The organism is Ureibacillus chungkukjangi (assembly GCF_044795995.1).
Taxonomy (GTDB): Bacteria; Bacillota; Bacilli; order Bacillales_A; family Planococcaceae; genus Ureibacillus; species Ureibacillus chungkukjangi.
Genome location: NZ_CP085010.1, coordinates 288,358 through 346,028 on the forward strand (window position 1 = coordinate 288,358; position 57,671 = coordinate 346,028).

Annotated in this window: 59 protein-coding genes and 3 pseudogenes (1 of these 62 running past the window's edge); 12 read left to right on the forward strand and 50 right to left on the reverse strand. The window is 33.2% G+C overall.

All coding sequences use genetic code 11. From position 1 onward, the window contains the following. The first annotated feature begins 25 nt into the window (after positions 1–25). Positions 26–535 (forward strand): hypothetical protein, encoded by a 510-nt coding sequence (locus LG296_RS21000; protein WP_251401892.1) that lies wholly within the window; start codon positions 26–28, stop codon positions 533–535. Positions 536–826: 291 nt separating this feature from the next. Here the strand turns inward: LG296_RS21000 and LG296_RS21005 are convergent, their stop codons facing one another. The 4 genes from LG296_RS21005 to LG296_RS21020 form a co-directional block, all read right to left on the reverse strand. Beyond that, positions 827–1,072 (reverse strand): hypothetical protein, encoded by a 246-nt coding sequence (locus LG296_RS21005; protein ID WP_107937896.1) that lies wholly within the window; start codon positions 1,070–1,072, stop codon positions 827–829. A 122-nt stretch (positions 1,073–1,194) separates the two neighbouring features. Continuing rightward, positions 1,195–1,476: an IS3 family transposase gene (locus LG296_RS21010; protein WP_107937897.1), complete on the reverse strand. Its 282-nt coding sequence runs from the start codon at positions 1,474–1,476 to the stop codon at positions 1,195–1,197. 17 nt (positions 1,477–1,493) lie between these two features. Continuing rightward, the gene (locus tag LG296_RS21015) at positions 1,494–2,054 is read right to left on the reverse strand and encodes a helix-turn-helix domain-containing protein (RefSeq protein WP_107937898.1); all 561 of its coding nucleotides are present in this window, start codon (positions 2,052–2,054) and stop codon (positions 1,494–1,496) included. Positions 2,055–2,286: 232 nt separating this feature from the next. Then, the gene (locus LG296_RS21020) at positions 2,287–3,177 is read right to left on the reverse strand and encodes an FxLYD domain-containing protein (protein ID WP_107937899.1); all 891 of its coding nucleotides are present in this window, start codon (positions 3,175–3,177) and stop codon (positions 2,287–2,289) included. Between the two features lie 855 nt (positions 3,178–4,032). Between LG296_RS21020 and LG296_RS21025 the strand changes: the two genes are divergently transcribed. Beyond that, positions 4,033–5,454 carry an IS110 family transposase gene (locus LG296_RS21025; RefSeq protein ID WP_036180360.1) on the forward strand — a complete coding sequence of 474 codons (1,422 nt, stop codon included), beginning with the start codon at positions 4,033–4,035 and terminating at the stop codon, positions 5,452–5,454. Between the two features lie 49 nt (positions 5,455–5,503). Beyond that, entirely contained in the window at positions 5,504–5,989 is a 486-nt protein-coding gene (locus LG296_RS21030) for a hypothetical protein (RefSeq protein WP_084078063.1), read from the forward strand. A gap of 160 nt (positions 5,990–6,149) precedes the next feature. On the opposite strand, the gene LG296_RS21035 is transcribed toward LG296_RS21030, so the two are convergent. Together LG296_RS21035 and LG296_RS21040 are read right to left on the reverse strand one after the other, a co-directional pair. Then, a complete protein-coding gene (locus LG296_RS21035) occupies positions 6,150–6,656 on the reverse strand; it encodes a hypothetical protein (RefSeq protein WP_248283796.1) in 507 nt (168 codons plus the stop codon). A 332-nt stretch (positions 6,657–6,988) separates the two neighbouring features. Continuing rightward, complete coding sequence (locus LG296_RS21040) at positions 6,989–7,399, reverse strand: Lrp/AsnC family transcriptional regulator (RefSeq protein WP_107937287.1); 411 nt, start codon at positions 7,397–7,399, stop codon at positions 6,989–6,991. 129 nt (positions 7,400–7,528) lie between these two features. Between LG296_RS21040 and LG296_RS21045 the strand changes: the two genes are divergently transcribed. Next, the gene (locus LG296_RS21045; protein WP_107937285.1) at positions 7,529–8,290 is read left to right on the forward strand and encodes an MBL fold metallo-hydrolase; all 762 of its coding nucleotides are present in this window, start codon (positions 7,529–7,531) and stop codon (positions 8,288–8,290) included. 295 nt (positions 8,291–8,585) lie between these two features. On the opposite strand, the gene LG296_RS21050 is transcribed toward LG296_RS21045, so the two are convergent. From LG296_RS21050 to LG296_RS21090, 9 genes are all read right to left on the reverse strand, one after another. Next, a complete protein-coding gene (locus LG296_RS21050) occupies positions 8,586–9,998 on the reverse strand; it encodes an MFS transporter (protein ID WP_107937283.1) in 1,413 nt (470 codons plus the stop codon). A gap of 597 nt (positions 9,999–10,595) precedes the next feature. Then, complete coding sequence (locus LG296_RS21055) at positions 10,596–10,871, reverse strand: adhesin (RefSeq protein ID WP_107937281.1); 276 nt, start codon at positions 10,869–10,871, stop codon at positions 10,596–10,598. 23 nt (positions 10,872–10,894) lie between these two features. Further along, positions 10,895–11,323 (reverse strand): dual specificity protein phosphatase family protein, encoded by a 429-nt coding sequence (locus LG296_RS21060; RefSeq protein ID WP_107937279.1) that lies wholly within the window; start codon positions 11,321–11,323, stop codon positions 10,895–10,897. 1 nt (position 11,324) lies between these two features. Further along, the gene (gene trxB / locus LG296_RS21065) at positions 11,325–12,278 is read right to left on the reverse strand and encodes a thioredoxin-disulfide reductase (protein ID WP_107937277.1); all 954 of its coding nucleotides are present in this window, start codon (positions 12,276–12,278) and stop codon (positions 11,325–11,327) included. Between the two features lie 11 nt (positions 12,279–12,289). Beyond that, complete coding sequence (gene arsA / locus LG296_RS21070; protein WP_107937275.1) at positions 12,290–14,062, reverse strand: arsenical pump-driving ATPase; 1,773 nt, start codon at positions 14,060–14,062, stop codon at positions 12,290–12,292. A 34-nt stretch (positions 14,063–14,096) separates the two neighbouring features. Continuing rightward, positions 14,097–14,453 (reverse strand): arsenite efflux transporter metallochaperone ArsD, encoded by a 357-nt coding sequence (gene arsD / locus LG296_RS21075; protein ID WP_107937273.1) that lies wholly within the window; start codon positions 14,451–14,453, stop codon positions 14,097–14,099. A gap of 277 nt (positions 14,454–14,730) precedes the next feature. Continuing rightward, complete coding sequence (gene arsC / locus LG296_RS21080; RefSeq protein ID WP_107937271.1) at positions 14,731–15,153, reverse strand: arsenate reductase (thioredoxin); 423 nt, start codon at positions 15,151–15,153, stop codon at positions 14,731–14,733. Positions 15,154–15,264: 111 nt separating this feature from the next. Beyond that, positions 15,265–16,560 (reverse strand): arsenic transporter, encoded by a 1,296-nt coding sequence (locus tag LG296_RS21085; protein WP_107937269.1) that lies wholly within the window; start codon positions 16,558–16,560, stop codon positions 15,265–15,267. A gap of 14 nt (positions 16,561–16,574) precedes the next feature. Then, complete coding sequence (locus LG296_RS21090) at positions 16,575–16,916, reverse strand: helix-turn-helix transcriptional regulator (RefSeq protein ID WP_107937267.1); 342 nt, start codon at positions 16,914–16,916, stop codon at positions 16,575–16,577. A gap of 245 nt (positions 16,917–17,161) precedes the next feature. Here LG296_RS21090 and LG296_RS21095 point away from each other — a divergent pair, with 245 nt between their 5' ends. Next, complete coding sequence (locus tag LG296_RS21095) at positions 17,162–17,620, forward strand: hypothetical protein (RefSeq protein WP_404428010.1); 459 nt, start codon at positions 17,162–17,164, stop codon at positions 17,618–17,620. 132 nt (positions 17,621–17,752) lie between these two features. Here the strand turns inward: LG296_RS21095 and LG296_RS21100 are convergent, their stop codons facing one another. The 6 genes from LG296_RS21100 to LG296_RS21125 all read right to left on the reverse strand — a co-directional run bounded on the left by LG296_RS21100 (position 17,753) and on the right by LG296_RS21125 (position 25,630). Beyond that, complete coding sequence (locus tag LG296_RS21100) at positions 17,753–18,157, reverse strand: type II CAAX prenyl endopeptidase Rce1 family protein (RefSeq protein WP_404428011.1); 405 nt, start codon at positions 18,155–18,157, stop codon at positions 17,753–17,755. Positions 18,158–18,679: 522 nt separating this feature from the next. Continuing rightward, positions 18,680–19,672 carry a TnsD family Tn7-like transposition protein gene (locus tag LG296_RS21105; protein ID WP_107937261.1) on the reverse strand — a complete coding sequence of 331 codons (993 nt, stop codon included), beginning with the start codon at positions 19,670–19,672 and terminating at the stop codon, positions 18,680–18,682. A 1,958-nt stretch (positions 19,673–21,630) separates the two neighbouring features. Next, the gene (locus tag LG296_RS21110) at positions 21,631–22,194 is read right to left on the reverse strand and encodes a nucleotidyl transferase AbiEii/AbiGii toxin family protein (protein ID WP_248283795.1); all 564 of its coding nucleotides are present in this window, start codon (positions 22,192–22,194) and stop codon (positions 21,631–21,633) included. Positions 22,195–22,506: 312 nt separating this feature from the next. Then, a complete protein-coding gene (locus LG296_RS21115; protein WP_107937258.1) occupies positions 22,507–23,949 on the reverse strand; it encodes a PLP-dependent transferase in 1,443 nt (480 codons plus the stop codon). Then, positions 23,936–25,099 (reverse strand): hypothetical protein, encoded by a 1,164-nt coding sequence (locus LG296_RS21120; protein ID WP_107937256.1) that lies wholly within the window; start codon positions 25,097–25,099, stop codon positions 23,936–23,938. Before LG296_RS21120 ends, LG296_RS21115 begins: the two co-directional genes overlap by 14 nt. Positions 25,100–25,105: 6 nt before the next feature. Next, complete coding sequence (locus LG296_RS21125; protein ID WP_404428012.1) at positions 25,106–25,630, reverse strand: hypothetical protein; 525 nt, start codon at positions 25,628–25,630, stop codon at positions 25,106–25,108. 24 nt (positions 25,631–25,654) lie between these two features. Between LG296_RS21125 and LG296_RS21130 the strand changes: the two genes are divergently transcribed. Next, positions 25,655–26,778, forward strand: a protein-coding gene (locus LG296_RS21130) for an IS3 family transposase (RefSeq protein WP_404426987.1) whose coding sequence is annotated in 2 segments (ribosomal slippage) — positions 25,655–25,901 and positions 25,901–26,778 — 1,125 coding nt in all. Because the reading frame shifts where the segments join, the coding sequence is not laid out codon by codon here. Here the strand turns inward: LG296_RS21130 and LG296_RS21135 are convergent. After that, positions 26,739–27,665 carry an ABC transporter substrate-binding protein gene (locus tag LG296_RS21135; protein ID WP_404428013.1) on the reverse strand — a complete coding sequence of 309 codons (927 nt, stop codon included), beginning with the start codon at positions 27,663–27,665 and terminating at the stop codon, positions 26,739–26,741. The genes LG296_RS21130 and LG296_RS21135 overlap by 40 nt on opposite strands. A 124-nt stretch (positions 27,666–27,789) precedes the next feature. Here LG296_RS21135 and LG296_RS21140 point away from each other — a divergent pair, with 124 nt between their 5' ends. Together LG296_RS21140 and LG296_RS21145 are read left to right on the forward strand one after the other, a co-directional pair. Then, complete coding sequence (locus LG296_RS21140) at positions 27,790–27,918, forward strand: hypothetical protein (protein WP_282433289.1); 129 nt, start codon at positions 27,790–27,792, stop codon at positions 27,916–27,918. 80 nt (positions 27,919–27,998) lie between these two features. Next, positions 27,999–28,991: a ThiF family adenylyltransferase gene (locus tag LG296_RS21145; RefSeq protein WP_107937251.1), complete on the forward strand. Its 993-nt coding sequence runs from the start codon at positions 27,999–28,001 to the stop codon at positions 28,989–28,991. Positions 28,992–29,288: 297 nt separating this feature from the next. Here the strand turns inward: LG296_RS21145 and LG296_RS21150 are convergent, their stop codons facing one another. The 6 genes from LG296_RS21150 to LG296_RS21175 all read right to left on the reverse strand — a co-directional run bounded on the left by LG296_RS21150 (position 29,289) and on the right by LG296_RS21175 (position 35,420). After that, on the reverse strand, positions 29,289–29,441 hold the full coding sequence (locus LG296_RS21150; RefSeq protein ID WP_181418125.1) for a hypothetical protein: 153 nt from the start codon (positions 29,439–29,441) through the stop codon (positions 29,289–29,291). Positions 29,442–29,647: 206 nt separating this feature from the next. Next, on the reverse strand, positions 29,648–30,394 hold the full coding sequence (gene istB, locus LG296_RS21155; RefSeq protein WP_107937907.1) for an IS21-like element helper ATPase IstB: 747 nt from the start codon (positions 30,392–30,394) through the stop codon (positions 29,648–29,650). Next, on the reverse strand, positions 30,391–31,941 hold the full coding sequence (istA, locus tag LG296_RS21160) for an IS21 family transposase (protein ID WP_181418126.1): 1,551 nt from the start codon (positions 31,939–31,941) through the stop codon (positions 30,391–30,393). Before istA ends, istB begins: the two co-directional genes overlap by 4 nt. Before the next feature lie 598 nt (positions 31,942–32,539). After that, on the reverse strand, positions 32,540–33,310 hold the full coding sequence (locus LG296_RS21165; protein WP_193768079.1) for a class I SAM-dependent methyltransferase: 771 nt from the start codon (positions 33,308–33,310) through the stop codon (positions 32,540–32,542). A gap of 14 nt (positions 33,311–33,324) precedes the next feature. After that, a complete protein-coding gene (locus tag LG296_RS21170; RefSeq protein WP_107937247.1) occupies positions 33,325–34,134 on the reverse strand; it encodes an aminoglycoside N(3)-acetyltransferase in 810 nt (269 codons plus the stop codon). A gap of 26 nt (positions 34,135–34,160) precedes the next feature. Next, positions 34,161–35,420: an MFS transporter gene (locus tag LG296_RS21175; protein ID WP_107937245.1), complete on the reverse strand. Its 1,260-nt coding sequence runs from the start codon at positions 35,418–35,420 to the stop codon at positions 34,161–34,163. 687 nt (positions 35,421–36,107) lie between these two features. Between LG296_RS21175 and LG296_RS21180 the strand changes: the two genes are divergently transcribed. From LG296_RS21180 to LG296_RS21190, 3 genes and pseudogenes are all read left to right on the forward strand, one after another. Next, on the forward strand, positions 36,108–37,385 hold the full coding sequence (locus tag LG296_RS21180) for an IS110 family transposase (RefSeq protein ID WP_107937930.1): 1,278 nt from the start codon (positions 36,108–36,110) through the stop codon (positions 37,383–37,385). A 438-nt stretch (positions 37,386–37,823) separates the two neighbouring features. After that, positions 37,824–37,889, forward strand: a pseudogene (locus tag LG296_RS21185) (hypothetical protein); the annotation flags it as partial. 104 nt (positions 37,890–37,993) lie between these two features. Then, positions 37,994–38,198 (forward strand): annotated as a pseudogene (locus tag LG296_RS21190) (group II intron reverse transcriptase/maturase); the annotation flags it as partial. A 323-nt stretch (positions 38,199–38,521) separates the two neighbouring features. Here LG296_RS21190 and LG296_RS21195 read toward each other — a convergent pair. The 3 genes from LG296_RS21195 to LG296_RS21205 form a co-directional block, all read right to left on the reverse strand. After that, a protein-coding gene (locus LG296_RS21195; RefSeq protein WP_235867716.1) for an IS3 family transposase occupies positions 38,522–39,852 on the reverse strand; the annotation gives its coding sequence in 2 pieces (ribosomal slippage) (positions 38,522–39,471 and positions 39,471–39,852; 1,332 coding nt in all). A gap of 93 nt (positions 39,853–39,945) precedes the next feature. Next, complete coding sequence (locus tag LG296_RS21200; RefSeq protein ID WP_107937928.1) at positions 39,946–40,377, reverse strand: GrpB family protein; 432 nt, start codon at positions 40,375–40,377, stop codon at positions 39,946–39,948. 104 nt (positions 40,378–40,481) lie between these two features. After that, complete coding sequence (locus LG296_RS21205; RefSeq protein ID WP_193768092.1) at positions 40,482–40,658, reverse strand: hypothetical protein; 177 nt, start codon at positions 40,656–40,658, stop codon at positions 40,482–40,484. Between the two features lie 259 nt (positions 40,659–40,917). Between LG296_RS21205 and LG296_RS21210 the strand changes: the two are divergent. Continuing rightward, positions 40,918–42,280 (forward strand): annotated as a pseudogene (locus tag LG296_RS21210) (IS3 family transposase). Positions 42,281–42,336: 56 nt separating this feature from the next. Here the strand turns inward: LG296_RS21210 and LG296_RS21215 are convergent. The 19 genes from LG296_RS21215 to LG296_RS21305 all read right to left on the reverse strand — a co-directional run. Continuing rightward, positions 42,337–43,497, reverse strand: a complete 1,161-nt coding sequence (locus LG296_RS21215; RefSeq protein ID WP_107936702.1) for a helix-turn-helix domain-containing protein — start codon at positions 43,495–43,497, stop codon at positions 42,337–42,339. 213 nt (positions 43,498–43,710) lie between these two features. After that, on the reverse strand, positions 43,711–44,481 hold the full coding sequence (locus LG296_RS21220; protein ID WP_107936700.1) for a hypothetical protein: 771 nt from the start codon (positions 44,479–44,481) through the stop codon (positions 43,711–43,713). Positions 44,482–44,631: 150 nt separating this feature from the next. Beyond that, the gene (locus tag LG296_RS21225) at positions 44,632–44,898 is read right to left on the reverse strand and encodes a hypothetical protein (protein WP_107936698.1); all 267 of its coding nucleotides are present in this window, start codon (positions 44,896–44,898) and stop codon (positions 44,632–44,634) included. A gap of 135 nt (positions 44,899–45,033) precedes the next feature. Beyond that, entirely contained in the window at positions 45,034–45,522 is a 489-nt protein-coding gene (locus LG296_RS21230; RefSeq protein ID WP_107936696.1) for a hypothetical protein, read from the reverse strand. 161 nt (positions 45,523–45,683) lie between these two features. Next, the gene (locus LG296_RS21235; protein WP_404428014.1) at positions 45,684–45,794 is read right to left on the reverse strand and encodes a helix-turn-helix domain-containing protein; all 111 of its coding nucleotides are present in this window, start codon (positions 45,792–45,794) and stop codon (positions 45,684–45,686) included. A gap of 82 nt (positions 45,795–45,876) precedes the next feature. Then, the gene (locus LG296_RS21240) at positions 45,877–46,041 is read right to left on the reverse strand and encodes a hypothetical protein (RefSeq protein WP_193768076.1); all 165 of its coding nucleotides are present in this window, start codon (positions 46,039–46,041) and stop codon (positions 45,877–45,879) included. Between the two features lie 35 nt (positions 46,042–46,076). Then, positions 46,077–46,400: a hypothetical protein gene (locus LG296_RS21245; protein WP_107936692.1), complete on the reverse strand. Its 324-nt coding sequence runs from the start codon at positions 46,398–46,400 to the stop codon at positions 46,077–46,079. 45 nt (positions 46,401–46,445) lie between these two features. Next, positions 46,446–46,658, reverse strand: a complete 213-nt coding sequence (locus LG296_RS21250) for a hypothetical protein (protein WP_107936690.1) — start codon at positions 46,656–46,658, stop codon at positions 46,446–46,448. 17 nt (positions 46,659–46,675) lie between these two features. Next, positions 46,676–47,308 carry a hypothetical protein gene (locus tag LG296_RS21255; RefSeq protein WP_107936688.1) on the reverse strand — a complete coding sequence of 211 codons (633 nt, stop codon included), beginning with the start codon at positions 47,306–47,308 and terminating at the stop codon, positions 46,676–46,678. Positions 47,309–47,392: 84 nt separating this feature from the next. Then, positions 47,393–47,689: a hypothetical protein gene (locus LG296_RS21260; protein ID WP_107936686.1), complete on the reverse strand. Its 297-nt coding sequence runs from the start codon at positions 47,687–47,689 to the stop codon at positions 47,393–47,395. Between the two features lie 36 nt (positions 47,690–47,725). Then, positions 47,726–48,211, reverse strand: coding sequence for a hypothetical protein (locus LG296_RS21265; protein ID WP_107936684.1), 486 nt, complete (start codon positions 48,209–48,211; stop codon positions 47,726–47,728). 51 nt (positions 48,212–48,262) lie between these two features. Further along, positions 48,263–48,436, reverse strand: coding sequence for a hypothetical protein (locus LG296_RS21270; protein WP_193768075.1), 174 nt, complete (start codon positions 48,434–48,436; stop codon positions 48,263–48,265). Next, the gene (locus LG296_RS21275) at positions 48,429–49,007 is read right to left on the reverse strand and encodes a hypothetical protein (protein ID WP_107936682.1); all 579 of its coding nucleotides are present in this window, start codon (positions 49,005–49,007) and stop codon (positions 48,429–48,431) included. Before LG296_RS21275 ends, LG296_RS21270 begins: the two co-directional genes overlap by 8 nt. Positions 49,008–49,440: 433 nt before the next feature. Continuing rightward, the gene (locus LG296_RS21280) at positions 49,441–49,809 is read right to left on the reverse strand and encodes a hypothetical protein (protein WP_107936680.1); all 369 of its coding nucleotides are present in this window, start codon (positions 49,807–49,809) and stop codon (positions 49,441–49,443) included. Between the two features lie 307 nt (positions 49,810–50,116). Further along, the gene (locus LG296_RS21285) at positions 50,117–51,196 is read right to left on the reverse strand and encodes a GGDEF domain-containing protein (protein ID WP_193768074.1); all 1,080 of its coding nucleotides are present in this window, start codon (positions 51,194–51,196) and stop codon (positions 50,117–50,119) included. Between the two features lie 78 nt (positions 51,197–51,274). After that, positions 51,275–55,543 (reverse strand): DUF5704 domain-containing protein, encoded by a 4,269-nt coding sequence (locus LG296_RS21290; RefSeq protein ID WP_107936676.1) that lies wholly within the window; start codon positions 55,541–55,543, stop codon positions 51,275–51,277. Between the two features lie 16 nt (positions 55,544–55,559). Beyond that, entirely contained in the window at positions 55,560–56,849 is a 1,290-nt protein-coding gene (locus LG296_RS21295; protein WP_107936674.1) for an S-layer homology domain-containing protein, read from the reverse strand. Between the two features lie 85 nt (positions 56,850–56,934). After that, positions 56,935–57,207, reverse strand: coding sequence for a hypothetical protein (locus LG296_RS21300; protein WP_107936672.1), 273 nt, complete (start codon positions 57,205–57,207; stop codon positions 56,935–56,937). 215 nt (positions 57,208–57,422) lie between these two features. After that, positions 57,423–57,671: the end of a hypothetical protein gene (locus tag LG296_RS21305; protein WP_107936670.1), read on the reverse strand. 357 nt of this gene lie beyond the right edge of the window; the window shows 249 of its 606 coding nt (coding positions 358–606); its start codon lies beyond the right edge, outside the window; the stop codon is at positions 57,423–57,425.

The following is a 57,671-nucleotide window of genomic DNA, read 5'->3' on the forward strand; positions in this document are numbered from 1 at the left end:
AAAAATGAAAAGAGGAGAACTTTACATGCAAGAAAGAATGTCGAGATTAATTCAAATTGATTGGGAAGGCCCTTATTCATTAGAGACTCTAACAGATTTACAAGATATATTCCAAGATTACGGAATCTATCAAGTCTATGGAAAACACCCAGTCTATGGAAAGGATGTTTTACTCTACATCGGAAAAGCAGACAAACAAACTTTAGGGAAACGAGTATTACAAGAAAATTGGTGGGATACAAATGATTCTAAGCATTTAAAGATTTATGCTGGTCGTCTAGCTGGTGAACAAACACCCGCGGATGAAATTTGGTCAAAGGAAATTGATTTGGTCGAAAGGTTTTTAATCAGTGTACACAAACCAGCTTATAACTCAAAAAGTTTATGGCTTATTCGAGATGTAGAATTCCAGGATCTTCACATTTTGAATTGGGGAGATTATAGAGATCTACTTCCTGAAATTTCGGGATTGCGATGGACAAGCAGATTAGACACATCGGAATACAATATCTATAGTTATGCCACTAACAAATAATACTCTTACATTGGGTACCGTTTATTCCCCTCGCACCCTAAATACCATCAAGTGTAGCTTTGAAATAAAGTTTAAGCAAACACATCGTAATACTTATTTTACGATAAATAAGAAGAATGCATTTTGAAAAAAAGATTGATCAAAATGGATTCTTCTTTAGCAGTTTTTAAGTTTGTTTTGTTTGTTCATTTTCTTCCTGTGTTACTCCACAATCGCGCCTGATGTTGTTGAATAACTATCAGTATCTATTAGGTGTTTAATTGCAGATGCTTGAACCATATCTTTCAATTATCATATCTTTGACAACGTTATGCTAAAGTCTGTGTTACCACTTGACCAATTTAATAATTGTAAAACTTCACCTTCTTTAACGGTAAGGGTATACTCTTTTGAACTTTTTATATCCAAACTGTTTCTAACTTGAGATAGATTACTATTACTGACACTAGCGAACACATAAAAATCAACATCATTATTGCTTATAACCTTAATTTTATAGGTTCCTGGTTGAATTTCATCCCCAACTTTATATACCACTGACTTATTGCTAATCGTATATACTCCATTTTCTAATGTTTCTGTCTTAAACTTTGCTGGCGTAAGCTTTGCTATGCCGCTTCCCTCAACAGAAATTAGATTGTTGTTATAAAATTGTGCTCCTAAATATTGGCGACTTTCCCAACTGTTCCTTTGTAGGATTTATAGCGTGATTTACGTACGAATTTTACACATTTCAACCCTAGGTTTTTCATAATTCGTTGTACCTTTTTATGATTAATTGTGTGTCCTTGCACTTTTAATTCCGCATGAATTCGGCGGTAGCCATATCGACCTTCATGTTTTTCGAAAGTCTCTAAAATCAAGGCTTTATACTTTTCATCAGGATCTTTTTGCCCCATCAGTTTGATATGATAATGATACGTTGCTTCTGGAATATCCACTTGTTTTAAAATATCTTTTAATCTAAATCCCTCTTGTTTAAGTTCGAAGGCGATGGCTGCTTGTACTTTTCGAGGAAGGCATCTGGATTCTCTCGAAAAGCCTTCAACTTTTTTAAATAAGCTACCTCTAAACGAAGCAGTTCATTTTCGCGTTCTAGCTGCTCCTCACGTGACATTGTTTTTTCTTGGTTATTCACTGTTAATTTTTGTTTCTTAGACATGGATGGGCGCCCCTTTGGTTTTCTTTGCAGGCCCTTTATCCCTTCTTTTAAAAACCGATGATACCAACTAGCAACTAAAGTTGGATCATTCAAGTTAAAGTGAATCGCAGTATCTTGATGGGAAGCACCTGTTCGTTTCATATAGCTTAATACATCTAATTTAAATTGAACAGAATAAAACTGCTTCGTTTTCTTAACGGATAGGCCATTACATCCAAACTCTTTATAAGCACGTACCCATTTTCTTAACGGTGTAGCACCGATACCATATTTTTTCGCTATCGCTCTATATCCAAGTGAGCCACTTAAATATTCTTGTACCAACATCAATTTAAATTCTTCATTATATTTAGTCATAAAAAATCACCCCAAAAGTTAGTTTTTTTACTCTAACTTTTGGGGTGCAGTACCGAATCGCGCCCGATTGTTGAATAACAATCAACTTCTCTAAGTACGGTTAAGTTGCATGCTAGGGACAAACACTATATTTTGATTTTGTTTCCATTCTTTTTATTTAACTTATGTAAAATGAACTTGGATACATTGTGATGATTACCCAATTATACTTTTGGTAAGGATAAAGCCTGGACTATATAGAGGTATAATCGCTAACTGTCCATCTAACTTCATCAAAATCAACATCAGTATAAATCGGTAATTTGAAGCGTTTGCGTTCCTCAGGCAGTAAGGTATCCGAACTATTTACATATTGCGTATCAGTGTCAATGATATTTCCTTCGTAGTCTAATAAACTAATTTTAATTTCAATAAATTCATACCCTTTATCACCTCTATTATAAACAGTACCAGTTAATTCGTATCTTTCTAAGATATTATCATATGAAACTGAAACATCTTCTGTAGTAAGTGGGTTATTTTTAATAGTTTCTTCTTTTTCTAGTTTTGCCCAATTACTATTTTCTGGGTATGAGTATTTATTTAATTCCGCTATTGTAATAGCCTCTTCAAGTTTCTTTTGATATTCTTCTTCATCATCGAATTGAATGTCACTTATTTCAAGGGCTTCTTCTGGTGATATCTCAAAGTAGTGAGCAAGCAATGTCTCAAATTTAATTTTATTCTTCTCAATAGCAGCAAGAGTTGGATAATCTTTATCCTCTGCAATTTTTATGTATCTAACAATGTCTGAATATCCACTTAAAAGTTCTTTAATTGAATCTTCAATTTCATAAAGTGTAAGGGAGTCTGGACCAAATACATTCTCGGTCCTATGCAAGTTTGATGAAAAAACTAACATTTGAGTCATTTCTTTCAATGCTTCATCTTTCTTATTACGTGGTTCAATATCAGTTACAATCTCATAAATTGCTTCATAATTTCCTTCTTTTTGTAATTGATATGCCTCTCTCCAGCTTTCCTCTGTTTTTTTCTTTTCAGTAAAATGTAACAGAAGTGGAATTATCGCTAGTATAAGTACTACACTTAGTATAATAAAAAATCTTTTTAATTTTCCCTTCAAATTATCCCAACCATTTCTTTTAATTCTATTATTTACTAAATTACTATATAAATATACTACCTTATAATTAATAAAAGTAAATAGTTAACAGTAATAGAATATTAGCTACAATCCGTTTCCTGTAGCTTTGAAATAAGTTTGAGCAAACACCTCGTATATTTTATGATAAATAAGAAGTCATTAAGTTTGTTTTTTATAAAAAAGTTTGATCAATTTCTTCCTGAGTTACTCCACAATCGCGCCCGATTGTTTCTGTAATGCTTTAACATTTATAACGGTAATTTTAATAGACTACATGCTAGTAGGTAGCTTTTTTAATTAGGTTAATTAAGATATAATTTAATCATCAATGTACCCTTGTGTTCAACGTGAGATCTCTTTAAGAGAAACTCTGCCGATTGTTTGGGGACATTGTTTTTTTATTCAAAAAAATCATGTAAAATATAGGTGTGCAGTGACCTTTATGGTGATTCCGACCTTTACTGGATTGGGGCTAGTTTCCTAGACCTCTAATATTGACGTGAGGCACTCCATGTTATTTACGGCACTGCACATACTAATTATATATAGCTGCTTAAATCCTGTTAATTTCGACAGGATTTTTTATTTTTTAGGAGGGAAATTAAAATACATGTCGTATTTTTTAATAGACTATATAGAAATCAAAATAAATCTAATATTATTTTAACAGTTGAAACTCTACCGTTGTTTGGAGCTTTGAATAAAGACTCTTTAGTTCAATATGAGATTTAATATCTGGCGAAATAATCCTGACATGCTACATTGGGCTTAAAGCTCTAACAGAAACTTGGATAGTCAGATATGTCATACTGTTAGTTTATTGGAGGGAAATTAATGAAAAGCACCAGTAGTCCATTTAGCTATGGAAATGAAACTGAAGTTAATAATGAACAAGAATCACGGAAGTTTTACCAGTTCTATGTTGGAATTGATATAGGAGCGAGTTTCCATGTTGCTTCTTGTATAAGATATGAAGCTTTTTTAGACCCTAAAGGAGTAGCTTGGAAGCGCACTAAGACACTGAAGTTCAACTCTGATAGTGTGGGAATCGCAGAATTTTTAAGCGCCCTTAAACAAATAGAGGAACAGTTCAATTTAAATAAAGACGACTTCTTAATCCTCTTAGAACCAACGGGTGGACATTATTCTTATTTAGCCCAACAAGTGTTACTAATTGAAGGTTATGATTTGTTTCAAATAGAAAATAAAGCAGTTGGGGAATTCCGTAAAAGTTTAGGAATAAGCGAGAAATCAGATTCAATGGATGCAAAGGTAATGTCATATATGGGATGGCATAAGCAACTTCACCCCAATATGCAAGGTGTAACTTTTATACGACCACAAACAGTACTACAATCCTTATTTAGAACAGTTATGAGAGATCGTTGGTATCTCAATGTTCAACTTACTCGCAGAAAAAATCAAGTACAACAATTACTAAAAGTCACACACCCTGATTTAAACAAAGCTTTTAAAAAATTAAGTTCAATCTCAGTAATGAAATTGGTTCTACAATACCCTACCGGACTACATATGAAAGAAACTAGCGAAGATGAATTATACAATGCTATTTCAAAAGCTGGTGCTAAAAATGTTGCCAAAAAGGCTGCTAAAATTTTAGCGGAAGTGATGCCTAATACTGTCGCTGTGCCTGTTGAGCATCTTGTAGGACGCCAAAAGTGGGTTATTGAAGAAGCCTTACGGCTTGAAGAAAGTTTAAAACTGATAGATCAGGAAATTCATGATCTTCTATGGGGAGTACCCGATAAAGGAATTCAACCCCACCCATATACTGAAATTCTACTATCCCTCCCCTTCGTTAGTGAAAATATAGCTTGTACATTAATAGGCGTTATTGGTGATATTGAAAGATTCAATACATATAAAGAATTTAAGAAATACTTAGGGGTTTCGGCTGAAAATACACAATCTGGTACATCAGTAAAAGGGACTAAACAAACCAACAGCGGGGTTCGGGATGCTCGTCGAGTACTTTATCAGATTGCCTTAATAATATTGGCTAATGGTAAACCTCATCCTACCGTGTTTAAAGCCTATTATGACCGTAAGGTTGAAGAAGGAATGAGTAAGAAAAAAGCAATTGGTCATTTGTGTGGTAAATTGGCTAATTTAATTTATTCGCTTCTGAAAAATAACGGTAAATACGATCCAGTTGTCCATGCAGCTGCTTGCGGCATTAACTTGGCTGACTTAACTAAATCTAAAGAAGAAAAAGAACCTTTATTATTAAGCTAACGAAGCGGATTTGTTTAATAAAAAATTCAAAATGAGGATGGAATACTAAATGAAGAAACTTTGGATATCATTTTTAGTATTAGCAATAACCATCGGTGGTGTTTATTTCTTTATAAAATTTAATCCACCATTGGAAATTGGTACACTTGCATCAAGTGAAGATGATAAATTAGTTATTGTTAGTGTTGGTAATAAAGGCTTTAGTGAAATAAATATATTAGATATATCTGTGAATAACAGTGAAAAGCCTATGGAAACAAAGATACAAGTGAGTAATGCGTTGCAAGGTTTTACCTTAACGAATGATGATACCAGTGTGGAAGCGAAAAAATATGGTTTTACAGATATAGATAAGGTAGCCTTGAAAACAGGAACTTCACCATCTTCTAACTTTGAAAAATTAGATAATGGAGCTGCAACAAAAAATGATGAAATCTATGGAATTAGTGTAATTCACAACGAGGAAGTAAATAAGGTTCATATAAAATATAAATATCTTGGAATTCCATTTAATGATACTGTGATATTTAACTAACGAAGGTTTTCACATATCCTAAGTCTATTAAAACGCCAAAAATCCCTACTTTTATATTGAAAGCAGGGATTTTACTCTGTATCCAATTAAAAATTTTTAAATTAAAGCACTACACTACATTGAATAACCTTTAATTAGTAATCTATGATTAGACACTACTTTACTTTTCTAATACTGTCTCTGCTGGGGTAAATGCTTCCCATTGATTATATTTCGTAGTGATTGATGAAATAAACCAATATTCTCTAAATGGTTCTAGATTCTTTTCCACGATTATAACCTTCTGCCAGCTACCAAAATGTGCATATGATGTCTCTAAATCGTATTTAACGGTATACTTCATTTTGGATTCGCTAAGCTTTTCTACTTTTGTAATACGTAAGTTGCTAACCCAAGGACTTGATTGACCAGTTACCCAATGAGTTTGCTCAAATTTATCCCTTGATTGTTTTTGGAGCGAAGGAGACAACATCGCATATTGAACAGAACCACTTCGATTATTTACCCCTAATATCCACAATTCAACGGCTTGTCTCGGTTCCACTACATGTAAACCATTCAAAAAAGACATTAACTGACTTTCTATAGGAGTGAGTTGTTTCGGTGCTGCTATTACAGGATCGTTATAAAGCAGCATTAGTGAAAATAATAGTATTATTAATCGCAATCAATTCACCTCAAAAATTTAACTTCTTAGAGGTATTATTCTACTGATATTAATATTAATTCCTTACCAACCGATTTAGCATTGAAAAAATACCATAACTCTAAAAATTACTGCTCCAGTCCTTTCTTTTTCATAAAGAAAGACGCGTTCTTATTAAAGAAACGCGCCCGATTGTGGAATAACAATTACTTTCTAATTAGCTGGTTTATTGAAAAGACACTTTTCTTATTGAAGTAGAGATTAGTTAATTAACTTACCTTATTCGTACTTAAATTAACGCAACAGTTTCTTTAAGTACATTTTTTTAAACTCCATTCTTATATATAAATACACTATTTATTAATAACAATCGATAATTTATAGTTGGCATGCTTATTTAATTCCTCTAAAAATAGATTCATTAGTTCTATGGATGGAAAATTGCATTCCAGAATATAACAACCATCTCCACTTATTTTATAATTGTTAATTAAATATTGCTTTTGTGTTTCAACAAATGATAGGTAAGATTTATGAAATATGCTATCCGTAATAATCGTAAGAAAAGCATGTATATGATAACCTAATTTGACACGATTTAAGTTAATAGTATACCCTTCAATTACTCCACTTTCCTCTAATTTCGCCACTCTAGCTGATGTGGCCGGTCCAGTCAAATGGACCTTCCCTCCTAATTCTTTCATCGTGATTCGACTGTTCTTCGAGAGTTCATCTAAAATATGTATATCGGTGTTATCTAACATTTATTATCTAACTCCTTTCAAAAATAAAGTCAAAGTGCCAATATACTTTATTTAATTCATGTATCTTCAATGGTTCATAGTATAGACTAAAAACTGTTCAAAATAAATCTCAAAAAGGAGTTAATATATATGAATATACATCAAATTCGTAATGCCACAATCGTTCTTGAATACGCAGGTAAAAAATTTTTAATTGACCCAATGTTAGCAGAAAAAGGGGCATACCCACCTTTTCCAAACTCTCCAAGACAGGATCAAAATAATCCATTAGTGAATTTACCAACATCCATAAACAATATTATTAAGGGTATCGATGCAGTGATTGTTACGCACCTGCATTCGGATCATTGGGATGAGGCTGCTATAAAGGCATTGCCAAAAGACATCAAACTCTTTTCACAAAATGAAGACGATGCAACGGAAATTAGAAATGCTGGATTCCAAAATGTAGAGGTTTTACAAGAAGATACTGTCTTTGAAGGGATTCAATTAATTAAAACAAAAGGTGAGCATGGAAGAGGGGAAATCTTAAAACTTGCTGGTCTAGTATGTGGTGTTGTCTTTAAACATTCCGAAGAGAAGACATTATATGTAGCCGGAGATACGGTTTGGTATAATGCAGTTCAAGAAGTAATCAATACACATAAACCAGAAATCATTGTTGTGAATGCTGGAGATAACCAATTCTTTGAGGGCGGTTCTCTCGTAATGAATAAAGATGATGTCTATGAAGTGTACAAATCTGCTCCAAACGCAAAAATTATTACGGTTCATATGGAAGCTGTAAACCATTGGGTATTATCAAGAGAAGAATTAAAGAGCTTCATAAATGAAAAAGGAATTGAGGCCAATGTGTTAGTACCAAACGATGGCGAATCATATTCTTTTTAAGACTGAAAACAGGCAGAATTATCTTTTATCTGTCTGTTTTTAATTTCTATTATATCAAGAAATTACTCTACTTTTGTTGAACTAAGGGGTCTAAAATGTAAACAGAAGCTAATTTATCCTCTAAAAACGCGACCTCATTTAATAATTAACTAACTCCACTTTAGTATAATCAATTTACCACTATCTCACATTTTTTATTAAAAAAGGTTGTACCTTTTAAGGAACAACCTTTTTAGTATCAACTGTATAATTGTGTGAATGAAAATTGCGATTATATCCTTTTGACCTATAATTCTCATCTTTTCAAGGGACGGATAAACAATAACGCCAATATGCCACCTAAAAATGCAACAATTCCCCCCCAGAAAAATGCTTGTTGATATCCCTGGTTTAGAGCTACTACTGAGTTACCTATTGTAGTGGAGGAAGTTGCCGCTGCAATAGAAACCATGATAGCTAAGCCTACTGCAGATCCTACTTGGTATGAAGTGTTATATAAACCAGATGCAAGACCTGACTCTTCTGACTTAGCCTCCGATACAGCTGCTGTAGTTGCTGGGAGATAAGCAAGAGCATTGCCGAGAGCTGCCAATAGAAGAGGGATGAATACATCACTCCAATAATTCCCCTCAACAGTGTTACCAGAAAATAATAGGCCTGAAACACCGAGAAAAATAAATCCGATGAACATGGTCACCTTCATACCTAACTTTGCCATTACTCTCTCAGCTATAACAACCATAAATATAGCCATTAATATCGGAGCAGGTAACATGCCCATTGCGGCAATGAAAGGTTCATATTCCATAACCTGTTGTAAATATAGAATTAAGAAATAAATAAGCGGAAACCATGAAGCTGATAACAAGATGAGTGAAACGTTTCCCGCTGCCAAATTAGGCGTCTTAAAGATGTTAAGCGGTACTAATGGCTCTTTTCTAAACACTTGAATAAGGATAAAGATGATGAATAAAACAACACCTATTCCTAAAGGTAATACAGTTGAAAGTGCTTGCCAGCCATTATTTTCTACATTTACGATACCATAAACAATTAGAATGAGTGCTGCTGTAATAGCAATAGCACCTGCATAATCAATACGACCTGTTTTTGGCAGACCTTTTTGTAGAAGCTTTGGTGCTAATAGTAAAACGATAATACCCACAGGAACATAAAATAGTAATGTCCAACGCCAACTCAGTAATTGTGTCAAAACACCGCCAAGAACGATACCAAGTGCACCGCCTGCTGCACCGGAAAGCCCCCAAATTGCAAGTGCCTTCCCCATTTCTTTTTTATTGGCAGAAAATAAAATCATAACAATTGAAAGTGCTGACGGTGCAATTAAAGCCGAACCAACACCCTGGATTGCTCTTCCTATGTTCAATGACATTTCATTCCAAGCTAATCCAGCCAATAAAGACGAAACAGTTAAGATTGAAACACCCCACATAAAAATGCGTCGGTGACCAAACAAATCAGATAGTTTTCCTCCTAACAGTAGTAATCCCCCAAACAGAATAAGAAAGGCATTCATAACCCATTGTAAATTCGCCTCCGTATATCCAAGTTCACCTTTAATAGATGGTAAGGCAACCTGAACAACAGCGGAATCCATCATTACTATAAAATTCGCAAATCCCAATAAAGCCAATGATTTCCAACGCTTTGGATTGGGTTGTACAAGGGTATGTGAATATGTTGACATAAAACAGTCTCCTCCAATTATTTAAGAATATTGAGTATCAAGTACTTATACCTATTGGGGGTATATTTTTTAGAAAGAATTAGAGTGCCTTTAAAGCACTCCTAAAGCTTTCATTATATTTATATACCCCTCTACCCTATCCAAAACTGTAACATACCCCACCCCTGTATGTAAAGAGGTGAATTTGAACTTCAGAAAAAACATTATAAAGATAAAAGTAGGATATTTACATTTAAACATTTATAAAAACAAACAAACTAGTTTAATAATCATCAGGTATTATTTTAAGTGTTATTCCACAATCTGGACCTATTGTTGAATACTGGGACTCACTTTTAATAGCTTATTAAGTTTTAAAGGACTTAATTGTAAAGTAAACAACTTTATTATCTCTATACATCTCTATACATGACTCCCTATTAATTTTACAAACGGTGATTTTTTTAGTTTATTTAATATGAGCAATATCTGCCGAAATTTGTTTAGCGTTATAATTCAATTAAATACTTCTGTATTTGTATATTGCGGAGATTTCTTTACACAACAAAAAGAAAGAGCTGACATTACCAGCTCTTTCTTTTTGTTGGATAATATTAATTAACAGCAACTACTAGCTCCAATTAAAACTAATCCAGCACCATTCTCATTTACATCTTTATCTAAAGTCAATTCCTTAGTACCTACAACTTGAGAATCAATCGCTACTTTAATTCCATTAATAGTTTCAATTTTATCCGTTTCTTGAGGTTGATCTAAAGAAATTGAAAATTGTGGACCACAGCAACCAGCTACCGATGAAAGTCGAATCCCTTCTGCACCTTTTTCATTTAAGAAACCTTCTAATAATTGTTTAGCACCATCAGTTATTTTCATTATCATTTTCCCCTTTATTATTATTAAGCATTTGGAAAGATTCGTTTTAAAGCATCTATCATTTGTGGTTTTACATTAATTTTTGGCCTTGCATTTCTAGCAATTTCTTCTGCCTCTTCTATTTTATCAGCTTTTCCAAGAGTCAGAAGTGTCCCAATTGCTACTGTCCCAGTACGGTTACTTCCACCATGGCAATGGAAATAAACATTTTTCCCATCATTATATGCATTAACAACTTTTTCAATTGAGTCTTTAATCGACTCGTCTTGTTGCTCTGCATCATCAACGATTGGGCTATGAACTCGATTATAATTGGTAGAATCACTTGATGCCTCTGCTCTTAAATCAAAAATGACATCCACATTTTCATTTTTAATCACTTCGTTAACATCATCAGCACCACCGATATAAATACGGTTTTGTAATAATTCATGATAATTTTTGTCTGCCATTTTATTTAACCTCCGATTGACTCCAGTCATAAACTGCATTTCCTTCTAAGAATCTTTCTGCATCTAATGCAGCCATACAACCCGTTCCAGCAGCAGTAATCGCTTGGCGATACTTATTATCTTGTACATCCCCACAAGCATACACGCCAGGAATATTCGTTTCAGTTGTTCCAGGAACAACATTGATATAACCTTTTTCGTCAGTATCAATTTGTCCTTCTAGGAAAGCTGTATTTGGTGTATGACCTATTGCAACAAAGATCCCATTAGCTTCGATAATTTCTTCTCCATTTGTTTCGTTATTTTTAACTTTTAACCCTTTAAGACCATTTTCACCTGTTACAACTTCTAAAGGTGTTTTATTAAGCGCCCACGAAATTTTGTTATTTTCTTTTGCTCGGTCTTGCATAATCTTAGAACCACGAAGTTCATTTCTTCTATGGACTAATACAACTTCATCCGCAAATTTAGTTAAGAAATTTGCTTCTTCTAAGGCTGAGTCGCCCCCACCAACTACAATTACTTTTTTATTTCTAAAGAAGAATCCATCACATGTTGCACAAGCACTAACACCAGCACCCATGTTTTCTTTTTCTCCTGGGATATTTAACAGTTTCGCTGAAGCACCTGTAGAAATAATAAGCGCTTCGGTTTCAATTACTTCATCATTTCCAATTTGGATTTTAAATGGTCTTTTAGATAAATCGACTTTAGTTACCCAACCGCTTTTAAATCTAGTACCAAATCGTTCTGATTGTTTCCTCATATTATCCATTAATTCTGGTCCCATTACTCCCTCAATGAACCCAGGAAAGTTTTCAACCTCAGTTGTGATTGTTAATTGTCCCCCAGGTTGATTACCTTCAATGACAAGAGGATTCATATTGGCTCTTGCTAAATAAATTGCAGCGGTTAATCCGGCTGGTCCAGTTCCTAAAATAACGACTTTTTCCATTTTAAACACCTCTAATTAGTTATATAATCCTTTAATTTTTCATAGCCAATCTTCTCTTCTGGCACCCAAGCAATCACAGCACATTTATCAGCCTTATCTTCTTTCACTTTTCGAACCCACTGAAGTTCAGCATTAGCCTTTCCTTTTAAAATTGGATCACTTGTATTTGTTGCAGATAAGCTTTGATTAATTACCCACCATTTCGGATTGATATCTGCTCTTCTCAAATCATCCTGTAACCTTGAAGCTTCTAGAACTGGCGTTGCTTCGGGAAGAGTCACGATAACTACAGATGTCTCTTTTGAATTACGTATTCTTGGCAATAATTCTTTTGCGCTTTCAGGCACTTCACCAGTGGATCTTTCAATTTCCTTACTATAAGATTGCGAAGAATCGAGTAATAATAATGTATGACCCGTTGGTGCAGTATCAATAACCACAATTTCATTCTCGGCTTTAGCTACGACTTCTGCAAAAGCATGGAATACAGCAATCTCTTCCGTGCATGGTGACTCTAAATCTTCTTGCAAGTAGGCAAGACCTGTTTCATCTAATTCCTTACTAGATTTTACAATTACTTCGGCTTTATATTTTTCAACTTCATCCTTTGGATTAATGCTACTTATGGTTAAGTTACTATTTAAATCTTTGCTTTGAAATTGATACTCTAAGTGAGCAGCTGGATCAGTAGTTGTTAAGTGAACTTTATGCCCCTTTTCAACAAGACCAACTGCGATTGCAGAAGCAACTGTTGTTTTACCAACACCACCTTTACCCATTGTAAAGATTAACTTTGTACCATTTGTTGAAAAATCATTTATCACTTCGCTTAATCCAGGAAGACTTATTCGTTCACAATTAGTTTGAGAATCATCAGTTACTACAACCTTATTCTGCATAAATATATTTCGTAGATTCTCAATACCTGTTAAAGAGTACGGTACGTAAGGTAAAGAATATATCATAATATTTTTTAGGTGTTCAGGTATTTTTTCTAATGCATCACGTTGTCGTCGATAAAACCCTGAAGAAATAATATCTTTTTCATTGTGGCTTTGGAGTAAACCATTAATTATTAACATTTGGTTTTTAATCCCAATGTCCATTAATTCTTTTGAAGCTCGTTCTGCTTCAAATAACGCTGAACTGTCTGGTCTTGTCACTAATATTAAGGTGGTTTGACTTGAATCTGAAAGTGCAGTAACTGCTTGAGAATAAAGTTCTTTTTTATCTGCTAAACCTGATAATGGACCCAAACAAGATGCACCATGTGTACTTTCCTCTAAATATCCGTTCCACGCTGTAGGAAGTTGTAAAAGACGTAAAGTATGTCCTGTTGGAGCAGTATCAAATATGATATGGTCGTATTCATTAACTATTTCATTGTTAGTAAGGAATGTTGTAAATTCATCAAATGCAGCAATCTCTACTGTGCAAGCACCTGATAATTGTTCCTCCATCGATGCAACGATTGATTCAGGAAACATACTTCGATATGGGTCAACAACACTCTCACGATAGGCTCTAGCAGATGCTTCAGGATCTATATTAATTGCATATAAATTTTTAACATTTGGCACTTGTTTTGGCGTGCTTGATAATTCAATTCCAAATACATCTTGTAAGTTAGAAGCTGGGTCTGTACTAACAAGTAATACTTTTTCCCCTGAATCCGCCAACGCTACTGCCGTTGCACATGCTGTAGATGTTTTTCCTACTCCACCTTTACCGGTTAGAAATAAAAATTTTGTACGGATACAATCAGGGCTAAATAGTTGATACATACCTTTTCCTTCTTCCTAATTTATTTTGTTATAGTTAATCCAAGCTGAATGAAATTTTAGCCTTAGGTTTTTCGTATAACTCATCCACTTTCACACCAAACCATTCAGCAAACTCTTCGTTAGTAGGGTAGCTTCCTATCTTCACAATTTCATCATCTACCATTACAGCTGGCAAAGCGTCTAACCCTTTTTCAACAAAAACCTTTTGGATTTCCTTATTTTCTGCAAACTTTTCAGGGTTGCTTGTTAACTGATAACGTTTAATATCAAAACCTTTTTGCTCTAATGAATAAACAGCGGATGCAACTCTTGTTAAATTTGGGTCAACACTTGGTCCACAAACACCTGTTGAACAACACATAGCCGGATCATAAATTACTACCTTTTTCATTCAATTTCCTCCTATTGTTTTAAGCAATCAATGTAACCAATTAAGTAATTTTATTTGAAGCCTCTTTTTCAATCCATTTAAAAAATCCAAAGGCATAATTTGAAATAATAGTATTGCCCTTATAGAACCTAAGAATAAACAAAGATACAATTGATTGAATAAGGATATAACTCAAAGCAACTACCAATTTCATCTCCCCCTTTTAAATAAGTAAATAACTATTCACTTATTTATTGTCTTTTAAGAGATCCAAGAGAAACTTCTCTTGGATTATTTATCATTCACCTGTTTCACTAAACTTTTTAATTCTGTCTCCAATGTCATCACGAACTCTTTGGAAAACAGACCACTTTTCTGCCTCTGATCCTTGAGCTTTTGCTGGGTCATCAAATCCCCAATGCTCGCGTTTTACAGACGGTGGTGTTATCGGACATTTATCAGCTGCATCTCCACATAATGTAACAACTAAATCTGCGTTGTTTAACGTTTCCATATCAATAACGTCTGATGTTTGGTTTGAAATATCAATACCCACTTCATTCATTGCTTTAATCGCATTTGGGTTTACACCATGCGCTTCAATACCTGCACTTTTTACTTCCCATTCATCAGAAGGTAATATATTTTTGGCCCATCCTTCAGCCATTTGGCTACGGCAAGAGTTACCAGTACATAAGAAATAAAGTGTTTTTTTTGTCATAATGATTGTCTCCCTTTTATCATGGTTTGATAATTAATTTAGTATGTCTTTATACTTCAACATCTATAAATAGTCTTAATATCTCCGAACTACTAGCACCCTCATCTCTGTTTAGAAAATTAATAATGTGATGAAAAGGCCTAATAACGTGATAAATAAAATTGGTATTGTAAGTACAATTCCGGTTTTAAAATACGTTCCCCAAGAGATCTTGACACCTTTTTGTGATAACACATGTAACCAAACTAAAGTTGCTAGTGAACCAATAGGTGTGATTTTTGGACCTAAATCAGAACCAATGACGTTCGCATAAATTAATGCTTCTCTTATAATTCCAGTCGTATTAGTTTCTGCAATAGCTAATGCATCAATCATTACAGTTGGCATGTTGTTCATAACGGACGAAAGAATTGCAGCAATAAAGCCCATTGCAATCGTTGCTACAAACAATCCTTGATTAGCAAAGCTTTCAATTACACTAGCTAATGAATCTGTTAACCATGCATTGCCTAATCCATATACCACAACGTACATTCCAATTGAGAAAAATACGATATTCCAGGGTGCGCCTTTTATTACATTAGCGGTATTCACTACCGCACTTCTTCTAGCCATAATTAAGAAGAAGATTGCAATAACACCAGCCACAATTGAAACTGGAACCCCAATAAATTCACTTGTAAAGTATCCAATCAATAGTAAGGTTAATACGTACCAAGAAAGATGAAACATCTTAGGATCTTTTATTGCCTCAGTTGGTTTTCTTAATTTCGAAATATCATAATTTCTTGGAATACTTTTTCTAAAATAAATCAGTAATACTGAGATAGTTGCAACTAATGAGAATATGTTTGGAAGTATCATTCTTGAAGCATATTCTACGAATCCAATGCTAAAGAAATCTGCTGAAACAATATTCACTAGGTTACTTACAACAAACGGTAAAGATGTTGTATCGGCGATGAATCCACTTGCCATAATAAATGGAAAAATCATTTTTTCTTGGAAGTTTAAATTTCGAACCATAGCCAAGACAATTGGTGTTAGTATTAACGCTGCCCCATCGTTGGCAAATAAAGCTGCTACAATGGCCCCTAGAATACTTACATAAACAAACATTTTGATACCATGACCTTTTGCAGCTCTAGCCATGTGCAATGCTGCCCATTCAAATAATCCTATCTCATCTAAAATTAATGAAATAAGTATAATCGCTATAAAGGATAAAGTGGCGTTCCATGTAATACCCACTACTTCACCAACGTCATGAAAGTCAACAACGCCTACTATTAAAGCAAGTATCGCACCACCCATCGCAGTCCAGCCGATATTGAGTCCTTTAGGTTGCCATATAACAAAAATAAGTGTTACTAAAAAAATAAGAGAAGCTAAAATAGCCGTAAACAATACTTTCTTCCTCCTTAATCACATGAAATACGTAAACCCTGCTTTTCTAATTCTTGCAAATGAAAATCTTGATTAGGGAGATAGTTAAGTAAGCCTTGAATAAACGGATAAAATTCAGAGTTTTTATTCAACGAATAAATTACCCATTGACCTTTTTTCATTTCACTCACTAATCCTGCACTCTTCAACTTCCGGACATGTTGGCTAATTGCAGGTTGACTTACTTTAAAGATTTCTACAAATTCACATACACAGTAGTCATGTGACTCTAACATTTTAACCATTGTTAATCGAGTTTTATCGCCCAAAAGTTTCAAGATTGTGGCTGTTTTTTCGATTTCATTTACTGTTTCCATCAAAACAAGACCTCCTTCATTAGAATATAACTATATAACAATTTACTTATATAATATTTCACTTAGATAAAAATTGCAATGATTAAACTGCAAATTTTTAAATAATTCTTTGTAAAAGGTGAAATTATCTAGATAGTTCTATTCGACTAAAGAGAAAACAATTATTAGCTCATTCTTTATAAAAGTGATTTTATTACTACTTAGAACATAAATTCTAATAATCTGGGAAGAAAGGAGGTAAGAAATTGGAGGATAAAGGAAATAGTATTTTTGATCTTATACTTTACTTTTTGGGGATTATTTTGACTTTTTCGCTCTTATACATCTCAAATAAACTTTCAATACCACTTATTAAAGAAATAAATGCGGGTAAATCTATACTAGATATTATATTCAATACAAAAGATGAAATCGATATTTCAGTTAATCTATTGATACCATTATTTCTATTAATAATTGGTATATCTATTTTACTCATTTTATTATGGAACATATTTAAATATATTTTCTTTGGACAAGACACTAAGATAAATAAAATCATCACAGGATTAGTTTCTATTTTCTTACTTATTATCTTGATAAAAGCTTTAATTAATAGTTGGTCATTAATAGTACTTACTTTAGTCTGCGGTATAATTAGTATACTAATTATCACTATAGTAGGCTCGCTCTTAAACAATTCTTCTGGATCACAGAAAGGTTGATGATTTAGAGTCAAGCTAATCAGCTTCAATCATAAAGAATAATGAAGCCAATAAATCAAAGAATTATCGGCTTCGTTATTTTGTTTGTTCCTAGCTCCAGCAAATCATTCATAACATCTTTTCATTCCGCTTTTAAGAACTTATTTCAATTATTTTTATAAAAATAAAGTGTACATATGGCGATAAAATATTATAGGATCCATGTGCAATCCACGCTGGTAAAAATCCAAATCTCAAGAATAAATAACTAAAAATTATTCCTCCTAAAAAATACATAGGAAAAGACAAAAAGTTAGGACCATGTACTATTGAAAAAAGACTTGAAAGCAATATCACCCAACAAATAACTATTCCTTTATTTCTTTCTTTAAAAGCTTTAATTAATATATTATCACGAGAAAAAACTAATCTTCTCGTACATTTTTCTTCGAAAATATAATAAAAAAAGGAATATGGTAGAAAATATAATAATAAAAAGCGAAAGATAACTTCTTCATTAAAAGGTCCAAGTACTCCTGTTAAAATCACTTCTCCCATTTTGGTTAGTTCCTCTGATGATATGTACTGTGAAGAGCCGATGGATATTGAATTAAGATTGAAAAATAGTGGAATGTACATATATGTATATGTTAAAAAAAGTCCAACCAGTGCAAATAAAATTGGTATTGCAATTATAAAATGTAATTCCCTTGTCTTTAAAAATTGTTTATTAAATATTTCCCTCAGTTTTGGAAACATTATATAAAAATAAAAAAAATAGATAAACGGCACGATAAACAAATTAAAATCTAATTCCGATATTCCAAGATTCATTTTTAAATTCAAATATACAAAAAAGAATAATGCTAAAATAGTAACTATAATAAAGAGGGCAATCTTAAGAATGAACTTCATTACTCACATCCTAATAAAAGTCTTTGATCTATTTTATTAAGACTGACCTTAATTAATGCTTGAATGAAGATTCAAATTAGAGTTAGATGTACACCTTTTTTTAAAACACAAGAATGTTCAATAAAAATTAAAGAGTGAAACGAGCTAAATCAACCCATTTCACTGTTATGAATATATATTATTATTTGTTTTTGAAATTTGACTATCTATAGAGTTCTCAATCTCTCCCTTCCACTTTTCATAAAATGAATCTTTTAATCCTGCTTTCCTTCTTATCTTCCATAGAGATAGGTCCTCTTTATCTAGTTGCTCGATGACCCAATTTATTCTTCTCTTTTGAAAATCCTCCAATGACTCAGTTACACTCAGAATAAACTCTTTTGTTAGAGGTAGTTTATTCATTTTCTTCTCTAATAGAGATAGTTGCTTTATTGTTCTGCCTATTCTACTTAATGTAATTTTGATAGGCTTATCACTATTATTAATTTCATTAACAGCATTTTTTACTTCTTCTAAAATTTGTAGGTCTCTATCAAACCAGTCAACTCTTTTATTTTCATTTTCCAATTTACCTTTATTAGGTGAGTTTTGTATAAGCCACTGTTTATCATTTCTATATAATCTCATATAAAGTGAAGGATTCTTCTTTCTGAGATCGGTTTTTGAAAGATCAGGATAATTACCAATCATTTCTAGCCATTGATTCTTTTCCTGGTCTTTTGTAGAAGCATGAGTAACTTTAACTTCGCGGATTTTTTCATTAGAATATTTAATTACTGTCTTTGTATCTACATTTAAGATTCTAGCACTTTCCCGGAAACTCAATTTTTCTTCGTATACCAAAGAGTCCAGCTTTTCCAGCCATACAGCACCAAACTCTTTAATTCTTCCGATTTTCTTCCGATCTTCAGGTATCATATCTGGCCCTCTACGAGAATAAACAAATCCACAAGAACAAGAAAATGTCACAACAGGTCTTTTAGTGTCACAACATGTTGTTACTTTCAAATCTGTTATCACAGGATTAAGATAGTGTTTTGCTGCAGGATTTAAACATAAAAAAGGTCCTTCACCAAAAGGGGCATTTACCATATTCACATATCGATAAATTGTATCTACCGATTCCCCTAAAAAGTGAATAAATAATAAATGTCTTATTGGATGAAAGGACTTTCATGTTTTCTGGTAAGAGCTCTTAGCCAGCATTCACCCTCGATTCCACTAGGAAGTGACTGCATCAAAATACCCGGAAAACCCATCAACGTAAAACTTGAAGCCATCGTTCTATTATCGGTAGACAACCCTAATTCTTCACTATTAACTAGCCTACCGTGTAGTTCGTTAAGTATCTCTATATGTTGTTATTGAAGAGGATTTCTATTTGTATAGCCATGTCTAAGAAACCTAGAAAATTTCTTTTCTAATGTTATAGTTTGAGTCCCCACTTTCCTATTACTATATAAAATTATATGAAACAAATGCTACTAGAGGAAAGCAAACAACTGTAGATGTTGCTGAATCAAAAGCATATATTCAACAAAAGCTTAACCCTAAACATTACTTACTGAACTTACGCCAGAAATATTGATGCGGTTTAAAGTAATAAAAGCAAAAGCAGACAACCAATTAGAGGTGCATCATTCTGTCTGTTTTTTTATGTATTATTTCAAGTAATTACTCTACCCTTATTAAAGAAATCTGCCCCGTTAGTTTAAGTGCAATCCTTCACAAACTCATCTACATTCTAACATAAATATCCAATTCCCATGAAAGGTTATTATCGTGATAGGTAAGCTTTTGAAGTTATCGCCAGCTTTTCCCCCACCTCACACCGTACGTGCGACTTTCACCGCATACGGCGTTCCAATTAATTCAATTCATTCGATTTTTATGTAAGGACAAGATGTAGTGTGGAATTAGATTGCTTCATACAGACATTGCTCACGCAATTGATTTACTTTGTTTAGTTGCTTCTTATTTAATTGAAGTACTTTCATGAGTACTTCTACTTTATCGTGGTCTCATAAAAATTTTGACCATCAACACTGCGAGCATATAACATATCAAATTGCTTTTGCATGTCATAATACTCGTTATGTCTCAGTTTCTTTCGTTTTAACAAGTCGGTGGCTCCTTTTGGAGCTGAACCTCTATTAGTCTCACAAGAACCTTATTAATCGTTGAAGAACTGCCTTGCATGGTGAATAAATCTTGTATTAATCTAGTGGCGATCCCTCCACGTTCATTACACGCATCAACGGTACTGTGCCACCACTTTCACTGATATAAAGGAAAGTTATATATTCGCTAATCTCACAATTATTTTCCTTTCCAACGTCTCGTCGAGAGTAAGCTCTCCACGTTATCAGCTTACCACGTTGAATATTATCTATTTTGGAACAAACTTAGGTGCTTCCTATGAGCCTGTTAGCGTTACATGTGCCTGTAACACAAGATGGATTTTTATATTGCGGATTCTTACTCATCCATAGCTAACCTCACATTTAGTGATATACACATTTCTATGTATTGCCAGTCTAGACCCGTACATTCAGAAGTTCGTCAGCAACTTAGTTTATTATTCTAATTCATTGCATTCTCACCATATCTGTTCAACCCAAGCACCATGATTTACGCCACCCCATCGGGTAGGATTTCGTCAGCCGAACTGTTACGGTAAATTCTCACGCCTATTAGCCGAGCTTATAACACGCTTTTCCTTACTAAGCAGCGTGCTATTCGGCGCAGGGGGAGCCTTTCAGAGCGTTACTTCCTCATTCGACTCCTTGATAATATCCTTCAATTTAAATCGTAAATTGCCTAACCTTTACCGAGATTGTGTTAACCACATCTCATTTGAGTCAGGAACGTGTCGCACCCACAATATGGCCCGATTGTGGAATAAGAAAACCTGCATTCATTCCATACAGTTTTTTATCAAACTTTATTATTTATGATCGAACATAATTATTAATTGTCAATCCTCTTCAAAGTTAAGACTTACAACTTCTTTCACATTATTTAAATTTCTCCAGAATACTAAAATAAAAAACCGTCTTAACTCCAATAAACTAAATAAGTAATGACGGTTTTTTATTTCATATTCAATTTTAACTCTAGATAATAGTAGTTGTAAGAGGTGATTGTTCTGAAATTTCAACAGGAATCCACCCTTTTCCTAAGATATCTTGGAGTGATGCGATAGCTGTTTCATATTCCACAAAAACTGATAAAAATTCTCGAGTGTTTGTGTTGTAATCCGCTTTATATACACTACTATTAATAATATCTTGGAGTACTTCTAGCGGTTTGTACCCAACTTTACAAGAATGTGTATTTTTCCCTTCTCTTCTTGTTTCAATCACTTGGTCTACCAGGGAATGTAACATATCAATATTTAATAAACCACTTTGATAAATCTTATGTATATCATAAATATGACGAGATTTCCCTTTATAATCATTATCATGATGATAGTCACAAACGGCGAATAGCTTGTCCAAAAACGTTCGTTCAATTGTTTGGATTCTCATATTAAATGGTTGTAAATCATATTCTTCGATTAAATCATAGCGGTTAATATACTCTAAATATTTTGTTATATAATTACTTACAAATTTATCCTCGCAAGGATATGGTTTAAAGCTGAACATTGTTTCAATTAGAATATGCTGTAGCATTTGCATACCATCGTTTTGGAAACTTTGCTCATAACCTACCTTATACTGATTAAAATACCGTCCAGAATGAACCGGTTCATCGTCGTTGTTTAAGTAGGTAAAATTTAAAGTATCTATTGTACTTTGAATCGCTTACTAGTAGAAAACTTGTTGAGATAAAACAAGGCCAAAAATGAATTAGAAACACCTTTACAGTTGATTGACTAGGCTGTGGATTGTGAGTCTGTATATGGGTACTAAAAAGTTCTTGACTTTTACAAATACGTTGCACTAGTCAGCACTTTTCTTTTGCAATAAAAACATTTCCAAACTCTAAGTTAATTCGAAATATGTAGTATTTTTATGACTTAAATCTATTTCAGCCACATGCTTAAATTCAGAAAGAGAATTTATAACTTGAATTAACAAGAAAAGTGTCGGACTTTTATAAGCACCTGCTGCTATCTTTATAATACTTTCTTGCGGTTCTCCGTTTGTTATTACTAATTCCATTCTTAAATCTCTAAAACCAAAACTGTCCCCAATAGGTACCTTTCCTGTTACTCTTTCAACTTCATTAATTATAAAATTGAATACTTTTTTATAGTTTTCTAGACTTGAATCTTTAAGGTGAATAAAAACAAAAGGGGCATGAGACCAAATATAATTTTTAGTAATATCCAAAGAGGGATGTGCTACTTTGCTAATAATACCTTTACAAGAAATCGATTTGGCTAAAAACTCATTGTTTCGAAATACACACTTTTGATAATTTACATTTTCCTCAGACAAATTAAAGTATCCAAAATCCAGAGAACAAACTTCTTGAAATGATAAAGCGGTACCCATTATTGTTCTGGCTCTTTTGATTAACTCATGAATTACTAGTTGATATTTATATAAATGCCCTAAAGATTGAATTTTTAAAAAGCCCACGTTGGAAAATTCTAATCCTTGTTGATCCAATTTAACGCAAGATCTTACCTCAAACAGCATGACATTTACATCTTCTTCTAATTTTTCGTATATTTTAGACAAGTCAAACATCGTACCCGATAATGTAGTATCAATAATTATATAAATGAGATTTTTTTTATGTCTCCTGTTATTAATAGCTTTACATAATTCATCTATATTAAAAATCTCTAAATCCCAATTATATCTTATTGATTCAATAAAAATGATATCAACCAAATCCTCTTGAACATGTGAATTTAAAGCTTCTTGACATGTATAGTTAATCTGTTCTGTTGCTATAGTAGTAAGTAGATTTAACAATGAAACAGTTTCGAAATAAGATATCCACGTTACAATTTTCAAGTTTTCTTTAGATTTCTTTGTATTCTTAAGTGCTTCAAGGGTAGTAGTAATTGCAGACATCCCGCTTGAAAATAAAACGCAGCTGACATTATTTGTAGATTCCCAATCACTCTCCAGAATATCGGATGGTAGACCTCTTTCATATCTAAAATTAATTTCTCGGCCTGAAGGCATTAGTTTTTTTGTTCCCTTTAGTGGAGATTTATAAAAAGCATTAGCATATTTAAATGCACTTTCTAACCAACTTATACGAATTAAGTTTGATAAATTAGTTAGCTCGTTTTCAATTTCAAATAAGTTTCTCGGTGGATTAATTAATAAATCATATATATAGGTTACTTTGGAATTTAAAATAATTCTTTTCTCTTCATCCAATTCATTTTCTAAATTTAACCTTAAATTATTTAAATTATCCAACTCTTGGTGTAATTCTTTAAGAGTTTCATTTTCTCTCATAAGTCACCTCATAATCCATTAATTTATTACTAATCAACAAATATTCTTTGGGATTCTGAAGACCGTGTAAATTTCTATTAATACCTGAAACATAAGCTCCAACAGGATGCATTAAAATTCTATCATCAATCCCTAATTTGTTTAAAGCAGGACTAAAAAAATAGTCATATTCAAAACAAGTTGGACCATATATTTTGTGTATTATCTTTTCGGCTGATTTACTAGTTGATAATAGTATTTTGGGTTTCGCCCAAGATAGTAAATTAAATGCTGACGAGTCTAAAATTATTCTCTGACACTCAGGAGATAATTCATCCGACGCTTTTACTTCAGAGTATAAAAAACCACTAGCATTTGTAAGCAAACTACCTGGTTCAATAATTATCTTTATATCCCTATTTAACCTTCTAGAAATATTTTCGGAAAACTCCTCTACAGCATCCCATGAGTTCCTAACTTCAGAGGCATTAGCGTATAAATGATCGTATCCCCCACCCAGATTAATCTTTTTAATATCCTTAAAGTTATCAAATGTATTTATTATAGTTTCTATATAATTGAGTAATTCCTTGAAAACTAAAGAATTCTTTTTTTCACCAATATGTACGTGGAGTTGTTCAACAAGTAGATTATTATTTTTAATTATTTCATGTAATTCCTCACTAGCAGGGTTAATACCAAATCGACTTTTCTCCCCAACTGTTATATCATCAGTATATTTTTTATCTAAATACGGTCTTATTCTTAATCCAATTTTTCTGTTTTTTAATGAACTTTTGAACAGCCAATTTTTTAGCTGAGATAAATTATCAAAGTCAAAGATAATACTATGATTATAAATATTCTCAATCTGTTCATGTGAAAATCCGGGGGATGTACAATAAATAGGAAATAATCCAGCTTCAATAGCTACATTCAACTCTTCTATCGATGCTATATCTGCTCCTAGATTGGCTTCCCTCATCACCTTTAATACTAGGGGATTACGATTTGCTTTAACTGCAAAACATATTTCTAAGTTCGGAATGTTAAGTGTATCTTGGCGTAGTTTATTTATAAAATACTTTATTATATCCGCATCATATACAATTGCTGGAGTTTCTATTGTATTTATTAAACGGATAATTTCTTTATTTACGGAAATCTCCATACATGATTACTCCTTATACCTTAAATTTCTAACAGATAAATATCCATATTCATTTAGATTGTAACCAATAATATCACAATCTTTTAGAAATATACTGTCCCCTTTAAAAATAGGAATAGTATGATCAGTCCTATTCATTATTCTTGACAACTCCAAAGTATTATCTCTTCTCAATGCGTTAATAATTTGTTTTCTTTTGTCATTACTTTTTACATCCCACAAAAGAGTCATAATAATACTGGAGTAATGTTCATAATGTGGAACAAATAACTTTAGACAAATATCATACTTTTTGGTATCAATGCTTCTAAATTCATTAAAATCCTTAATCGAAGTAACCTCTACTTCTATTCCAATTGAATCTAATAAATGCATTAGGTGTTCAATTATTAAGTCGTTAGGGTAATAGTCACAATAGATGATTTTTACTGGATTAAATTCATCTAATCTGATACTTAAACTTGTTTCTTTAGAAATTGAATCGGCTACACTAAGTTGGACAGATACTATAAGGGCTAGTAGACTTAACATACTAACCTAAGGGAGCGTGCTACTATGTCACGTCAACGTCGAACTTTTACACCAGAATTTAAACTTCAATTAGTCAAGCTTTATGAAAATGGAAAGTCTCGTGCAGATATCTGTAGAGAATATGAAATCACGCCATCTGCATTAGATCGCTGGATTAAAAACCATCAAGAAACTGGGGCCTTCACTGCGAAAGAGAACCGTACTGATGAAGAAAATGAGTTAATAAAATTACGTAAAGAAAATCAACGTTTAATGATGGAGAATGACATTTTAAAGCAAGCAGCGCTGATCATGGGACGAAAATAGATGTGATTCGAAATAACGCTCACAAATATTCAATATCAGCAATGTGTAACGTCCTCAACATCGCCAAAAGCACATACTATTATCATGCCAATTTGAGTGAAAAAGAAGCACATAACACAGAGGAAGTAGAACTTTCCAACGAGATTGAACGACTCTTTAAAGAAAGCCGTAGTAACTATGGTACTCGTAAACTAAAAGTAGAATTAAAGAAGCAGAAGATGGTAGTTTCTAGACGTCGAATCGGTCGAATCATGAAACAATTAGGACTGGTATCAAAGTATACCGTGGCACAATACAAGCCGTATAAACAAACCTGTAATGAAGCACCCATCAAAAATGAGTTACATCGTCAGTTTAAACAAGAAGAGCAATTAGCTGTAGTTGTAAGTGATTTAACATACGTCCGTGTTGAGAAAAAATGGCACTATGTATGCTTATTTGTCGACCTTTTCAACCGTGAAATTATTGGTCACAGTGCCGGTCCTAATAAGACAGCAGCCCTTGTGTATCAAGCATTAGCCAGCATTAAAGGGAATTTACATAACATCAAGATGTTCCATACAGACCGTGGAAAAGAGTTTGATAACAAACTAATTTCAGAGGCACTAGAAACATTTGGGATTCAAAGATCATTAAGTATGAAGGGTTGTCCCTATGATAACGCCGTGGCCGAAGCGATGTTCAAAGTATTTAAAACCGAATTCGCAAACGGAGCACACTTCGCTTCTCTTGAACAGCTCGCTCTTGAACTTAATGATTATGTTCATTGGTTCAATAACATTCGAATTCACGGAACACTAGGTTATTTATCGCCAGTGGAATTCAAGAACAGGTCCTTATAAAGATTGTCCAGTTTAGTGTTGACATTCCAAATATTTCTCTCTCCTATATAAGAAGATATCGGTTTTAATATTCTTTTTAATGACTCAGGTATGCTGAGTTGAGTGCCATCCTTACTTAGTAAATCAAAAACTACCTTATTTCTAATATCAAGATAGAAAAACAAATTGGAATTTAGTCTTTCAAAATCGTCATAACAATCTAAGTGCAAAAATTCATGATGAAATTGCGTATGACAAGTTATATCTAAATAATGATTTTTATACAAATCAACAGATTCTTTTATATTATTATTTAACAAAAAATTTATGTTCTTAACATTTGATACATCATTGATAAAGTAATTTTTATTCCTTATTAAATTTATTTCTTTATTGCTTATATCAGAAATAGTGTAGGGTCCATTATTAATAGGTTTATTTTGTCCATTTATTGGTATTAAAAAAGGGCTTTCTAAAATATTGAGAAAATAGCTACATGTTCTTTCTAATTCTATCCTAAATGAATATTTTGAAATAATTGCAATTCCTAGCGTATTAATATCTTTTTCCCCCATCAAATAAAGAATTGCATTTTTTATTTGGAGAAAATCTTTAATATAAGGACTTTTATATTGTTTATTTAAATGTAGAAGAATAGCTTGAACAAAGTTGTTTGCAGTAATTTTAGACTCAAAATAATCTTGAAAGATTTCTATTGTATATTCATTTAAACAATCGTTACTTATAATTTTACAATTCACACCATGTTTTAGCGGTTCATATAAGGTGTTACAAATTAATTTTCCATTATAATCAAGAGTTTTAAGAGGATTAATAGAAATTGGTTGAGAATCTATCTCAATAGAAACTTTACTTTTATCCTTTTTTTTACATCTAAGTCTATTCAAATTACCAACTCTCCTAAAATTAAATTATAAAAATTTATTGAAAATTTATAATGTTCAGGTATATAATAACATCACAGGAATTAATTATCAATAATTCCTAATATTTACAAAAGGGGGTATTATCATGGAAAAGAACTCTGTTAATTTAGAAGCATTGAATCTAGAAGAATTAAAGTTAGAAGAGTTAAATCTAGAGGATCTTGACTTGGAAATCACTCTTGACTTTCAATTAGTTGAGATTGGTCGTACTTAATTTACTTACGCGTTACTAAGATATAAGCTCCCTAAAAGTTTAGGGAGCTTATAATTTCAAAAAAAATTTAAGAGGATGTTATGAAAAATAAAAGAATTAGACTTAAAGAACATATATTAATCATTGATAATGAAGAATCTATAATTATAGTAAATAAACTAGCAATAAAAATTTCTAAAACTCCTAATTCTGTCAACTTTTTAAACAAACTTAAAGGTGGAGCTTCTGTAAGTGACCTACAATATTGTATAGGAACTACCGCGGCAAACATATTAATTGAAAAACTATATAACAATGAGGCACTTATTGAGGAATGGGATAATAACTATTCTCATGAGTTTTACTCTAAACAATTATATTATTTTGAACAATTTAACGAAAACCCTAATCTTCTTCAAGAGCGATTGTGCAATGCTCGTGTTGCAATAATTGGGTTAGGTGGAGTCGGTGGTCTTATTCTCCAAAATCTCACAGCTTCTGGTATTTCTAACTTTGTTCTAATAGACTATGATCAGGTAGAAATTGATAACCTTAATCGGCAATACATTTATTCAAAAGAGTCAATAGGCTATAATAAGATTGATGTTGCTCAAAGTTATATAAACTCAATTAATTCAGAAGCAAAGATTATTACATATAAAAAATTAATTAATTCTTCACGTGATTTATCGGAAATATTTTATGATAATAAGATTGATATAATTATTAACGCTGCTGATACTCCTATATATATTGGTAACATAATCTTGGATTTTTGTAAGAAAAATAATATTCCCTTTTTATCAGGAAAGGTAGGAATAAGTAAAGGAACTTGGGGTCCCCTTTTTAATAAAGAAATCTATGATCAAGACTTTTCTATTATTGATGAAACCACACTTAATAAATATATTAAGAGAAATCCGATTAAAGGTTCTCTAGGGGCCACAAATTCTATTCTTTCTTCCTTCATGTCATATGATATACTTTTATTTTTAATGGGTATTATTCCTAAATCATTAGGGAATAAATGTATCGTAGATTTCAATAATTTAAGTATTACTACTGAAAGTATTGGAAAAAACATCTCAGTTTAACAGGACTAAGTATGTTATAAGAATTAAGATTAATAAAACTCTAAACAGCCAGAAGTCGGTTCACTACCGGAGACTGGTTGTTTGCTATGTCTTCATTTAATTTTTAGCTAGATAATATTCGTTTATTCTCATAGAAAAAGCACCTCTATGTTTGATTTCGAACAGAACGCCGAATAGTAGACACTTTTAAAAAAAGTCTGTAAGCGTCAAGTAGAATTGGACACATTTTGCTAATTAATTTTGAACAATTTCGTTGATTCTTCTCCCACTCCTTTGTAGAAGTAGGAGAAAGAATTATTAAAATGGCATCTTGCCAAGTTCTAGTTCTAATTCATGCTTTTCATCTTGAAGTTTGGATACTTTCGCCTTTAAAGAGGCAATTTCCTCAAGTAATCTATCGATCTTCGTTTCATTATTGATTCCTCTTTCATATGGTGAACCAATCCACAAAGTGTCGTATATGAAATCTTCGATATCATGCTCAATAATCTTGTAAAGATTGCCATCCTGGATATTTTTTATAGAGCCATCCGATAACCAGCTCTCAACTTTTTGATGGTCACAAGATTAAACCTAATTCTAATATGATTTCTCTTACTTCATTTATATTTAAAATCTTCATTTAAATGAAATCTCCTTATACCCATTTGCTAATGTTAAAACATACCTTGACGATGCTTCATTCGATAGCTATCATCATTCATCTGTACAACTTCTACTCTGTGTAAAATGCGATCTAAAATAGCTGTAGTTATACCTTCATCTCCCAATAATTCGCCCCATTGATCAGGACTCTTGTTAGAAGTCAAAATAATTGAGCTACGCTCATAAAGATGATTTATCAGATGAAAGAATAGATTTGCTTCACGTGAATCCATTGCCATGTACATTAAGTCATCAATAATTACTAAATCAGAAGATTCAATTCGGTTTAATTGCACCTGTGATTTCCGTGTAAATTCTCTGGTTTTTAAAAGATTGATTAATTCACCCATAGTCACAAACATGACGTTAAATCCTTTTTGAATTGCTTCAATTCCTAATCCTATGGCCAAATGGGTTTTACCAACACCAGGCGGTCCTAATAGAATTAAGTTATATTGTTGCTCTAGCCAATTTAGCTCTTTTAGTTGGTTTAATTGCCTTTCGTTTAAAGAGGTTTGATCAGATAAATCAAATAGTTCCAGCGTTTTCATATAAGGAAACTTCGCCCAACGCATTCGTTTTTCAATACTCTTTTCTTCACGTTTAGTTAATTCGAATTCAACGATTTCTTTAATAAATTCCCGATAAGTCCATGTGGACTGTTCCGCTTTTCTTAATATATTAGGCAGCTCAGTGGCTGTTTCTGTTAATCTTAGTTGTTTAAAATAGTTTTGTAGATTTTCTAAGCCATCATTCATGAGATGACACCCCCTAAAATATCTGTGTATGTGCTGATAGAACGTGTTTCTACTTTGATATTCCTTGTTTTTAACCTACTCGATTCGAGAGGTGGAACTGGTAGTTCTTTGCTTTGAATCTTGCTTATATACTTTGCAATATCATGAAAATCATTGGCACTTGTGAAATGCTCGTCAACACATTTTATTAGGGTTTCATCGATATAATCTGGATAATCATTGGTTGTTTTATGGATGATGGCCAGCTGGTCCCTTTTATATCGAGGATACTCAGCTAGGACCTGATTAATATATGTAGTCGCTAGTTCAGTATTATTAAACTGGCGAATCACTGTTTCTTTATAGGCTTGGATACCTTTTGAACGATCACGTTCATGATTTCGATTTTTGACTAATTTTCCTTTGGCTAATTCAAGACGATGCTTCGCTAGAACTTCACCATCAGGACTTCGTTTAATCACCAGTTGCTGCTGATTGCTTTCATCTACAGCCATTTCAATTGAAACAAGGTTTAGACCTCTTGGTCTATATGTTCCCAGTGGGACAGAGTAACGATTAGATTTATAGTGTATGGTGTTGTCCTTATTAACGGTTCTTGTTATACTAATTGTATTGTTACTCTCTATTGAGAGTGGGTTAGAGACTGGCTTTAAGTGTTGCTTTTCGAGGAGAAACACTTCTGTCGGTCTCTTTTTTGTACCGTTATGTACTTTGTAATTACCCGTACGTTTCAGCCACTCTATACATCGTTCATTCCAATTATCTATAGTAGTGAAAATACGGCTATCTGCGAAATTTCCTTTCACATACTTCACTACATTTTCAATTTTACCTTTCGATTCTGGATCTGCTTTACGACATAAATATATTCTGAACTTACGTTGTTGTTTATAGGATTGAAATTCACCTGTTAAAATAATATCCCCGGCATTTTCACTGACTGTTATTAAATGATCTTGGTCGTAGACAATCTCTTCTGGCATCCCTCCAAAATACTGAAAAGCATTTTCGTGGCTTCTTATCGTATCGCGTGTTGTAAATGGTCGATCTTGCCATTCTACATATTTGTACCGAGAGTGCGATAATACAAAACAAATACAGTACAGTTTCACTTCAGTATTTTCTTTCGTTTTTTGACGAGTTTCTCCCCAGTCAACTTGCATTTGTTTTCCCATTGGCTGTTCGATTATGGCCTCATATTGCCTAACTTTTTTGGTTTTCTCAATTTGATATTCTTCTCGTAACTCACTGACATACATGCGCATCGTACTTTCTCCAACAACCAATTTAGGATGACGTTCTAGTAACCAATCATGCAGTTGTGCAGCACTTAAATGAGGATGTTCTTTGAGCCAAGCGACTAACCAATCTTTATAAGGGTCTAATTTTTTCTTTCTGGATTTTAATGTATTCGCCCACTCATAAGCCTGTTCAGGCGACATTTCCAAATAGCTATAAACCGTCGTTCGAGATATTTTAAGCTGTTCTGCAATCTGTGTTACAGTAAATCTTTGTTCTTTCATTTGTTGGATTGCTAAATATAACATCAATTTCTTTTTCACCTTTCATCATGCCCCCGATTACCAATCTACTACCAATTTAGTATAAAGGATAAGGGTTATTTTTGGCGAAAGTGTTCAATCTTATTTAGCGATATCTGTCCATTTTATTTTAGCGTTTACAAAGTCCCCCTCTCCGAGTTTTTTCTATGGAAAAAGCCCGTTATACTTAAGTATAATTAATTGAAACGGAAGTTATTTTATGAGTAAAATCTATTTTATTTAACAATCTATGTCCGTAGAGGCAACTGTATTGATATTGTACCAATGGATTTCTTTTTTCATATATAAGATGAGATGGACTATAAAGAAACATAAACATTTGAAGAATTAAAACAACTGGTTTAAGGACTATATGAGTCCATAATGCGTCAAGATGACAATAGAATTTAAAATAGATGACTCCGGTAGAATAATGAAGTCATCTAATCGCTACTTAAGCTGCAAGGTTACTTTTATTAAACTATACAAAACTTGGAGCGCGTTTCATTTCCTGGTATTAAACTCCTTTATTCAACATAGGGAGTTTTTTAAATTTGTCGTACTTCTAAAACAGTGCATCCCTCAATTCTAAAATAAAAGCTTTTTAGCTTACAGGGGAAACCACATAAATCATAAATTCACTATCTTCTTTTAATGGAGATTTATAAAAATCCCCATACTTGGATTCAATCTTATACCCACATCTTGAAAGTAAATGCATCATTTCTGACGGTGTAGTGTATCTCGTCATAAAATTAAAATTATATTTATCAACTAATTTTTTTTCGAGACCATAAATTTCTATGAATAGATTTGTATAAACCAATTGATGAAAATGTTTAAATTTACACTCATGCCAGGAATAAATATGAGTACCTTCTCCCAAAATATTATGAGGGAGTTTTGCTACATCACTCTTTCTATCTTCAAATGGACAAACTGTCGGTGGAACAATTACATCAAATACTAATTTCCCGTTATTATTCAATAAACTTCTAAGTGTCATTAAAGTTTTAACTTGATCTTTAATAGAAAGTAAAAATTCAAATACCCCTCCTGAAAGTATTATTAAGTCGAATTTCTGTTTTAAGTTCAAGTTTTTTATATCACCAGTATCAAATTTAACTATATTTTCCAAACCACAATCTTTGGCTTTTTTACATGCTTTATCAATCATATCGCTAGAAATATCTAATCCTAATATATGTTTCTCTTCCTTAGCAAGTTCCAAAGCAAGCGTACCTGTTCCACATCCAGCATCAAGTATATTTTGATATGGTTTTGCCATTTCTAAATAAAAATCAATTAAACCAGGAGGTTCAGGAATTAAAATATCGTAGAAGTTTGCAAAGATGTCATACTTTTCAAGTTCCATTATCATTCTCTCCTTTACCTGTTTTTTAACCAATCAAATGCAAAATTTACTGCATCTTTTTGTTTAAAGAATTTAACTTTAGCATTCGCGATTTTGTAAGTAGTTACCGGACTCCTTATTTCAAATGCTTCCCCCAAAACTTCAAATATGTCATCTGGATCTAAATCAATATCTTTGTAGGTTTTCCAAACTCTCTCTCCATCCTCCAATATAGCAGAACTTTGAGTAATTATATTTTTAGTTTCCAATTGATATTCTGCCATATGAAAAGAAGTATTATTTTCAAAACCCACTCCTAATAAAAGAACATACGCATCAAGTTCATATAATTTACCAAGAGGGGACTTTTTTCCTAATCCGAAGTTGAGTGAATGATCCGCAACAATACTTTTTGAGTGTCTCCCCCAAGCCGTAAAAGAATACATAGGGTGATTACTCCTAAGCACTCCTGGCCAGGATCTAAATAGTTCTGGAATTATACCTAATCCAAATGTTGGGGTTGTTTGTAAATCAAATGGAGGCAAAGTGTCCCTGATTGTTTCCCACCACTCTTTGGGAACTGGAGGAGCTTCCCAATACTGAGGATCAGAATTATCAACCGAATGTGCAGGCATAACAATTGTACCTTCTTTTGTAACAACATCCATTAAAGAATTTATAACTGTTATTGCTCCTCCTGAAACCCAACCTAATGAACTTAAAGATGAGTGAACTATTATAGTCATACCTTGTTTAATACCCATTTCCTTAAACTTTTCAACTAATAAGTTTCTATGTAGAAGTTGAGTGTTTGAAATTTCCACTTTGTTTACAAATGAACTCATAGTATCCCCTTCTCTCACAATATTTCTTATATTCTTTGTGTCTCGTAGTCCTCTTCTTCTAATTTATTAATATTAGGTAAACCTCTAAGAGTTCTATTAAACATCCAATAAATTGACATTATAATTATTATAAACCCATTTAACATTATGATAAATGTAGTACCTAAGCTAGCGCCTAAATAACCACCTAATAAAGAGCCAATCGGCATTGCAATTGTAATAACGCTCTCGATTATAGTACCGACTCTCCCAATCATATTCTGAGGCAATATAGTTTGAAAATATGAGGTTAATATTATATTGATGTATCCTATTGGTATAGTTGCAACAAATAAGAGTAGGCAAGATAGGATAATCGATAAGTTTGAAAATGGTCCTATCAATACCCAGGAGACCCCAGATATTCCAAAACCAAAGATAATTAATATTCCTATACTATATTTTTTTGTAATAAATGAAGTTAAGAGCGATCCTACTAGCATCCCACCTGCATAACAAACCATTAAAATCCCATAATATTGAACTCCACCTGAAACATCAGCAAACTCGGGGAATACGACTAATGTAGCACTAAATGTAAAATTAATTAAAACTAATGGTAGAATTAAGTTTATTAAACTAGGTCTCCAAAAGTATTGCATTCCCTCTCTTAAATCGCTTTTATATTCATTGAAAGTACCTTTAAAATTTTGCTTTTTTGTTTGTACCCTATTGCCATTTTTCAATTTCAAACTAGCAAATAGTATAACTGATAAGATAAAAACAATAGAGTTTAAATAGTAAACACTCATAATTCCTATAACTGAAATGAGTACCCCTGCAAATCCATTAAAAATTAAGTTCATTCCCTGATATGAAAATGCCATTGCAGAGTTAGCGTCTATTATCCTAGATTTTTCAACAATTTGAGGTAATAGTGCATTTTGGGTGGGATAAGTAAATAAATTCATAAATGATATCAAAGGCATTATTACCAAAACAATAGTAACAGTAAGAGTATCAAGTAATGATAAGAATGGAATAAGCAATATTAATAAACTCTGCCCTACACTAGAAAACATAAGCAGTTTTTTTTTATCATACCTATCAACTATTGGACCGATAAAGACGCTAAACAACTCAGGTATCAAAATTAAGAAGCCTGCTAACCCCGAATAAAAGACCGAACCACCTAATTCATAGACTAACCATGTTGCTGCCACATAGTATATGCTGTCTCCTATGTTCATCATCAGTCTACCGAAGAATAAAGAAGAGAAGTTTTTGTTTTTAAACAGTTCTAACATGATAAACTCCATTCTTATTTAGAATAATAAATTTTCAGAATATACTAATTTATTTATTTCACCTCCAATTAATATAATATCACAAATTATCCAAATTCTGTAATTATTATGATAATAATTAAAATTCATTACCGTAAAATATATTTAAGAAGCACAAAAAAATTGGAAAATCTACTAATCGAAAATACGTTATATAATTTCGCAGACATTCTGAATAACTCTATCATTATCTGTGGGAATTCCCAGTGTCCTAGCATCTCCGTTTTGTGTGATTTACTTCACTTTAGTAGATATAATAACAAGGGATTAATATGCATACGAAGCTCAATATAGAAATTATCCTTGAGGTATAATGTAGCAAAATTGTCTTTATCAATCATATTTTATCCTGGAAGTTATCGATCATTTCCATGTCAAATAATCAGTTTAATTTTGTTAGAGGATTATTATGTATATCGCTAATAGTGTTATTTGCTTATTTTGTTATTTGCCAGAATTAAACATACTAATTAAACTTAAGTAGTAGTTACTACTACAACCTCTTTGTCTCCGTAAGCACGAAACAGGAGCATTCCTGTTAGAAGGATTTTCGGGGACTTGAACAACAAAGAGCCCTCTTGGTATGATACGGGGTGTCAAAATCTGCAGAAATTGACCCCTAATTTAGTAACCAAGGAGGACTCCATAATGGATTTTATACAAAATCAAAAAATTAATCAAGTCACCGAAAAAACACTTGTAATCGGTATCGATATTGCAAAACGTACACATTACGCATGCTTTGTAGATGACCGAGGACGAGTGCTCCAAAAATCTTTCTCAGTTTCACAATCCAGAGATGGCTTTGAATTTTTCTACAAACGGATTTTGGTAGCTATGACAGAATCCGAGAAAACGGAAGTCATTGTTGGAATCGAACCTACGGGCCATTATTGGCTCAATTTAGCCTATTTTCTTCAAGAACGAGGGATTCCACTTGTCATGACTAATCCTATGCATGTCAAGCGTTCAAAGGAGCTAGATGATAATCTACCTACCAAACACGACCGTAAGGATGCCCTTGTAATCGCTAGACTCGTTAAGGATGGACGTTTCAGCTACCCACGTATTTTGAAGGCCATGGAAGCTGAACTCCGAGTAGGATCCACGTTTCGAGAAAAGTTAGTTGAGGAATTCGGTGCTGTTAAGAACATGATGATTCGTTGGCTAGACCGCTATTTTCCTGAATTTACACAAGTATTTCCGAAGTTCGGAAAAATGGCACTGGCTGCACTTGATTGCACCCCATTCCCAAGCGACCTACATCAGAAACAGGTTGATGAGCTACTTGTATTATTCAAAAAAGTAGAGGGGATGAAATCTCCTCAGAAACCGAAAGCAAAGCGTCTAATCGAAGTCGCAGCTACCTCTATCGGCGTAACAGAAGGATGTGAGATGGCCCGTTATGAAATTGCCACACTCGTCCGCCGTTACAATCAGTTAGAACAAGAAATAGAAAGCATCACAGAGCAGTTAGTTGACCTTGTTAAAACAACAGTGGAATACGAATGGCTCACAACGGTCCCAGGACTAGGCGATACTACAATTGTCGACCTTTTAGCTGAAATCGGAAGCTTCTCACACTACGATGATCCACGCCAAATTATTAAGCTTGCGGGATTAACGTTACGTGAAAACTCATCCGGTATGCACAAAGGTCAAAAACGTATATCTAAACGTGGTAGAAGAAAACTACGCGCCCTCCTTTTCCGAGTGATGATGCCAATGATTCGCCACAATGAAGCCTTTAGAAAGCTACATGAGTACTACACTAACCGTCAGGTTAATCCGTTACGTAAGAAGCAATCCATCGTGGTTCTATGCGGAAAGTTACTAAAAGTTTTACACGGAATTAGCACCAAGCACAAAGCGTTTGACGCACAGCGAATGATGAAGGATATTCCTAGTCTCGCAGAGGCTATGTAAGTTCTACATCCCCTTGATAGACCTAGACAACAGGATGACACGGAGAAGCTGGCATTATTTTTTCCATTCGACCTCGAGTCCCTATAGGAGCTTCGCTAGCCTCTGCCTTATGACTAGACCGAACGAAGGAATGTAGGCACACAGATGCCCAGAGACATGGGAGGGTACGTCATCATAAGCTACGCAGAGATCCATTGTGCATCACATAATTCCTAGCACTACTTACTAACATTTACCAGTAGTGACCGCGTAGCGTACCCATGTATTGGAATAGATTCACATAATATGAAAATATTATAGTAAACTTTGTCGAAAAATATTTTTTTGATGCACTACCAATGGCTTAAACCGTTGGTACATCAACATTTATAGAGGGAGGATTTATTTACAATTAAAACCCATCAACTAAAAAACAATGAGACACGCTATCAATTTCACGTGTATATTGGAACCGATCCATTAACAGAAAAAGAAAAAACTACTACTCGTAGTGGATTCAAGACTAAGCGAGAAGTAAAAGAAGCTCTTGCTCAAATTCAACAAGAAATCCGTAAAGGAACCTTTCGGAAACAAGCAATTGAAACCTATATAGAAATTTATGAATTAATTGGAAGAAACCTCGAACAAGGGTCAGAAATCTTACTCGTATGCTTTTCCACATGGAAAAGCATACGAGTGGGGAAACACCCGAAAAGGGTACTGGCGCATTTCTAAAAGCCCCATATTACACAGAACCCTTGGCAATTCCTAATGGGAAATCCAATAGCTGAAAAGTCTGAATTTCGTTACAAAACTTTGCGTTATTCATCTTAATTGAACTGCCGTATACGGAACCATACTTTCGGTGGATTGACAACTATTAGCTGGTTTTGTTGAATATGGTCGTTGTTTAATTAGTTATTTAAAACTTAGCGTAGTGTTCTCTTAACAGGAGTTTGAAATTTTCAGCGTTTTCAAATCGCTCTTAGGACTTGTTGTGTATTTGTGAATTACTTACTTGTCATTCGCTCAAAGATAGATTGTACAAATTGCTCTTTATAATCTGTATATGAATTAATGCCTTTTAGGTCTGTGCTAAAAAAAGACTCTTTTAGGTTTAAAGTGTACCCTTTGTAAAGGACATTTTGAAAAAGAGCCTAGGCAACTTGTTGAAGCTGCTGTCTGTATTTTGCAGGCGGCAGCTTTTTTAAATTCCATTGCCCACGATAATGATTGTAATAGGTCATGTAACTTTTGATTTCACGTTTTACTTCTTCAAGCGTTTCACAATTGCTAAAGTTTGTTTCATCTTTTAAATGCCCAAAGAATGATTCTTGAGGCGCATTATCCCAACAGTTTCCTCGCCGTGACATAGACTGACCTAAACCCATTTTCTTCACCAATGCCTGGTAAATCGGGCTTGTATAATGGAAACCCTGATCGGAATGGATAAAGGCATCTTCTGCTAAATGCGAATGTTTTTTTAATTTCTTCAACGTATTCAGAGCGATGTCCAAGTGTAAAGAAGATGACACTTCATAAGCTAGAATTTCGTTCGTTTCAGCGTCCTTAATCGTTGATAAATATGCACGTTTGCCGTTTCGATATGGCAAATATGTGATGTCTGTCAATAACACTTTACCCACTATACCTTGTTTAAATTTGCGTTTTAATTCGTTCGCATAAATGCGGTGTTCTTTCGTCGCTTTGACCATTCTTCGATAAGGATTTGCCTTGCGAATTGGACAGATGATGTTAAATTTCTTCATAATGCGGCGAATCCGCTTTAAGTTATAGGTGATGCTATATTGGCTTTGAAGCGTCATTTTAATTTGGCGTGCTCCCTTTTTACGTCCTCGGAAATGATACGCCTTTAAAATGATGTCTTTCACCACTTCATCTGCTTCATCTTGTTTGGCGCGATTTTGCGCTGATTTTTCATCAAAATGATGATAGAACCCTGAACGAGACACACCCATTACCTTACATAGATAGCTCACCATACGCTTTAGTTTATACTTTTGAAGCGTCTGGTGGATTAATTCAAATTTTAGTTTCGTTTCGATTGTAATTTCTTCTTCAACATCTGCCTTTCGAGTAGATCGAGCTTTTTTAGTAGTTCATTTTCTGCACGTAATAACTGGTTTTTCGCTTCTAAACGGGCGATTTTTTCTTCTGGGGTTAATTTCCGTTCAGAAGGTCGGCCGGAATTCATTTTACGAGTATCTTGTAAACCTACAATGCCAGAATTACGATAGGCTGCACGCCAGCGTTTCCCCGCTGTTTTAATACGATCCATTCCAATTAAGTCCACACTTAAGCCAGCTTCCTCGAAGATATCTCTAGGTAGCTTCCCCTGTTCATTTTCTGCAATAAAATGACGTTTGAATTCGTCGGTATAGGTAATCGCTTTCTCGCTGACTGACTTTACATAAGGGTTTCTTTTTAGCAGTTCTTGTTCTTTTTTCGTTAATAATCTTTTCGTCATTCTAATTCCGCTCCAACATCTTTTTTCTCATTATAAACAAAAGTACCCTACAAGAAGGACTTTTTTTAAAGTGTCCATCTTATAGGGTACATTTTAGTTTTCATACTGTTCCTTAATATCTTGATTAATATTTAAATAATCTCTAAAGAATAGCATTTGGTTCCATTTTTCCTTTTCGAACTCAACAATATGAATGAAATGTGTTTTTATCTCAAATGTTTCATCAGTAAATTTAGCACAAACAATTTCATTTGGCCTTTCAACCTTTAATCTGTAAAAACCTATATTTTGAAGATCTTTAAAAAATGCTTTATCAAGTGTTGTAAGACTATCAACACCTATTAAAATATCTATAATCGGCTTAGCTCGAATCCCTTCAATAGACGTACTACCAATATGTTCAATTTGAGTTGGAGTTAAATTTGTATTTTGAATTATTTCCGTTTTTGTTTTATTAAATTCATCTTTCCATTCTTTATCAAAAGGAACAATGACAACCTCGTTATTTTTCAATCCTAACTTCATAATTAACCCCTCGCTTTCCTAATATAAGTTACGATTTTAGACAATACGGAATTCTTACAAGTTAATTGATTTGGCAGCAGCATACACTTTAAGTAGACTTTTACTTAAACTAAATTCTTAGTTCCTATCCAAATAGAACTTAAAAGCGCCATCCAAATTCCAAATAAGACTAACGCTACACCGTAATGTCCTGAGAAAAGTAAAACAAACGCCGAAACCATTAGTAATATCATTAAAACTATTACAAGAACTTGAAATATCCCCTTTTTCTTATCGTACATATGTTCAACCACCTATAAAATAATATTAGTGCTTATATTTAGGTACGATAATTAATAATAAAAGTTTCAAGTTATTTCCAAATATAATGTTTATGTTAACTATAATTATTAGAGTAGCGTTTTTTAATCACATCTTCACAATATTGTTTCTAGTGTTACTCAACAATCTTGCCCTATTCATGAAGAAAGACCCTCTCCTAATTCTGAACTGAACCCCAAATGTTAGACACCAAATCTATCATTTGGAGGTTCTTTTTATATGACAAGGATTACTTTTGAACAAAAATTGGATACGATTTTTCGTGTTGAAAAAGGTGATGAAGGTATTACTTCAATTGCTAGATCACTTAATTTTACTAATACTGAATTGATACATTTCTGGATTGGAAAATATCATCTTCATGGACCAGAATCCTTGAAAAAGAGCTATACACGTTATTCTATTGAAGATAAACTATATATACTCAATTATATGAACGAGAATAGGCTGTCTGATATAGAGACTGCAGTACATTTTAATTTACCTACTCCAGGTACAATAAGAAAATGGCGAATTAGTCTTAAAAACGTAAGTGTGGATACCCTATTTCTTAAGGAAAAGGGGCATAAAAAGTTGAAGAAAGACAACTCAAAAAAAGGTAAAAGTCAAAACTTTGAAGAAGGTTCTTTAGAGGCATTACGAGCAGAGAATGAACAGCTACGTATGGAGAATGCATTTTTAAAAAAGTTGAATTCCTTAGTTCAAGAGAAGGGAAAATTAAAACGAAAGACTTGGCACAAGTAGTCTTTGAACTAAGGGATCAATTTAGTATAAAAAAATTAATAAAGTTAGCAGGTATTAAGCGTAGTACTTATTATTATTGGACAAGTCGCTTTGACCAACCTGATAAATATGACGATATGAAATCGATGATTTCAACTATATATCACGACCACAAGGGACGGTATGGTTATCGTCGAATAACGTTAGAATTACGTAATCAAGGCTTCCTAGTTAATCATAAAACTGTTCAACGACTTATGAAGGAAATGGGTTTAAAATCGCTTGTACGTATGAAAAAATACCGTTCTTATAAAGGTAGTGTAGGTAAAATTGCGCCAAACATTCTTAGTCGTAAATTCGTTGCGTCAAATCCAAATGAAAAGTGGGTAACGGATATAACTGAATTTCATTTATTTGGTGAAAAGTTATATCTTTCCCCAGTACTAGATTTATTTAATGGTGAAATCATCGCTTATAATATTCAAAGCCGACCTACATATAAACTTGTATCGATAATGTTAGATAAAGCTTTCTGTTGCTTATCCGAAGGAGATGCCCCTATCTTACATTCTGATCAAGGTTGGCATTATCAAATGAAAGAATACTCTAATGCCTTAAAAAAAAATGACATTACCCAAAGTATGTCTCGTAAGGGTAACTGTTTAGATAATGCAGTAATTGAAAACTTTTTTGGCCTATTAAAATCTGAACTATTATATATGCAAGAATTTGAAAGTATGAATCACTTCAAGCTTGAACTTGAATTGATATTGAATATTACAATCACAAACGGATTAAAGGAAAATTAAAAGGATTGAGTCCGGTACAATACCGAATTCAATCCTCCGAAGCTGCTTAACTTAATAATGTCTAACTTTTTGGGGTCACTTCAACTCTAGGAAAGTGCTCAATTGCTTAATTTCTAACAACTTTGATAGATAAATCTCCACTTATTACATCATGGTAGTTATCAGCATAAATCTCATATTGGATTGTTATTTCCTTTTCTTCGAATTCAGGAAGAAAAACAATTCTTATATCTTCTAGAAACACTTTTGTTGTTAATTTGTGTTTGAGTTTCGCAATTTTTTCTGTAATTATATACATATTTTCAGTTTTTCCAACTTGGGGATATTGTGATTGTACAAAATTACGCATAGTAATAATTCTGGAGAAGTCTGTTGGATCATCGTAGACATCACCAGCAATTTTAAGTCCATTGACTATAGGAACCTTCAATTTAATCGTACAGCCGACTAATGGCTCTGCTCCTTGATTATGTATGAATAAATTAAAACGATTACCTACTTCTTCGTAAAAATAATAATTATCATTCTTTATAAACTCTTTTTTTACATCTAATAACATTTGTTGTAATTCCGAATCATCTAATCTAGATAAAGGTTTTTCATTCCTAAGTATGCTAAAATCAGAAGCCATCACAAGGGGTTTCATATAGTAGGGTGATTTTCTATGTTTTATTTCATTCTCTATTGCTCTTTTTCTTATATTAGAAGGTGCATTATTAATTTCCCCTGAATTTAATACACGTAATTCAATAGAAGATTCAATGGCATCTATAAATCCGACTGAAATATCTTTACTTTGAACTTTGTCTCTTCGTTGATACATTAAGTCAAGTTCTTGACGTTTTGCAAATCGAGTAGAAGTACCGTTTCTAATATAAATTATCCCTTGTTTAGTTGGTGGATAATCTTTTTTAAAAACATAAGGTGGATTATCACAAGGGCCAATCTCAAATACGGCTAATTCGTTTTCTTCTATATTTACATATTTAATTTTAATTGGAATATTAGGTTCAATATTTTGATCAATTAACTGCTGAAAGTTTGATACATCACCAATATCATTACGATTTACATTAAAGTATTCCTTCATGCCATTTTGATCTTTAACTCCAATTACTATATATCGATTTAAATCATTTGTTAATGCATTAGCAAAAGCAGCAACATCTTTTAAAAATTCCCCAGTCTTTTTGCCATACGCTTCTTTTTTGAAATCAAGAGTAACTGATTCATCTTCATTTTCAATACGATACTCAATTGGTAACATAGAAATTCACTCCTTTTAAATATCTCCTTTTGAATATATTACCAAATTTTTATCAAATAATACTGTTGTATGTCACTTGTACAATCAAGACAATCATCGAAAGGTTTATCTCAAGTATAAAAAAGCATTTTTTATTAAACAATCCTTCCCCAATTGGACAATAAAAAAATCCTGCATACACAGGATTTTAAATGAGATATATTATTCTTTCTATTATTGCACTTTCGCAATTGGTAGTTTATATTCGGTACCTTTATATGAGATATTTGAACGTTGATATAAGACAAGTTGACTTCCAACTGGTACATCACTACTAATTGAATAGGCTAAAACATATGGTACAAAGGCATTTCTCTCGATACCGCCAAGACTTAATTGTTCCTGGTCGTATTGCTCCAAATAATACAAAGCCGTTTCATCTGACATTTCTGCAGAATCTAAAACTTCTCCATTTTCATCATACACATATAACTTTGGTTGTATTTTATCAAATGAACTACTGCTTGAAACACGATCACCAATATTCGTAGCAATTATCTGAACGATTATGTATTGTTCGCCATCATCCGCACGTAAAACATTACTAGTAGCTTCACTTTCTAAATACTTTACACTTTCAATTCCTGTGATGTTATATTGGAAGTTTTCGTGCACTGCATTGGATCCTTCATCATAAATTTTAAAACCGTCTTCATCAGTCGAGTAAACTTCTTCATTTAATTGTTTAGGTAGAGAATATATTTTATAATCTCCTGTTGCATCAATCCCTATATTATTTCCGTCATTAGATGATCCAGAATTTGCAACTTCATTAAGAGTTTCATTGTTCGTTTGGGCCTCTTCTTCTGTACTTACTTCTTCTGTTGCAACTTCTACTTTTACATCTTCACTAGTTTCTTTCGATACATCTGATTGTTCCGAATTTCCACAAGCTGTTAATAAAAGTGTAGAGAGAGCTGCGATTAATAGTAGTTTGTTATTCATATGTTCCTCCATGATGTTGTTGTAAATTTATAGTAATATATCTATTTTCTAGAATATCATAAAATAGTAGTGTTAATAATGTCCTTTTTAATTTCAAACTGTTAATTCTGTTTAAGATTGACAGTTTGATAATGTATTATATTCAGATTCTTAAAGTGGACCGATAATTGATTGTAGCAAGTCAGTAGTATCTTCACCTTTACTAATCAGTTCGCTTAGTTCATGGTATTGTTCTTCAGTGATCTCCAATAAATCTTTACGATGAACAAGAGCTGTTGATCCAGTGCCGGAAAAATATTCTGCAGCTTCAATCATGTCACCCTCATTAAGATGTTTTTCTGAATCGTGTTCAACAATCCAACCGTACTCTCCTAAGTCATTACCATTCAAGTTTGTAATAATAAAGTAATTGTTCATAAATAATTCTCTCCAATTGGTTTTATCTAGCTAATCATGTTTTTGATTAGTAGTTTCCTCTAATTAAGTATCTGTAATTATGCCTTCTAAGTTAAAACTGCCATTTCTAAAGAGAAATGACAGTTTGATAATGTACTATAATAGTTCACGTTCAATAGCAATATTAACGGCCTGTTCTACACTAATTGACTTTGGATATTCAGTAATTAAATTAGCTACATTCTTAAAGTTTTCGCTAATACGAATTACGTTACATTCTCTATCAATATATTCAAGATCCGCTAGAAAAAACTCTCCTGTTTGTGCTAATACACGAACATTCTTTACTTTCCAATTATCATCTCGATAAGGAACAAATTCAGGGATCTCTAGACTACCTTGTTGCATAGGAACTAATACTGGTAGCAATGCTTCTTGTAATAAATATTGATTTTGACAAAAATCAATAAACTCGCCCATTATTTTAATCTCTAATTCGCCAAATAAACTTGCGATTACTTTATCGTCATAGCGATATTTCATAATAAATGCAGCTATTTGTTCGGCAGTATTTTCAACAAAATATCTCTTTCCATTTACGTATCCGTAAGAATATGTGCCAACTCCAAATTTAACTCTTGTCATAATTAATAACTCCTTTAAGTCTAGTAGTATTTATTGTTCAGTTTCTTCTATGTGTTTTTCGTTATTGACGTTGTGAAGAATTCTTTTAATTTCAATTAGTGCAGCCTTTAACTCTTCTAATTCCTTCTCCATTGGGTGTAACATCAATGAATCTTCTCTTCCTAATAGGGGAAGTCCGCGGAAACTGAGAAAAGCTCAGCAAGAGCGAAAATAACAGTACTAGGAGGACTTACACGCCCACTCTCATAGTTACTGATATTTGTTCTACTCATTTGTAGAATATGTGCTAACTCGTCTTGCTGGATCCCTGCTCTATTTCTAAGATATTTAATTCAATCGCCAATAAGTTTCTTGTTATACTGCTTCATCAATTTCACCTTCTTCAAAGATTGATTGATACCAATTTACAAAATCGTCTAATTCTTCATCAGACTTCTTATCAAAATCTTTATCATTACCACCTATGTGAAAGTTACTTTCTATGCAGAATCGAATTTTTTCCTCGCGTGTTCTTGTCATTTTCTAACACTCCTAACCCTCTAATTTTGTAGTAGTTAATATCTTTTAAGGTTTGATTCATTAACACCGAAGAAAAAGAATAGTTCTTCATCGCCGTAATGATTTTTCTCTTCAGGAGAAATTACAGCCACCTGATTAAAACTTCCATTCTCTAAAACTTGAACTTTGTTAATGATTACCTTTGTGTTTTTTTTGATAGCAATTTTATTTGCTTCAATTAATGCCTCATCTTCAGTAAAGTAAATGTCCCCTTGATTACGAAACAAATTCGATTGATTATCTAACTGGAATGCTGTGACAATTTTTAAATTGGAACCCGTTTTCTCAACCTTAGTGCCAACTATTTCAGTCCGTTCCACTTTACGAATTTTAGTTTGAAAATAACCAATAGGATGATGATGATTTTACAAGATTTCGCTCGATTTAATTAATAGCTCGATATAACGCTCACGTTCATTCAAGCTATCAATCTGAGGATTTTCAAACTCGACAAATTGACGTTCCGAGCAATCCATTCTTGTATTATGAGCAATTACTTTTCTTGCCTTTTCAAATGCCTCTTTTTTGCTTTCAGCATAAATACCGTAGCAATATTCAGTACTAAACATCGTGTTCATCTCATTGATTCCTCCCTTTACTGAGCGCTTTCTAAAACTGCTTGGATGGTATGTTTAAAATCTTTTAAACTAGTTGCATCCGTACTAACAGTTAATAGAAATAAATGCTCTTCTCCTCCATCTATTGTGAAAACCTCGCCATAATAGCCATCAGCTAAAGTTGAAATTTCCTCGCCATCTCCATTCGCACAAAATAGAAATGAAGCGGTATCACAGCCTAACTCTTTTGAAGTTAGTTCACAAAATGGTGGATAGTAAATTCGGTCATCTTCATATGAAATGAAACGAGCAGGTTTTTTAAAAAAATGAATTTCTGCATTGATTACTTCATGTTCTTCATTTTCAGTAACAACTAAAAGGTAGTCATGGTCTAGTTCTTCATCAAAGATTAGGTCGGCTAACTTTTCATTGAAGTACAGTTCATCTCCGATAGATAATCGGCCTTTGAAGTGTTTTGCTTGATTCATTTCTTTATCTCCGAGATATCGTACATACTTTTTAATATCAATTGTGTCTTCAATATCACAAAGACGGCCAGATAAAGCGCGGTTTAGATTCTCACCCTTTATACCAGCTTGACGTAATTCATTTGTGATTGAAGTTTGAAAGATAATTGGTAAAGTTTGAATAGATACGGTAGTGTTTGTCATTATGTTTTCCTCCTAAATATAAAAGGAGCCCATTAGGTCAGATATAGACCAAATGTGACTCCTTATGCCTCTAATTTGTATTTATTAAACACTAAGTTGACGTCTTCTAAATTGATACGCATTGAATGCTCTATTTTCAGCTTCAAGTGACATCACCACAAACTTTAATCCGATATCGACCACTTGTTGATGAGCTGATAATAGTTCTTTTGGAAAAGCACCAATTTGAATCCATTCTTGCAACTTTGTGAGTTTAACCTCTCCATGTTTCATTACAAAATTATCACCTAATTCATTTACTATGCGGTGGATGTCCCATACAGGCTTATTTTCAACCTTTGAGATACTTCCAACAGAGGTTTGAACCTTCTTATCTTGCATAGCGTGAAAAGGCTCTAAAAGAAGCTTGTACTCACTTTAAAGGGTATCGAATTGTTGATTGTAGGATTTAACCGACTTCAACAAAAAATCGATATCTTGTTCATGAAAATCTTCTTCAAGAGAATGATTGTAACTCTGACCATTCTTGTTTAACGTAGCTTTTAAATAATAAGTGGGGTCATACTGATAGGGCTCAACTATATCCATAAGTTCATTTGCTTCCAAGTACTTTTTATTGAAAGAAATTACTTGTGAAAGAGCTTCAGACCGAATGTAATTAAGGATATCCTCAATTAATCCGAAATTATCTGTATCTTTGACTTCACTTGTTACAAACTTAGCGACCATACCATGTTTTTCAAATACGTGTCGCTTTTCTTCAGAATGATAAAGTTTTGACTTTAATGCTTCTTTCGCTGCCTTACAATTCTTTTCAGATTGTTGTTTTTCAGCAAAAGAGCCATTCATGATGAAAGTTTCAAAAGCTTTGATATTGTTTGATAAATCCTTTATTGAGTTCATTTCAAAAATCCTCCATATGTGTAATGTGCTTTGTAAGTTTGGTTGATAATCTCACTTCTTAAAAGCGTTGGATGTTTCATCATAGGGATTGCCCTTGCTTTCAGCGAAATCATCAACCTTGCTACAATCCTCTAACTCGATTAGTTCAAAATCGGCTGCTCCTAAGAAATCTCTAAATGAAGCAATCATTTCAATTAAACTCATCATGTTACTTGTGTTATGCATATAAAACCTCTCCCGACTTTTGCTCTGGAATAAACGACTCGAACGTAAATAGATCATACGGTTGCAATTCCATGAAACATTCACTTTGTTGTACACATTGTTCTAGCGCTTTATTTACTCGTTCAAGAGTTTTTACTTCACGAGTATGGAACGTAATCTTATCGTCCATTAACAGACAAGTTAGGTCCTTAAAATCCCTAGTTATGTAACAATCAAATATGCGCGGGTTTGTTTCTCTCCACTTCTTTTTTGCTTTTTTAGTACAAGCCACAACTGAATAATCATCAAGAAATAGATTGTAATGTACTTGGCAAACTTGAGTTTGAAACGTGTCTAACGCACGTAATAAGATCGCGGATACATTATCAGTATTTCCGATATAGTTGATATTGTAGTTAATACTCCCTTCGACTAAAGGCTGGATAAAGAGCTGTTGTGACCTATCAAATACATTGGTCCAAACGAGTGCCCCTCTCTTATTTAAAGTAAATGATAGAGCCTTTAGTTTTTCTGTTAGTGATTGAAAATCCTCTTCAATACGAATAACCATATTTACTCGTGCTGTTGTCATAAATAATCATTCCTCTTTGTGTGATAAATAAAAAAAGAATTTATCAACCTCCATAATAAATAATGGATAGTGATAAATTCTTACCTCTAATAAGCTGTAGTTTTATAAACAAATTGCTTTGCTGCCCTCCTTAAAGTATTAAAATCTTATTCTCAATCAGCAAATAAAAAAAGCCTTTGAGATGAAGTGATATAGGAATCTTCAATAGATTATCAATAAAGAGAAAATAATCTATTATCCTATTAAACTTCAACCCAAAGGCTGTAATGTGCTAATTGCTGCGCTGAACCAATAAGGTTAGCAAAAAGAAAAAATAAAAGAATTACCTTTTTATCTTAGCACACATAAAACTTTCCAATCAATGAAAAAAAGTACAATTTTAATAATTGTACTTTTTTTCAATCGTAGGAATAGTATTGTAAGTATCCTGATATTACGCGGATTTTGAAAATGTCATAAATGTAAGTTCATCTGTTTTGGTTTCGTCAGCTAATAGTAAAAACTCATCTTCTGTAAGTGTATAAGTCGTTTGTCCATCCTCAAATTGCTCCAGAACTTTATATTCTTCCGGAATATTATTAACAGGAACACGAATATAGACATCTCGTGTATCTATAATATTAACATCAGATAAAATACTCCCGTCTTTATAAACATATTCTTCTTCAAATAAGTACGCTAGATACATAAAACTTGGAACATCGTACATTTCTATAGAACTATCCTTAGTCCTTTGATATTTATAAGTCTTTTCAATTCTAGGGAAAGAATCAAACTCTTCTTTCATAAATTGGTTTTTCATAAACCGCAATTCCTCTCAAATGTATATATAAATAATGAATAAATAAGATTTGAATTTATAGTAAGAACTAAAATAAAGAGATAATGAGTTCAGAAACTGAAGATTTTAGTAAAATTATCTTTAGATAATCTGAATCTCTGTTAGTTATATATTAGGTTATATATATTTATACTACAAATGAACACTTATAAACAATAAAAAAAAAATATTAATAGTAAAAATTGACCATTATATTATATATAAAATGGAAATTGAAAGGGAGTTTATAATTAAAATATCAAGGAATACTTTTGTTAGAATGTTAATATTATATTTTAGAAATAAGAGAATCATCTAAAACAACACGATTCTTACCATTATTTTTAGCTGCATACATTCTAAAATCAGCTTTTTTTATTGTTCGATTATGTAAATCTTCTAGGGGCTCTTGAGTTAATTCATTTGAGTGAGCTACTCCAACACTAACCGTTACTCCTATTTCTTTTTCAACTCGTTCTCTAAAAATCTCTGCTAACTTATTAGCATCACCATTAGTAACAATGCCTACCATTTCCTCACCGCCAAAACGACAGCTAAGTCCTTTATTATTTAAGACTTCTTTTAACATCCCTCCCACTTCTCTTAAGATAATATCTCCATACTCATGGCCTTTTGTATCATTCAATGATTTAAAATTATCTATATCCGCAAAGATGATGCTAATAGGTACTTTCCGTTGTACTAACTGGGCTGTTTTCTTCAATAGATAACTTTTATTAAATAAGCCTGTTAAATTATCCGTTATACTACTTATTCCTGCATTTCTTACTAATAAAACTACTCGATCAAAATATCGCAATGTTTCATAGATAAGTAAAGATAATAACACTAAACTATATAGGAAGATAAACGCTAAGGATTGAGTGATCTGACCTAATAAGACACATACGGCAATTACCATAAAAAATAGACTACGGATTAGTTCAGAATCATAACCTTGTTGTCTTCGATAAAATAACCAAATTGAATAAATCAAATAAGCTAATCCAAATGCTAATCCTCCTATGAATGAAGGTAGGAGAGTTAATAGAGCAATAAATGCCGTTAATATTATTAACGGTAATCGTTCTGACAATGTTCTTTTCTCGGCAAGCCAATATACAGCCAAAATAGTTAATAAACTACTCAGTCCCGCTAAGTGATAAGGTCGGCTCCAAAATTCAACCTCTCCATTTGCAGTATAAATAGTGAGAGGTAATAAAAAGATGATTCCAAAACTAATAGCTAAATACAAATCTGTCTTAATGCCCGTTTTGATATATAAATGTGTGGAAAATAAGGTTAGCAAGGCTAATATCAATGCCATATTTAATAAAGGTAGTATGGAAATATCATAAAAAAACTGCATGTTGAAGTTCATTCCTTTCTGTAGTTCTTGTTCATTTAAAAAAGACTCTGGGGCATCCCAGAGTCTTCTCTCTTCGTATTAATGTGTGACAGAAGAATTGAAGTCCATTTCTGAATTTTGGTCGCCATGATAAAAGATGACATCTCCATCGAGTAGATTGAATGTATAGCCATATGGATCAACAAAGCTATTATTATATCCTTCCATATCAGACCATTGATTCATTAACCCACCGTTTATATATTGAAGATACGGATTGTTTAAATCCCCTTCTTGAATCGTTTCAATATCAAAATTCACAATGATGTAGCCATCTCGTAGGAAACTTAGATGATTTTCATTTAATGAACCTAATAACGCTGTATCACTTATACTTGTATTTTTAGCTGTGACATAAACATTAGCTGGTAAACTATATTCGCCGTACCATGTTTGTTCTTTTGCAACTATATCCTCTGCTGGTACCATTGTATTGGAAGGTACTTCATTTTCCTCTGGTCCAATAAAAGTACGTAGATTCCAGTTTAGAATTTGCCATGAGTAAGGGCCAGTTATTACATCCTCTTTACTAATACGTTTTATATATTGTCTACTAAATGAGGTTGCATAATAATCATCTACTGAGTCCTCTAAACCGTAGTCACCTGCATGGCGATAATAGTAATCAGCATTTGCAATTAGATCGTTTTCAGGAACATTTCTCAATGTCTGATTTAACTGCACTTCTCGATAAACCTTATCATCTTCTGAACCGATTTTTACAAAATAATCTTCATCATTATGATAATACAAGTCTACTTCTTGTCGGTTTGAACCATCTTTATTAACGAAGTAGAATGTTGGTTTAATTCGTATACCATCTGTTGAACTAAACATATCGCCTTTCGTCTTCAAATCGAATTTGAAAGTATATCCTGTTTTCGTAGCAACATTTTTATAACCTTCTGAATGACTACCTTGTCGAATAGGTAATGTAAAGAGTGAAGTGTTCCCTCTAGGATCTCCATCTATTCCCTTTAAACCTACCCAATAGCTATTGCCAGTAGGTGTTACTCCGTCACTTTCGCGGAAAACGGACTGCCAATTATAGTCCGTAATATCTGTTACATGGAAATCGTACAATCTACCAATTACATCAACTTTAATTGTGTCAGTTGCAACATGTGCAGCTGATTGATGACCTTCTACATTTCCATTAGGGATAGTGACATTAGCCTCTGGTTCTGAACCGCCAAAATCACCACTTGAAAGGGCATTAATAGCTAGAGAGCGAAACTCTACTGTATATTCCCCTTCTGGAACCCATACAGGCATAAAGAAGTTAATAGATTCGATATTAACAGGTACATTTATCCACGTATTCGCTGGATAAAAGGCTTGTTTTGTTTCTGAATATACATCGAATGGGAATTTAACTTGTTTCCCTTTAATGTATTTAGAATAGTCTCGTTGTCCATAACCCGGTATGTTTCGATGTTGACCAGTTGTTGGTAGAGATACTGTAAATGGTCTATCTAGTACATACGCGTGACGTTCAGTGTCCGAATTAGTCGGTGTTGAACGTGCTGGCGGATTTGTCCTTTGATCATGCTCCTTATCATCCGAAGAGGTAGCATAAATGACAGTCGGTGTATGGACAGTAACATTATTTACAGCAAATGAGAAAGATTTATTACTTGCTGATTTATCTAGAGAGAAAACTACACTATAATTAGTCATCCCAGTGCTTGGGGACTGCCAATAGTTTGTCTTGGTTGGTTCAATTTGTAAACCTGTTCTCGACATACTCACTCGAGAAGGTGATGTAATACTAGATGGTGTTGGACCGTTCACACTTGTACGACTATTGTTCATGATTGTAGAACCTTTAAAAGTAGCGGAATCATTTTGTACTTGGTTTTGACCAATTTTACTTTCTGCAAACGATTTAGCTTCTGCTGTAATAGATGGTACCGGTGGTTTAGTTGTACCCCCCGCAATAGTTTGAGCAGGTAATACTACACTTGGACATTCAGCTGGAAATACATGATCTTCTACTACGTCGCTATGTGTAGCATTAGCAGAAACGCTTACTCCAGAAGGAATTGTTAAACTTCCGCCCGGCAAAGCATAATTCGTAAATTGTGAATCTGTTAACTGCCAAATATTATATTTCATTACTTCCCAATAAGAATAGGGTCTTGTAATACCACTTACCGTTTCCTTCACCACTTGTGTCTCGGTTTTAGGGGTTTTAACGGTTACAGGTTTTCCGTCAGGACCAGTGGAAGTTGTTTCTTCTGTCCATGTTAAAGTAAATGTCTTTTCAGCAGCGATATTGTTGAAAACAACATTACCGTTCTTTTGTGTAAAGTTAAAGTCATGCAAATATTCCTCACTTGAAGCATCCGCGCGCAAGTATTCACTTGATGGAATTCCTTGTACAACATTAAATTGACCATCATTAGAAGAAATGCTGCCAGATGGGGAGGCGCTCGTTAAAGTACCTGCAACCGTTGAACCGTTACCCGTAGGAACAAATTCTCTTAAACAAGCACCACCTGGAGTTGGTGTACTTCCACCTTCTCCTACTGTAAACGTAATAGACTTAGTAGCATAACGCATTACTTTATCTAAAACTTTTAACTCTGCAGTATATGTTCCTTCTTGTGTAGGGGTAAATGTTGCAGTAGTACTAGTTGTTGCAAATTTCCCCGCCTGTTCTTCAGTGGGTTTAGCACTATTTTTTTTACTCTTATCAGACTTGAGGTTATGTTTTACCGTACCTACTTCTGTTCCATTTAGCTTAATTGTGATAATTGCAGAAACTTCATTACGATCGAGTGATACATATTCGTAACCATCAAATCTGAAATTAATAGGCGTTCCTATACTATGGGTTGTTTGTACTGTACTGAATATACCAATATCTGGCCATGAAGTCCGAACAAAGCGTAAATGTGTTGGATTGATTCCGTTATATGTTTCACCTCTGTCATTTACGTTATCAGCTAACCCACCGGAAAATTCTGCAATCTCCCCTATGTAGTAATAACCATCTCCATAAGATATTTTGGAGGCTGTGTTTGTTATATCATGGATTGGCATATTACCCTCCATATACTCCGGATTTCCGTTATAAACAGTTTTCCAATCGTCCATAGAAATGCGGTCTATATCAATAACATTACGTGCAGTATCGCCTTTCATATTAATCATATGATAAAAACCGTGTGGCTGATAAGCTGCTTTAATATACGTTCTATCATAACCTCCATTCTTTATGAATGGATAATTAACGGTAAAAGAAGAATTCAGGGAGCTTCTTAATGATTCGCTGTTCCAATTCCCGTCGTAAATAGTTGGATAACGATAGTTACCTAATACATATTCACCAGTTGGTGATGTATCGTCAGCACGGTAGAAATTCTCTCCAAACATTAATGTTGGGTCACTTAATTCATTTTTATGTTGATAAAAGGGAATTGTACCTTCATCAGTAAATGCTTTATATTCCCCACACAGCTCAATAGATAACCCAACTGGACTAACACTACCTACAGTGCGTTGAAGACTGACTGTATCTTGATCGAAACGACTTAAAGAATCAGATGCCCGTATATATAATTTAACTTTTTCTTTAGAAGTTATTTTAAAAGGGACGGATAAAGTAGCTTTACCACTTGAATCTGTTGTTACGTTTGACCATGATTTTAAGGTTGATGGAGCGTAACCTGTAGGTTCTTGATATACTTCTACACTTTTAATTGTAGACGATGAAGCTAAAAATTCTTGTACCTCGATATCAATATTGATTGTATCGTTGATGTAATAACAAGCCTTTTCAGGCACTTCTCTTATTTTAAACTTTGTTATTTTTGGATTCCCTTCCGGTACAGTTACATAAATCATCCCGTTTGCATATCTGTAAGTGGCACTTGAAGCACTGATTACATCGTCTATTTTCAAACGGTCGAATGCAACTTTTGGGGAAGGAGGACTCATTCGATATGTCTGAATTGTTCCATTTGAATACATAGCAATAACGTCATTTCGATTACCACCAAATGCATCAACCCAATTTCCTAAAGAACCAGGATTTATCATTGTAGTTGTATTTCCATAGGAATCCCGATAACGATAAGCATCACCTATCTCATCTCCTGTGGTATCGTTCATAATCCTTGTCATCCCGTCATAATACCAAGTATTTTGACTTTGTAATGACGGACTAACCGATAAAGGAGTAGAACTATCTACAGAACTGGGATCTAAGGAAATCATGGCAAAAGCATTTATAGGGGTCGTCGAAAGAATAAGAAGAAGTGCCATACCTGTTATTAAGGTTTGTTTGAGCCACTTCTTCACTTCTTTTGTATCTCTCCTATTCTTTAGAAACTTCGATCCAGAAGTAGTTCATCATTGAATTGGTACCAATTTTTAATTTATACCCATTTTGATAAACAAAACCAGAATTACCACTAAACTCTCGTTGATATGAAGGAATGTCTTTTTCAATCGCATAAGCTTCTCTAGCTTCTTTAGCTCGTTCATAAATAATTTGGTCAACATCTAATTCAGGATATGCAAGTTTAAACAACTGTCTAGTAAGATTAACTGCTACTTCATCGGTGAAATCTAAATTAAAATGAATTTCTCCCGAATTTTTAGGAAGAACAGCTATAGATGTAGCCATAAATCCACCATTTAAATTTGTCACATGATTTGGTTCTTCTAGGCTAATTTGACCAATTGCATTTTTGTATTGAAGCTTTGTTTGTTTCACATATGCTTGTCCTTCTACAAGGATTCTTTTATAACGAGGGTTATTAAAGAATGCTTGAGTATATTCATTAATTACAACATCTTCAGTAATATCAAATAACTCGTTATTTTTAACAGCTACCGCATACTCTTCTAACGTCATATCCATGCTCATTTCCGGCACTTCAACTGGTTTAGTTGGTGTAGTCGGATTTATTGGAGTAGTTGGTGTAGTTGGATTTGTTACTTCATTCTCTAATTTTTCTTTGTATTTCAATGCTGAATTTAAAAATACAGAGTAATGAGCTCTTGATAATGGTTCATTCGGTTTGAATGTTCCATCTTCATAACCTCTTGTAATACCTGCTTCATAAAGTGCTGAAACCGCCTTACCTACATCCGTAGTTTTAGAGATATCTGAGAATGGGTGTTGACCTTTTGCTGTTAAATTGAAGCCATTAGCGATTAATAATGCCATTTCTCCACGCGTTAAACTTTGATTCGGATTAAAGTTACCTTTTGAATCAGCTTTAATTAGTCCAGTACGTTGCAGAATCATAATGTCTTCATAATAGTGATACGTCTTAGGAATATCGTTGTATGCTTTTAAAGCAACCTTCGGTGTTAACGTCGTAACATTATTAATTAGTAATGCTGCGTGTTGACGGCTGATTTTATCGGCTGGTTTGAAATTCCCATCAGGATAGCCATTAATGATTCCTTTTGCAGCCATTTGATGAATAATGTCATAGTACACGTATGTAGATGGTACATCTTTAAATTGTTTAGCATACTTTGTTGCTGCTTCAACAGTTTGAGCATCCATTGGAATAAAGATAGCTGGTGTTGCAACCGCTAATGCTAAAGCTGATAGTAGTACTTTATTGCCCGTTTTTCTAAATTTCATCATGTGGTTTTACCTCTTTCCTAAATTAGTAATATATTCTAATTATATTATAACATAATATACCAAATGAGTACACTAAAATATAATATTATAATTTTATTACACCAAAATCACATGAAAATTCTTTGTAAGACTCATTTACAGTTTTATGTAACCCAACCAAAAATGAAGGGTATTCATATAACTGAATGGCTTTATCAATACAGGCTTTGTACTCTTTAATGCTTATACTGTGTTGTTGTCTTAATAAGTCGTCTGCGATATGGATAATTCTTAACTTCATTTCTTGATAATATCTACAAGGTTCCACCTCGTTAATTCGGTTAATAATATCCTCTCTGAACTCTTGGTAAGACGACATAGTCTATCACTCTCCTAATAATCAAATAGGAACATACTTTAAGAAACTAAATAAAAAACCCCGCTTCAAACACAATAAGATAAATAAAGAAATAATCTTTATCTCTTATCGTGATTAAAGCGGGGTATTCCCGTCTAATTTATAAAGTTGTACTGTTACCATCTATCTATAATAATACTAAACGTTCACTCATTTATCAATTTAAAAATAAGGTACTAGACTATTTCGATATCTCCTTCATAAGCAGATAGGTCAATCCAAAAGTTTTCTTGGTCATTTAAGGCGATCGACATACCACTGACTGCTTTAAAAGCATATTTCTCATTCACATTTAGTTTCAGTGGCTTGCCGTTATAAACTGCCGTAAACGGTTTTGATGGCTTGAAATAACCCATTATAAATTCAACATTCGGATTAACTGCAATTACTTCTCTATCATTGATTTTATATAAGAGCATGCCATT

Coding starts and splice junctions, on each gene's coding strand:
- LG296_RS21000 (WP_251401892.1), top strand. CDS start 26: ATGCAAGAAAGAATGTCGAGATTAATTCAAATTGATTGGGAAGGCCCT.
- LG296_RS21015 (WP_107937898.1), bottom strand. CDS start 2,054: ATGACTAAATATAATGAAGAATTTAAATTGATGTTGGTACAAGAATAT.
- LG296_RS21025 (WP_036180360.1), top strand. CDS start 4,033: ATGAAAAGCACCAGTAGTCCATTTAGCTATGGAAATGAAACTGAAGTT.
- LG296_RS21030 (WP_084078063.1), top strand. CDS start 5,504: ATGAAGAAACTTTGGATATCATTTTTAGTATTAGCAATAACCATCGGT.
- LG296_RS21040 (WP_107937287.1), bottom strand. CDS start 7,399: ATGTTAGATAACACCGATATACATATTTTAGATGAACTCTCGAAGAAC.
- LG296_RS21045 (WP_107937285.1), top strand. CDS start 7,529: ATGAATATACATCAAATTCGTAATGCCACAATCGTTCTTGAATACGCA.
- LG296_RS21050 (WP_107937283.1), bottom strand. CDS start 9,998: ATGTCAACATATTCACATACCCTTGTACAACCCAATCCAAAGCGTTGG.
- LG296_RS21055 (WP_107937281.1), bottom strand. CDS start 10,871: ATGAAAATAACTGATGGTGCTAAACAATTATTAGAAGGTTTCTTAAAT.
- LG296_RS21060 (WP_107937279.1), bottom strand. CDS start 11,323: ATGGCAGACAAAAATTATCATGAATTATTACAAAACCGTATTTATATC.
- trxB (WP_107937277.1), bottom strand. CDS start 12,278: ATGGAAAAAGTCGTTATTTTAGGAACTGGACCAGCCGGATTAACCGCT.
- arsA (WP_107937275.1), bottom strand. CDS start 14,062: ATGTATCAACTATTTAGCCCTGATTGTATCCGTACAAAATTTTTATTT.
- arsD (WP_107937273.1), bottom strand. CDS start 14,453: ATGAAAAAGGTAGTAATTTATGATCCGGCTATGTGTTGTTCAACAGGT.
- arsC (WP_107937271.1), bottom strand. CDS start 15,153: ATGACAAAAAAAACACTTTATTTCTTATGTACTGGTAACTCTTGCCGT.
- LG296_RS21090 (WP_107937267.1), bottom strand. CDS start 16,916: ATGGAAACAGTAAATGAAATCGAAAAAACAGCCACAATCTTGAAACTT.
- LG296_RS21100 (WP_404428011.1), bottom strand. CDS start 18,157: ATGGGAGAAGTGATTTTAACAGGAGTACTTGGACCTTTTAATGAAGAA.
- LG296_RS21110 (WP_248283795.1), bottom strand. CDS start 22,194: ATGCTACAGCATATTCTAATTGAAACAATGTTCAGCTTTAAACCATAT.
- LG296_RS21115 (WP_107937258.1), bottom strand. CDS start 23,949: ATGAGAGAAAATGAAACTCTTAAAGAATTACACCAAGAGTTGGATAAT.
- LG296_RS21120 (WP_107937256.1), bottom strand. CDS start 25,099: ATGGAGATTTCCGTAAATAAAGAAATTATCCGTTTAATAAATACAATA.
- LG296_RS21125 (WP_404428012.1), bottom strand. CDS start 25,630: ATGTTAAGTCTACTAGCCCTTATAGTATCTGTCCAACTTAGTGTAGCC.
- LG296_RS21140 (WP_282433289.1), top strand. CDS start 27,790: ATGGAAAAGAACTCTGTTAATTTAGAAGCATTGAATCTAGAAGAATTA.
- LG296_RS21145 (WP_107937251.1), top strand. CDS start 27,999: ATGAAAAATAAAAGAATTAGACTTAAAGAACATATATTAATCATTGAT.
- istB (WP_107937907.1), bottom strand. CDS start 30,394: ATGAATGATGGCTTAGAAAATCTACAAAACTATTTTAAACAACTAAGA.
- istA (WP_181418126.1), bottom strand. CDS start 31,941: ATGTTATATTTAGCAATCCAACAAATGAAAGAACAAAGATTTACTGTA.
- LG296_RS21165 (WP_193768079.1), bottom strand. CDS start 33,310: ATGGAACTTGAAAAGTATGACATCTTTGCAAACTTCTACGATATTTTA.
- LG296_RS21170 (WP_107937247.1), bottom strand. CDS start 34,134: ATGAGTTCATTTGTAAACAAAGTGGAAATTTCAAACACTCAACTTCTA.
- LG296_RS21175 (WP_107937245.1), bottom strand. CDS start 35,420: ATGTTAGAACTGTTTAAAAACAAAAACTTCTCTTCTTTATTCTTCGGT.
- LG296_RS21180 (WP_107937930.1), top strand. CDS start 36,108: ATGGATTTTATACAAAATCAAAAAATTAATCAAGTCACCGAAAAAACA.
- LG296_RS21200 (WP_107937928.1), bottom strand. CDS start 40,377: ATGAAGTTAGGATTGAAAAATAACGAGGTTGTCATTGTTCCTTTTGAT.
- LG296_RS21205 (WP_193768092.1), bottom strand. CDS start 40,658: ATGTACGATAAGAAAAAGGGGATATTTCAAGTTCTTGTAATAGTTTTA.
- LG296_RS21215 (WP_107936702.1), bottom strand. CDS start 43,497: ATGTTACCAATTGAGTATCGTATTGAAAATGAAGATGAATCAGTTACT.
- LG296_RS21220 (WP_107936700.1), bottom strand. CDS start 44,481: ATGAATAACAAACTACTATTAATCGCAGCTCTCTCTACACTTTTATTA.
- LG296_RS21225 (WP_107936698.1), bottom strand. CDS start 44,898: ATGAACAATTACTTTATTATTACAAACTTGAATGGTAATGACTTAGGA.
- LG296_RS21230 (WP_107936696.1), bottom strand. CDS start 45,522: ATGACAAGAGTTAAATTTGGAGTTGGCACATATTCTTACGGATACGTA.
- LG296_RS21235 (WP_404428014.1), bottom strand. CDS start 45,794: ATGAGTAGAACAAATATCAGTAACTATGAGAGTGGGCGTGTAAGTCCT.
- LG296_RS21240 (WP_193768076.1), bottom strand. CDS start 46,041: ATGACAAGAACACGCGAGGAAAAAATTCGATTCTGCATAGAAAGTAAC.
- LG296_RS21250 (WP_107936690.1), bottom strand. CDS start 46,658: ATGAACACGATGTTTAGTACTGAATATTGCTACGGTATTTATGCTGAA.
- LG296_RS21255 (WP_107936688.1), bottom strand. CDS start 47,308: ATGACAAACACTACCGTATCTATTCAAACTTTACCAATTATCTTTCAA.
- LG296_RS21260 (WP_107936686.1), bottom strand. CDS start 47,689: ATGCAAGATAAGAAGGTTCAAACCTCTGTTGGAAGTATCTCAAAGGTT.
- LG296_RS21265 (WP_107936684.1), bottom strand. CDS start 48,211: ATGAACTCAATAAAGGATTTATCAAACAATATCAAAGCTTTTGAAACT.
- LG296_RS21270 (WP_193768075.1), bottom strand. CDS start 48,436: ATGCATAACACAAGTAACATGATGAGTTTAATTGAAATGATTGCTTCA.
- LG296_RS21275 (WP_107936682.1), bottom strand. CDS start 49,007: ATGACAACAGCACGAGTAAATATGGTTATTCGTATTGAAGAGGATTTT.
- LG296_RS21280 (WP_107936680.1), bottom strand. CDS start 49,809: ATGAAAAACCAATTTATGAAAGAAGAGTTTGATTCTTTCCCTAGAATT.
- LG296_RS21285 (WP_193768074.1), bottom strand. CDS start 51,196: ATGCAGTTTTTTTATGATATTTCCATACTACCTTTATTAAATATGGCA.
- LG296_RS21295 (WP_107936674.1), bottom strand. CDS start 56,849: ATGATGAAATTTAGAAAAACGGGCAATAAAGTACTACTATCAGCTTTA.
- LG296_RS21300 (WP_107936672.1), bottom strand. CDS start 57,207: ATGTCGTCTTACCAAGAGTTCAGAGAGGATATTATTAACCGAATTAAC.